This is a genomic window from Rhabdobacter roseus, from assembly GCF_014202275.1.
Classification (GTDB): domain Bacteria; phylum Bacteroidota; class Bacteroidia; order Cytophagales; family Spirosomataceae; genus Rhabdobacter; species Rhabdobacter roseus.
This window is the reverse complement of sequence record NZ_JACHGF010000003.1, coordinates 346,028-402,959: the sequence shown is the minus strand read 5'-3', so window position 1 is coordinate 402,959 and position 56,932 is coordinate 346,028. Positions and strand designations below refer to the sequence as shown.

The window sequence follows — 56,932 nt, the reverse complement described above, 5'->3', positions numbered from 1 at the left end:
TAGCTTCAAAGAGCTGAACCTGATCGTAAAAGGAGACGTAGACGGCTCGGTAGAAGCTTTGTCGGATTCGCTCCTGCAACTATCTACGGGTGAGATTCAGGTGAATATCATTCACAAAGCGGTAGGGCAAATATCAGAGTCAGACGTCAACCTGGCCATTGCTTCCGACGCCATCATTGTAGGGTTCCAGGTACGTCCGTCGCCCAATGCCAAACGGATGGCTGAGCAGGATCAGATTGAGATCCGGCATTACTCGGTCATCTATCGGGCCATTGAGGAAATCAAAGACGCCATGACGGGTATGCTGGCACCGACGGTGGAGGAATTCGTTACGGGTAATATTGAGATCCGTGAAGTGTTCAAGATCAGCCGCATAGGTACCATTGCGGGCTGTTACGTAACGGATGGTTTTGTGAAGCGTAACAACAAAATACGGATTATCCGCGACGGTATCGTGATTCACATGGGTGAGATAGACTCGCTGAAGCGTTTCAAAGATGATGTGAATGAAGTGAGGTCAGGCTACGAATGCGGTCTGAACATCAAAAACTTCAACGAGATCGAAGTAGGCGATATCATTGAAAGCTACGAGTTGCGCGAAGTGAAGCGTACCCTATAAGCTAAGCAACGTGCTGTTGCGTATTTGGCGGGCTCCCTGAATAAGGGAACCCGCTTTTTTTGAATAGATGCTACGAAAGGTAGGGCTTTTTCGGTCGGTGGTAGGCAAGCGTAGGGGGGCTACTTCCTCTTCGTAAAAGTACTTTGGGAAGAGAATCCGGCTTGGAGGCTGGGAGAGCATGGTCAAGGAATGATTCTTTTAGAATCGCTCTTCAAGAATTTAACAAACGGAGCAAATACCATGAACACGGAAGAAAAAGATAAAGAGAACACGGAAGAAACGATGGCGCAGTACGTAGAGGAGGATAACACCCCAAAAACGGCCACCTACGCACCCGATGAGCAACGGCCGGACCATACGGTAGAAGGTACCCAGCCGGGCGATCAGGCGCTCGAAAAAGGGCAACCTCATAAAGGATACAGTACGGATCCCGCCCAAGGTAAATGGGATGCGTCGCTCCCCTTGGCCGACGAAGACATGGATCGCCCCGGACAAGGGGCCGCGGAGGGAGAGGATTTGAAGGAAAGCTACGAAAAAGCGGAGCAGACGAAGCAAGCCCAAAGCGGGAGGGAATAGGAGCAACGTATAGCCGTAACACACATAGAAAACTTCAAACACGATGAAAAAGGAAAGAATAAACGACGAAGAAAATCAGCAGCTGGAACAGGACGAAATAGTGCAAACGCACTCTAACCTGGGGCTTATGGACATCAAGCCCGGCGAAAGTACCTTTCCAACGGGTACTAAAAACCACTCTGACATGTACGACCACGCGCTGGGTGAACCCTTGGATGACGAAGAAGATGAAGAGTCCATGGACGAGCTGTTGGACGACTTGGATGAGGACGACGATTTGGAGGGGGACACTCTCGACGAAGAAAGCTACGACGATCAGCCTGAACGATTGTAAGGTACTTTAAGGTACTAGATATAGAAAGTAAAAAGACCGCCTGATGGCGGTCTTTTTTTATGTTTGGAGCAAGCACCGCGCAGGTGAATAATTATTGATCATATAAGTAAAAATTATTTACTTATATGATAGAAATATTATAATTATATTTTATATTTGTGATAAGGATATGAGGCCAAGAGCGGGCAGGGATGAGCCTCTCAGCGGTGGCCCTACTTTACCAAAATACAAATTCCAACCAGCAGAAAAGATGAAAGCAGACGAATCAACGAATCAAAACGAAGAGGCTTCCCTTCGTCCCTACCAGTTGGTGAAAGTGGACGAAGAAACGGGAGAGAACGCGGTGATGAACAAGTACCTGTACTTTGAGGGCAGACCCCGTGAGTATCGTTTTAACGGACAGAGTGGACAGTTTAATTTGTACGGAGATCGTATCCTGACGGATGAAAAGGGGCGTACGCTGATGGCTTTTTCGTTTCAGCCCATTGCTTACCGCATTTTTGAAGACACGCTTTTTGGGCGGACTGTCCGTGAACTTTGGGCGGAGATCTTTTTCATTGATAACGAGAATTGTGTGTCGTCCATCATGTTCAATAACACCTCCGTAAGCGAGCTGTACCGCATGATGGAGCCAATCCTCTACGAGCGGCAGACGCTCTGTGATGTGCTGGTGACGGTGCGCCCCGAGAAGGTTTTCAGTAAGTCGGACCCTACGCGTTCTTGGTTCATAGCCCGTTTTTCTTACGAAACGGCCCTCGTAGAGAAGGTACGTGAAATGCGCGAATTTACCCGTGACTGTCGCATATACCGGAGCGAAACGTTGACCAGCAGCGCTCAGCATAAGCTGATTTCCCGCTCCTATTACAACGCCATCGAATCCCTGGAAGACTACTCACTAGGTACTTCTAACTCCGCCAAGGCGGCTTAAAAGATAAGGCTATGATCGCTTTAAGAGGAACAAATGTAGTTTACCTGGTGCATCCTGATACCGTGGAACTGGTAGAAGTAGAGGCACAGCAAACGCGTCTGGTAACATCTTACCAGACGATCATCGTAGACACGGACGAGAATTTGGATGCCCTTTCGCTGCTCTGTGGAGCGGAGGATTTGCAGGAAGTACTGCGTGAGCCAGCACTGCCCGCTTACCCCAGGCTACACGACCTTCCCTTTTGATGACTTAGAGGGAAAAGCGAGAAGGGCCGGATTCGCGGTGGATCACTTCCCGCAGAATCATAATTTGTTGTTTGAGAAGTTGAATGGTGTCCTCGCGATCGCCGAGCTGTTTTTCCAGCATGTGGGCGCGCTCCCGCAACACGAGGGCTTCGGTCGATGGACCGGACTGCTCGGAGGTAGTGATGGACACCTTACTTCCATCGGGGTTCTGGCTAACGATATGCGTTTGGGTCGTTTTAAAAGGTTCGCCTTTTCCGCGCAGGAGCCAGTCTCCGTTAAGATCTTCGAAACGGGTAAGGATACTGACCAGGGTTTCGTAGCTGGGCTTGGTTTTACGACGAAGAATCGTGTACAGCTTGGCGGGCTTGTCAAACCCAAGTTCTTTGCTGAGCGCATAGGCGGTAAGTCCCTTTTGCTGCATGATGTGCTCCAGACATTCGTGAATGTCGTTGACTTTTGGTGTGGGGGTAGGGGTAGTTTGGTGCATGATGGAAGTGAGTTGGTTATTTTTTTCAAAAGTAGGAAAACGTTGTTTATTAACACAAGCTTATTGCTAAAAATAATTTAACTATGAACGATCTAAATTATAAAACAAATATTGAACAAGGTGAAATATGTAAGCCTTTGAAGTGGCGACCGGAAGATTTGTTGCTACACTGGCTGCAACCTATGTCCTGGGAAGATATGCTGGCTGATACCGATGAGCGGGCCCTGGAAGCGTACCGGGCCATCGAGCTCAGCCTACGGCTACGGGATGCTTTTGAAGCCCCTAAGCTGCGCGAGGTACTTCACAAGCTAGGCCCGGAGACCACGCAGAAGCTATTGGCGTACGCCTGGTTACGCTACGAGCATAAGTGGGGATATCGCCCCTCCTCAGCCTGGGTACTTCGTCAGCAAACTCAAAACCTACTTGACAACTACCCCTGCGAAAGTATCAAGGACATTATTTACGCCCTCAAGCGAGCTGATGGATATACTACCAGTCCGCAACAGCTTATGACGGCGTATTTAGAATGGAAAAGTATTAAATTAGAGGAATGGCACCGGAGCTTTTCGTATACCCCCGATTCGTTGCCCGCGTGGATGGCCGAGCATTGCCCCCCTCACTGGCGGGTGAATGAAAACCCAAACCAAGGAAAAAAGTATGAAAACAACGATGGTCAGGCCGCCTGAAGAAAAAACAAAAAATACCAAAGACAAAAAAGAAGCCTCTTGGCATAAATGGAGTAGACAAGCTATTGCTTACGTAAGCCCTGATGTATGGGGGACAGACTGGTCGGAGCGCTACTATGCGGACCGCACAATCGAGGACTTGCGCCGTTTGCCGCCCCGGGTACTTCTGGACACGCCAACGCTGGACTACCTGGTGCGTGATCCGGCCCGTTTATCGCACAATGCGCTGCTCATCTTGAATGATTCCGATACCGAATGCCTGGTGAGTCCCGCATCCTGGTGGGAGTGGGCCGAAAAAGTCAGAATGGGCCAGTACGCACTGCAAGGTGACTTTGGTACTTTTCTCACTAAGCTGACCAAGTACTTCGAGCTGGTGGGAAGCCCCATTACGCCCCAAACCATGAATGAGTTTACCCAGCTACAGGCAGTTAATCAAACCATTGCCGTTCCCCTTCACGGAAACGGAAAGATGACTCAACACCAGCTCAACGGCGAAAACACCTACGATCTGTGGTTAGCCGCCCACGCGCTGGCGCTGAATGTACCTTTGCTCACGCCGGATCTTCGGTTTGGGGCTTTCAAAAAGGCAGGGCTTAAAACCCTTTGGTAGTTATAACTCAGCGGATACCGGTAGCCAGCCCAAAGTACCATCCTGGGTACGTACCAATTCGTAAGAGTCGTGGTAGCCAAGTACCTCTACGGTTTCGCTGGTAGCCACCAAGCGCAGCTCGCCGGTACTTCCTGGTTCCGGTATTAATGCCTGAGTCGCGTTTAATTTTCGTTTCGTTACCTGCCGGGCAATCGGCTGAAAAGCAGGATTGGCCAGGTACCCTAAAGTACCGTCGGGCAGCTGAATCCGGTACCCCTTGGCTACTTGCCCTATGACCCGGGCTACGGCGTACTTTTCCAGCGGGCGGATCTCGCCCTTGCGGCTGGTGAAATGATAGAGTACATCCTTCCGGTTTAGGCGGATCGTGTCCCCCAGCCACTGAGTACCGGAAGGTAGCTGGGGTAGTTTTTCCTCCCGGTTATTAATGTACACGAGCGGGTCAGTAGCACCCGACCAACCCGCGTAAATACCAAAATGAAGATGAGGGGCTGTGGTAATGGCATTGCCCGTATTGCCTACGGTGCCTAGCGTGTCTCCCGTCTTCACGCGTTGGCCTACCGACACCAGCTGCGAATCCAGGTGGGCATAGTACAGAGAAATATTAAGACCCGACGGGGATAAAGAAATGACGTTACCACCGAGCCGATTAGTGCCTACGTTGGTAATGAATCCGTTAGCGGCGGCTACCACCGGGGTACCTCTACTGGCACGAATATCTACACCCTCGTGTCGTCTGCCTCCGCCATCCCGGGCGGCACCCCAAAAGCTGATGATGTCGCCCGCACTGCGGCCCGCCACGGGGAATTCCAGTAGGGGAGTAGTGGTGAGCTGAATTGTTACCACAGCCTGGTTAAAAAGTGCCGTTTGGAGCCTTAGTAGTAACTTTTCTTCTTTCTCACCTCCGTACGTAATACTCGTTTCGCCCTTAGCCAGGTAGCTTACCCGCTCGGTTTTACCCAGGGCATTCACTCTAAATAAATCCGCAAATACTTGCAGCGACGTGTCGGTACTTTCCGGATCTGCCGATACGGATAGCCGCCGACCCGCCGGAAGTGTAAAGACATACGACTGCGCCATGACGGAATCCCCAAAGTAGCTGCGTTCCCGAAACGGAATTGGGATGGTGAGTGAATCAGCCAGTACCCGCTCTCCTGCGCGGAGCCAGGCCTGGCCGGCAGGCGTCTTATCCAGTTTGGCGCGACGCAGATCACGTTCGTAGATTTCACGAGGTGTGGTAGGAAACCACTGCGTAACGGGAGGAATATTACACCCGTGCAAAGCCAGGGCTACGGTCACTACCAGCCATAGAGATACTTTTTTTTTCATTTTCTACTTCATCCAATCGTTTTCAAGTAGGCTGGAACAATACCATGCCAATCCGTACCAAGGTTGGCTAAACACCAAATCCGGCGTTATGAAAGGGTAGTCTGGAAGTAAGCAAGGCCTTCTTACGCTCACGCGTCGCTCACCTCCGGAATGCTCCAGCTCCCTTGCTTATTCGCCCAAGTTAGGCGGCCCGACGACGGCCTGCGTTCTGCTCGTGAAGAGCCAGGCCCGCCCGGACTGCCGCTTCAAAATCCGCCCGTTTCATGTGGCTACGGCGCATCAGCGCCAAGCAGTCGGGTGTAATGTACCCCCAGCGAGCCACTTCACTTTTAATATAAAGCCCCAGGGCTTGCGCTCCTTTCATAGCTATTTCAGGTAGGTCAGTTTGCGAAAGTAGTAAGGGATAAAATTATAATATTTATTTATTATAATCGCTCTTTTTGTAATAAATATTAAACATAAAAGTAGTATATTTGATTCAAGAAGTAAACAACTATTATATATTCCTATGAGCACAAATATCGTTCGGCAGGCCAAAGCAGGCATACCCGCGGAGGTAGAGCTGGAGCGGGCACTAAGGCCCCTCTCGTTTGATGATTTTACGGGCCAGGAAAAGGTAATTGAGAACATGAAGGTATTTGTAAGGGCAGCACGGCAACGGGCCGAGCCGCTGGACCACGTGCTACTCTACGGCCCGCCGGGCCTGGGTAAGACCACCCTTTCCAACATTCTGGCCAACGAAATGGGCGCGGGCCTCAAGACCACCACCGGCCCCGTACTGGACAAACCCAGCGAGCTGGCAGGTATCCTCACCAACCTTCAGGCGGGAGATGTTTTATTCATTGACGAAATTCACCGGCTCAATCCGGTCGTGGAGGAGTACCTGTATTCGGCCATGGAAGATTACAAAATAGATATTCTACTGGACAGCGGCCCTAACGCCCGGACGGTACAGATAGGCCTGAGCCCGTTTACCCTTATTGGGGCCACTACACGCGCGGGACTACTCACCTCGCCCCTCCGGGCTCGGTTTGGGATCAATGCCCGTTTGGAGCATTACTCGCCCGAGCTGCTGACCAAAATCATTTGCCGGTCAGCCGGTTTGCTGGGTAGTCCCATTGAGTCCGAGGGAGCGGTAGAGCTGGCCGGGCGCAGCCGGGGTACCCCTCGCATTGCCAACAATCTCCTGCGTCGTACCCGTGACTTTGCGCAGGTACTTGGCGACGGTACCATCACCGCTGACATCGTACGGCGTACCCTGCGGGCGTTGGAAGTAGACGAAGGCGGGCTCGACGACATGGATAACCGCATCTTGCTGGCTATTATCGAGAAGTTCAAAGGTGGCCCCGTGGGGCTAAGTACCATTGCGACGGCCATTGGCGACGAAGCCGAAACCATTGAGGAGGTTTATGAGCCTTATTTGATTCAGGAAGGATTTCTCAAGCGTACGCCCCGGGGACGCGAAGCAACCCAAAAAGCCTATGAGCATTTAGGCCTTTCATTGCCTCACCAACAACAGATGGGTCAGGCCGCCTAGAGAAGGATAAGAGAAAACCTTTCTTCTTGGAAAAGTCTAGTTTTCGCCGGGTAAATTCTTTGCCTTCAGAATGAAGCAGGAAGGCTATAATTTTATTCTATATTTATATTATAATTGTGGTGCATAATCGAATGATTTATAGTATATTTATGTTATAATTTCATAGCACCGAAAGCGTAAATAAAGCGATGGAAAAAGTACACGATACAACGAAGCAAGAGGAGCAGGAGCTCTGGCGAAAATCCATTCCCGCTCAGGTATTTCTCAATCACTTTTTTGGCATTCACAGGCATATCGCCCACCAACAGGCTCAGCATTCGATAGCGGATCTAGGCACTTTCAAGTCTTTTGCTCCGGAGTTGTCCCAAGAGCAAAAGGAACAGGCCAAAAAGATGTTGATTCAATGCTGGAACACGGAATACGCTCTTCGTACTACGGCGGCCAATGGCGATGAGTCGTACCTCAAGAATGCCCTGCACTGGACATTCCCGCAGGCTTACTACTGCTTGCTTTTTGGAGCCAAGGCTTTTTTAGCCGCCCAGGGAGCTACGGTAATGAGTGAGAATGCCGTGCGGCTCCGGCTGGCGCGTCTTGTTACGAGCGGTTGGTACCCACTACCGGTTAGTTTTGCGGCCTTTGGCAGCCCGGGTCATTATAGTTACCGGGCATTACCGGAAGGATACCGAACGCCTAATCTGGAGCTTGTTGACAGCCCTAAAGAATCACAAGCCCAGGTAGGGCAGTTTTTGCGGACTACTCGTACGCTTCAGGTTCGGGCTTTAAGGCGGCGCCTCCAGGATAACCCGGCTACGGCTCAGATCAATAAACAAACGGGACAGCCGCTGGCTAAGTTTAGCCGAAAGCACTGGGACGTTGTGGCGCGTGCTTTGGGAGCTACTACCTTTTTCGACTTGTTCTCCCGGCTGAAGATTTCAGCCAATCACCGGGAAATCGGGCGCTTCGTAGAAGCGGAGATTGATGTAAGGTTGTTTCACCGGTCTTTGCTGGAGACGGTGGTATACCTGAATACCATTCATGAAGCTTACGTAGCCAAAGCATTGGGGAAAAACGCCTATCAGTTTTTCCTGGACCAGCTGCCGGGGTACCTGCGCAAGGGCTTTGTGCAGAAGCGTTTTGAGGAAGAGATTAGGCCCTTGCTGACCGAAGTAAGGTCTATCGATTCTTCCCTGCAATGGGCAAGCTAGTATACGAAAGAGCTAGATGGAGCGTTTAGAAAATCCCTTGTTGTATAATTAAATTAAGAATTCACATACTTAAGAACGATTGAAAATTGAAGAAAATGGAAGAAAAAAAAGTGTTTTTCCGTAGCCAGGGTGGAGGACAATATTTTAAGCGAGAGGGAAACTCCGTAAAAATTATTTGTCTTTATGAATTTAATCCATCCATTGAGCGGACAAAATTCAACGTGGCGTTAATAGATGCACTGCATTGCGAGCCTTGCGATGCCCATGACTTTGCTAAGGCCGAGCAAGAAGTAGCACGCCTGCTGGATTTGCCCGTAGAGCCGTGGCCTCAGCGCGCCTAGCATACACAGGTACCTTCCTCCTTATAAATAGATACGGCCCGGTTATTCCGGGCTTTTTTTATGGTAGTACTTTTCTTTGAAAGCGAGCTTCTGCTGCTGATACTCCGGGTGGGCCCTGGCTTGATCCCAGTACTTTTTGAATACCTGGGCCGCGCGGGCTTTCTCATTGGTGGTGGCATCCTCGGCCTGAGGAAGGATGGCGTTTGCCTTGTTTTTACTTCCGGCTGAGTAAGGGTAAGGCTGGTCTTTGGTAGCGCCCAGGGTACCTTTAGCGTACTTGCGCCCTTGCGGATGATTGGCATAGCGACGGGCACGTGTGAAGCCCATCTGTAGGTACTTGCGGGCCATGTCAGCTCCCACAAAGTCATGGTGAAGGAGGTACTTTTCAAACAATTCATAAATGGTCTCCGCCGAATGACGAGCCTCTGCTTCGGTACGAAAACGCCAGTGAGGCAGCAACTCAGATTTATAAGGTTCTACTAAAAGTACTCCTTGTTCACCTACGCCAATCCGATAAAGATGCGGATGCTTTCTGAAGTCAGTATGTTCAAAATCAATTGTATAGTCAAAAGAGTTAGGCATACTTTTAATAATCTGCTAATTATTGGCTTGTTGACTGTTGTTATAATAATTATGCCAGCCATCTATGGAGTTATAATGTAGAAAACTTTGCCCCGTATTTGGTGAAAACTCTGCCTCATTTACTTAGGTACTTTTACCCACAAGAAGCAGAACAGCGGGAAGCGTAATAGCAAAATTTTGTATTATAATTATACTTTTATTTTAATTCTGAAAAAAGCTGGATTTTACATCAATCTGGTACAATTCTTTGGAAAGAGGCCTACACACCCTAGAAGCTTACATACTCCATGTAGCTATCTTACTCAACGCAACTTTTTTACAACAAGGCACAATGGACAAAACAAACCTAAAGGAGTTTGTTCGAAGTACAGCCGTACTTTGGAACGAACATAAGAAGCGAGAGGCCTTGTACATTGAGGCAATGAAGAAGGATGGTCTTGGCACGCTAAGACGAGTTTGCAATCAGGGCCATTTTAGCGCCTTGCTGTTTCAAAAAGAGATTCAGTGGATATACGATTATTTCAAGTGTAACTTAACCGACTGCGACCTGCGCGACGGCTTTGGTCTTCTGAACGAGAACAAAGGCATGCTGGGGCAGGTAGAAGATAAAACTGTAGTAGCTAATGTCTTGAAAGATACGGAGTTTGCAACCTTACGTAAGTACCAGAAAATGTTGAAAACCGTGGATGCAGACAGCGAAGCGGCCCGTATCTTGCGGGAGCACATGGAACGAATCGTAGACCTCTACGAAAGACTTACCAAAGAGACTACCACACCCTTGCTTCCGACTTGGTCACAGCCCGTACAAAAAGTAGCGTACTAGTGCGTACATCCCTTTACCTTCATACATAATCCATACTAATCTACGTATCGGAGAAGCTGACTGATCTTTTGATAAGCTGCTTCTCCGATTTTTTATGCCCTGTTGGTATTTGCTGCTAGCTGGCTTGTTCAAGGGGTAGTTTGAAGCTGCTTAAAAGTGCTTTGACACGCTGCTCGGTGGGACTGAGGGGCGAATCTTCCTGGGTGGATCTGGATACGAAATGAGCTAGTTTATCTTGCTCGAAAGCGTGCACCACCGCCGGATGCACGTAGTACTTTCGGCAAACGGCGCGGGTATTTCCCAAATGTAGGGCCACCGCGTCCAGGCAAGCGTTTATCTTCCGGTTAAACTCACGTTGGGTTTGGCAAACCGCTTGGGTACTTAGGTACTCAAAAGCCGTGACCGTCCCCATCCAGGTTCGGAAATCCTTGGCCGAAAAATTTCCTCCGGTATGCGTCTGGATGTATTCATTGACGTGCCGGGCACTGATAGTGCATCGTTTTCCGTCGTCGTTGAGGTACTGAAAGAGTCGGCGGCCGGGCATGTCTTTGTACGCTTTGACCAGCCGCGCCAGCGTACGGTCGCGCAGGGTTATATCGTGTTTGATCCCTTTTTTGCCCACAAAAAGAAAACGAAGCTTATTACCTTGAACGTCGGCCTGGCGCGCATCGAGGGTTGTGATGCCCGAGGAGCCGTGCTTTACCTTGTAGCGCAAATTGCCCACCCGAATACAGGTTTTTTCCATGAGCTTTACGACCAGCGCCACGGCCTTAGAGAGTGTGGGGTGGCGTTGGCGCAGGTCCTTCTCAACCTGGGCTCTAAGCTGCGGCAAAGCGTTGGCAAACGATAGCAAACGGTAGTACTTGGTATGGTTACGGATCTGATTCCAGTGGGCGTGGTAACGGTACTGTTTCCGATCGGCCTCGTCTAAGCCGGTAGCTTGCAAGTGGCTAAGAGGGTCTTGGCTTATCCATACCTCGCGCCAGGCGGGGGGCAGAGCCAATGCCTTGATACGCTTCAGCGTTTCGGGATCGGTGCAACGCTGGCCTTTTTCATCCAGGTAGTAAAAACCCTTTCCGGCTTTACGTCGCCGTAGGCCGGGAGCGTTCCCGCTTCGCAGGTAGTTGAGTCCGGCAGCCGCGGCCGTCAGTACAGGATTGCTGGATAACTTTTTAATTCCTTTCACAGGCAAAGCCCGAAAATCAGGGGTGGTACCCGTAGGAGGGACTATAGACATAGCAATGGTGGCTAAAAGTGAGGTAATAGTAGCCAACAACAAGCTGTAAAAGCCGTGCCCACCTCGATATAGAGCCTCAAAGGATCGGCCCTGCGGAGCCTACTACCACCCCCTGAGGAATTTTACGCACACACTTCCCTAACTGACCTGCCTAGGTACCTTTGTTTCCTGCTAGAAGCGTATAAAAATCAGAAGGTAGCAAAAACCGTTTCGGCCACCTGGCGGGGAGACATGTCGTGGGTTTCGTTTGGGGCAAGGTAGTAGTTGTAAGGTACCTTCAGAAGCTTGAGCTTCGCCACCAGGTACTCGCCGTGCTTGTCGGAAAAAAGCTCGTCTCTATTTCCAAAAAGCAGGAAGGTACGCGGTGACCGAAAATTGGCGAGGTACAGAGGACTTGCTTTGATAAACTTATCCGTTTGCTGTTCGTACGTAGCTCCTACCAGGGTTTGTACGTTTCGCCAGAGGCTGTTGTCCATCAGCCGTTGCATGGATAGCTCCGTGGGAGCGGAGATACCTATCACCGTGCCGATGTTCCGGCCCTCGTCAATGCCGTATGCGTAGGTAAGGGCCAGGTGTCCACCCGCACTTACTCCGGCGATGCGGTAGTTTTTTGTGCGGATCTGGTACTTGTCCGCATGAGCGTTCAGGTACTCCACGCTAGCCTGGATGTCGGACAGCTGGGCAGACAACAGGCTCACCGAATCAGCCACCAGCCGGTAGTTTACGTTAACGATGGTTAGGTTCTTTCGGGCTTTTTTTAGTTGATCTACCGTAGGCGACAGAAAGAATTTATCCCCGGTGGTCCAGCCGCCGCCGTGCAAAAGAATGACTACTTCGGATGGATTCCCGGTGGCAGAAGTAGGGTAGTAAATATCCAGCTTCATGACGGAATCTTTGGTAAAGGCAATATCCTTAACTTCCGTGTAGCCCACGATGGAGTCATGGAGGTAGCTCCGTTGCGGACTGATGGAATCCATGAACTTACAACTCGTGCTAGCGGTAGCTAGCAGGATAAAAGCGAATAATCGGGTGAAATCACGTAGCAGTACAGCTTTGCGGCTCATGTAAGTCGGGCTTTTGTTTCTACTATTTTACTAACCATGTACGGATGGTACTCCCTATATGGATGTACGCATCCGAAAAAAAACGTGCGTTGTGATTGGATAGTATAGCGTCAAAATATTCTTCTGACTCCTTTCACTGGCCACAAAGCTAGCCAGAACCCCTAAATATAGGATGCGTAAGCCCCCGGCATTTCTTAAACGGTACAGGTGCGGGTTATAACTTGAGGGTACTTTATTCTTTAAGTCACTCAACGTGAGCTTATATCTTAATAAAAATACGCTTTTTGTACATCCGGTACAAGATATACCATTGAACGAACAACACGACGCCTCCGCTGATCAACGTTTTATAACCCTCTCCTACTAACGTATCATAAGTAGGGCTAATGTGGGTACGGAACGACTCGTCGATAAATCCAACGACCGTATGGGCCAATACGTAAGCCGCAATGGAGTTGGTACCTATCACTAGTAACGGGAAAAACCATTTTTGGTTTTGGCGTAGGTCTACCAGGTAATAAAAAGCGGCCAGAAATAAAAAGCTCATTCCGCCGCTAAATAGCGTCCATCCAGGCGTCCATATCCTCTTAACAATGGGAGCGAGGCCAATCCAGCTAAGTACCAGCGCTACGGCCACCAGGGCGGCACCCACTCCCAAAAAACGGCGAAGCACGAAGCCCGACGAGGTAGAGTTCCGCAGCCACTGCCCCGCCAAAAGGCCCAGGATCATGGTACCTAGCGTAGGAATGAAGCTAAGCGTAACGTACCCGCCCCGGTTGTGCAGAAAGGGGCTTTCGCGCGGGAAGAGGTTGAGAAACCAACGGTCAAAGGCCCAGGCGGGGTTGGTATTTTTGTTCCAATGGGCCGCGAAGCCCTGGAGGTGATGCGGCCAGTCGGCGGCTACGCCCGCCTGTTCCCAGTCGAAGCCGGGACCCGGCAGGGGGTATAGCGCAAACAGCAGCCAGTAGCCCACCAGCAAAACCGCCAGCGAAATCCACTGCGTACGCTCGGAGCGCATGCCCAGCGCAAATACGAAAGGGTACCCTAAGCCAATTTGGGTCAGGGTATCCTCAAAGGTAAAGTTGGTTAGCGGGCGGTACATGGATCGTAGAAATATCCCCAGCAGAATCAGGATCAGCGACCGCCGGATGGTATGGTACCACAAGGTACCTTGGCTGTCGCCCTTGTCCAGGCGGCTGGCCAGGGAGTAGGGGAGGGCCACGCCTACCAAGAAGGTGAAAGAAGGTTGGATCAGGTCGTGCAGGGAGCAGCCGATCCAGGGTACGTGACTTTGGTGATGGTGCAGAAACTCCCAGAAAGCATTGCCAGGATGAGCCTGAGCTACGTGGCCAAACTCGAGTACTTCGGCCATCATCAGAAACATAACAAACCCTCGGTAGGCATCAATGGAGCCGATGCGCTGGGAAGGAAGCGAAGTATTTTTCAAGGGGGTAGAAGGGAAGCTAAGTGGGAGATAAGTTGCCAGAGAGTATACGCCCAAACAAGTAAAAGCGACTAGGGTAGGTAAGCAAAAAGCCTCCTCTGATCACAACAAAGGAGGCTTTTTACCAATGACTAATCGTTAGGTACCTATTTACACGTTCATTTTCTTGAGCTCATTCACCGCGTGGTCTGCCGCACGGGCCGTCATAGCCATGTACGTGAGCGAAGGATTAACGCAGGAAGCGGACGTCATGAAGGAACCGTCCGTTACGTACACGTTTTCGGCCCCCCACACCTGGTTATGCTTGTTCAAGACCGAGTTTTGCGCACTGGTACCCATGCGGGCCGTACCCATTTCGTGAATACCGATGCCGGGGTTTTTAGACTCGTCGTTGTACGGATTGACATTCTTAAAACCGGCGGCCTCCAGCATTTCGGCAGCATCGTTCATCATGTCAATCCGCATTTTCTTTTCGTTGTCGCCGTAGGCGGCATCAAATACCACCAGCGGCAGACCCCAGCGATCCGTTTTGTCCGGGCTGAGCGTCATGCGATTTTTTTCGTCAGGGATCATCTCCCCAAAGCCGCCCAGGCTCATGCGCCAGCCGCCGGGCTTGGAGATTTCCTCCTTAAAGGCCGCCCCAAAGCCTTCCATTCCGTTGCCACGCCCCCAGCTGTCGCGGCTAGCGCCGCCCTGGTAGCCAAAGCCCCGGATGTAGTCGCGCTTGTCGTTGCCCCAGTTGCGGTAGCGAGGTACGTAAATACCGTTGGCGCGGCGGCCAAAGTAGTACTTGTCTTCAAAGCCGTCATAGGCACCCGAAGCGCCTACCGCCAGGTGGTGGTCCATGATGTTCCGTCCCAGCTGGTCGCTTTCGTTGCCCATGCCGTTGGGAAAACGCTTCGACTTAGAGTTCATCAGAATGGACGTAGAGGCAATGGCCGAAGCATTCAAGAAAATAATCTTGGCAAAGAACTCGCGCGTTTCGAGGGTATTTTGGTCTACTACCCGCACGCCCGTGGCTTTATTGGCGGTGTCGTCAAAGATGACCTCCGAAACGATGGAGTCGGTCAGGAGCGTCAGGTTACCCGTTTTTTGCGCGGCGGGTAGGGTAGCAGCCTGGGTGCTGAAGTACCCGCCGTAGGGGCAGCCTCTCATACACATGTTGCGAAACTGACAGGCGGCTCTTCCCAGCTCCGTATGGATGGCCTGGGGCTGGGTAAGGTGCGCAGCCCGCCCCATGATCAGGTGCCGTCCGGCAAATTTCTTTTCAATTTCTCCCTTGGCATGTTTTTCCAGGCAGTTCATCTGCATGGGAGGCAGAAATTGGCCGTCTGGCAGTACGTCGAGGCCGTCTCGGGTACCACTAACCCCCACAAATTTCTCTACGTAGTCGTACCAGGGTGCAATGTCCTTGTAACGGATCGGCCAGTCGGTAGCGATGCCGTCCTTGGCGTTGGCCTCAAAATCGGCTTCGTTGAGCCGGTAGCTCTGGCGGCCCCACATTAGCGAGCGCCCCCCTACGTGGTAGCCCCGAATCCAGTCGAAGCCTCGTATTTCCTCGTAGGGATTTTCCTTATCATTCTCAAACATGTGGCGGTGCTCCTCGTTGGCGGTGTAGCCCGTCCGAACGTTCGCCCAGTATTCTTCGCGGGCCATGGTACTTACGCGTCCCCGGTGTTCAAACTCCCAGGGGGCCGTCATGGCCGTTTTGTAGTCGGTTACGTGCTTAATATCGCGGCCCCGCTCCAGCATAAGTACCTTCAGGCCTTTTTCGGTAAGCTCCTTGGCCGCCCAGCCGCCGCTAATTCCGGATCCTACCACAATGGCGTCGTACGTAGCCTGCTTTTTCGCTTTTATATTTAAATTCATCGGTGATTTTTTGTTTACAGTGAATAGAGTCCGGGTTTTTTAAAGCCTGCTAATTACATAGCCCAGGCTTTTTGCCCTGGTTTGAGGTCTATGCAGCCATCGTAGCGGGTAGGTACGGGTACGTACTCCAGGGCTTGGGTAGCTCCCACCTCCGACGTAAAGTACCCCAGCAGGGTGAGCTCTTTCATGAGGCGGAAGAAAGGTACCCCCGGCTCCTCAAACGTCTGCCCCGCTTCCTGGGCTTTTTTCCGGTCTTCCCCGATTTTCGCCAGTTCATCCTTCGAGGCTTTTTCCAGATCACTCAGGATCTTGGTTTGTTCCTCGGGCGTAGCTTTCATGAATTTTTTGTCGTCAAGCGCACTCAAACCATCTTTAAAACTTTTCTGATCCTTGGTATAATAGCAGTCCGTCAGCATCTTTTCGATAAATTCCCCCACTTTGGCTTCCTTGGCACCCGGGGTATCGGTTTTGGGAATAATGATTTCGGCTACTTCCGAAACCAGCGTTTGCTGATCGGTCGAAAGGGCAAATTTGGCCGCTTTCGAGGTTTCATCGGCAGTCTTGCAGCCATCCAGCAGCACAATCATGGTAGGGGCGGAGAGCGTTCCTCCCATCAGCAGCGCTACGCGGGCAAGAGCATCACGTCTTTTCATCTATAAATTGATTAAATGGTTAACAATGCAGAGTGTAAAAATACATTTGATTAGTGCAAAACGTAAATTATTGGCATTTTTTTTTGAAAATCGGATGTACTACTTGCGTAGAGTATGCCCGCCAGGGGTACTTATTAGGACGGAATAGCGGGAATGCAGGCGCTACTGGGGAAGCGTGAATCAAATCGCGACAACCGCTGTTTCAAAAACGTAAATACTAACCTGAATTATTTTATGGATACCCCATCAAATCAACCCGTCATTACCATTGATATTGTATCGGACGTGGTGTGCCCCTGGTGTTACGTCGGAAAGAAGCGCCTGGAAGCCGCTCTAGCTACCCTGCAAGCCGATGATTCGACCGTACGCATCAACTGGCACCCCTACCAGCTCGACCCGACGATCCCCGAAGCGGGCTACGACCGCCAGACCTACTTCCTGAATAAATTTGGAAGCGAAGAGCGCATCCAGCAGATGTTCGATCACCTGACCGGCGTGGGGGAGGAAGTAGGCATTGATTTCCGGCTCAACGCCATTCCCAAAGCCATCAATACGTTTCCCCTGCACAAGCTGCTCCAGGTAGCGGGGCGGGAGGGCTTTCAGCCCGAAGCCGAAGAAAAGCTCTTTGCCGCCTACTTCACCCAGGCTCTGGACCTGACTCAGGTACCTGTATTGGCCGAGCTATTTGCTCCCTACGGCTGGTCCGAAGAAAAAATCAAGGACATACTGGCCGATGACGCCCTGGCTTACGAAGTACGGCAGGAAATCACGCACTTCCAAAGCAAGGGCATCAGCGGGGTACCTTTCTTTATCATCAACAACAAGTACGGACTCTCGGGAGCGCAGCCGTCTGAAGTATTCGTGGAGGCACTCACCACCGTCCGCGAAGAAATGCTAACCGCCCTGGCGGGGGCTAGTTGCGGGCCCGAAGGTTGTTGACCAAGCGTTGCGTAGCCGCACGGGTAGTAGGGGCCTGACGCCAGGCCTCTGCGTTTTGGGGCGGGGTACTTTCCCAAGTACCTTCCGCCCGAGGGAATGCGGGGTACTTTTGGCAGGTAAATTTGAAAAACTTTTGGTAGGGGATCAAAATTTTAGGCTAAATTGCCAGGCATAAAATCAATTTTCCGGGCTACGCAGGTACTTTTAAGTACCCGTAGTAGTTGTAAATCTACTTAGCAAAGTACCTATGGTCAAAATAATCATCATTGATGATGAAAAGAACATTCGGGATGCCCTCCGTGACATCCTGGAATACGAGGGTTATGAAGTAGATGAAGCCAAAGACGGCGATGAGGGGCTCGATAAAATCAAAAAAAATGAGTACAGCGTAGCACTCTGTGACATCAGTATGCCCAAGATGAGCGGCCTCGAGCTGCTACTGAAGGTGGGTGATGCCGAGCGAAGTACCCAGTTTATCATGATTTCGGCCTACGGCAACGTCGAGAATGCCGTAGAAGCGACCAAACGGGGTGCCTTTGATTTTATTACCAAGCCGCCGGACCTCAACCGGCTGCTGGTGAGCGTTCGGAATGCCATCGAAAAATACAAGTTGGTGGCCGAAACCCACGAACTCAAGAAGCGCATCTATAAAATCAACGAAATCGTGGGGGACTCCGACGCCATCCGGCGGGTGAAGGAATCCATCGAGCGCGTGGCACCTACCGAAGCCCGGGTACTCGTAACGGGCCCCAATGGCTCGGGGAAGGAGCTGGTAGCGAAGCAAATACACGAAAAAAGCCCGCGGGCGCATATGCCGCTCATTGAGGTGAACTGCGCCGCCATCCCGAGCGAGCTCATCGAGAGCGAGCTCTTTGGCCACGAGAAGGGCTCCTTCACGTCGGCCATCAAACAGCGGATCGGGAAGTTCGAGCAGGCCAACGGAGGTACCATCTTCCTGGATGAAATCGGGGACATGAGCCTTTCGGCGCAAGCCAAGGTACTTCGGGCTTTGCAGGAAAACAAGATTACGCGCGTGGGTGGCGAGAAGGAAATCAAGGTAAACGTGCGGGTGATTGCCGCCACCAACAAAGACCTGCGCAAGGAGATTCAGGACGGCAACTTCCGGGAAGATTTATTTCACCGGCTTAGCGTCATACTGATTCACGTACCGCCCCTGGCCGAGCGCGCCAAGGACATCCCCATGCTGGCCGAAAAATTCCTGTACGACATTGCCGAAGAATACGGCAGCAGCTCCAAGCGGATCCTGCCGGAGGCGATGGAGTACTTGCAAACGCTCCGCTGGACGGGCAACGTACGCGAGCTGCGGAACGTCATCGAGCGGCTGGTGATTCTGTGCGGGGACACTATCACGCTGGCCGACGTGAAACTTTACGCGACTATAGGTACCTAGCCGCCACCAACAAGGGTACTTGGCAGGGAAGGCGGGAGCTGGGTACTTTGGAACTTACAGCGCCATCAGGTTACAGCCGCGGACGTCGGAGTTGTCGAACCGCCCCAGTACGTAAAACGTCTCGGGTTCGGGACCGAAGCGGCCCAGGTCCTGGGTTTCGATAAAACTACACGAATCCAGGTTGGCCAGGTCCACGACGTTGATGCCACCCGTTTGAAAGTACCCTCCCCAGGGCGCTACCGAAAAAGGATCGTTGGTGTCGCGCAGCAGGATGCGCATGGTACTTCCGGGCCGAAAAACACCCTCGCCAGCCGAGTACCCCTGAGAGAGCAGCTCGGTCATGCCGTATTCCGAATGGATCGAAGGTACCCCCAGCCGCGCCCGCAGGATCGCGTGTACTTCTTCGCGCAGCAACTCCTGCCGGCGTCCTTTCATTCCCCCCGTCTCCATCACGATGAGCCGGGGGAGGTCGGTCAGAAAAGAAAAATCGGGGCCGCGCTCCGCCCAGTCGAGCAGCGCAAACGTAACGCCCAGTACCAGCACCGGATGGCCGTCGGCTCGCCGGGCCAGTACTTCCAGCTGCCGGGTTAGCGCCCGGCTGTCGTGCAGGTAAAATCCGGAGTAGGGCGAGTGGGTTTTGTCAATAAAATGACGCACCATATACACTAGCGACGAGTTGTTTCGTTCAAGGTAAGAAGGTAGTAGTGCTAGCAAATGCATACCATCCAAGGCACCGTACTGCTCTTCGAATATACGTTCGGAGATGGACTGATAGAGGAGAGGATCGTAGAGCGTATGGCGACTAGTGGTGTAGCCGGTGGTACCGCTACTTTCAAAAACGACCGCTGATGCGGGCGGCTGGCCGGTTCTGATAATGTGATGTTTGAAGAATTGAATGGGAAAGAAGGGAACTTCCGCCAGCCGCCGCAAGCGGTCGGGCTGAACCCGAAGGTGAGCCAGGTACCTTTGATAAATGGGATTGTAGTGGGCCTGGTACCTGAATACGCGCATGGCTACCTCCTCGAAGTTAGAGGTCGTCACGTGCTCAATGTCGTGCCGGAGTGCCTGGCGCAGGGAAGGATCGGGGAATTTCAAGCCGGGTAGTTTCGTAAAAAACAAACCATTTTATGAGCGGTCCGTTTTATATTTGTTCGTGCAAATATAAAGTAAACCCAGATTTGATGCATCAGACTTCATCCCTACTCTTTACAAAACGTTCTACTGTTCTATTTCATTGAAGAAGCCTACGACTATGCGTCCTATCATCTACCTGTTTGTCTGTTGTAGCCTGCTCCTGGTGAGCTGTGTGGATGTACCTAATTTCGACGACACGCCCCGCATTGCCTTTAATAATATTGATAAGTTTGAGGTTTTCGATTCCTTTAGCCAAACCAACTCGGATTCGGTCGTAATTACGATTGACTTTGAGGATGGCGATGGCGACCTGGGGTTATCACCGGCGGAGCGAAGCGATACCAACCTGATCAATGCCATCTACCGCGACTGGGGCAACTACGAGTACACCACCCTGCGCCTGGTCAATGGCCGCTTTGAGGAGCTGCCCTCTTCTGTCTCGGGTAAGCTGTTTTTTCCGGTGTTGAAGCGGGACGGTAAGGCGGGGCCTATCAAGGGCAAGCTTGATTTTTCGGTGATTTATTTTCAGGATCGCTTCACCAGGCCTGCTACCGTTAAGTACCGGGTACGCATTCGGGACCGAGCCCTGCGGGTAAGCAACGTCATCGAAACGGATACCATTACCGTTTCATTGGCTCAGTAGCTTCGTCGGGGGTACTTATTTTGGAGGCGCTGGGGTACTTTGCATGATAATCCGGAAAGTAGTACCCTTGCCGGGCTCCGAACTTTTCACAAATAGCTTGCCGGCGTGGTAGTTTTCGATAATCCGCTTGGCCAGCGTTAGTCCCAGTCCCCAGCCCCTTTTTTTAGTACTGAAGCCCGGATTAAATACTTTCTGCAAGTTGGCCTTGCTGATGCCCTTGCCCGTATCGCTGATGTCAATCACAATTTCCCCCTGCTGCTTGGGTACCAGCGATATTCGGATTTCACCGACACCGGCCATGGCATCAACGGCATTTTTGCACACGTTTTCGATCACCCACTCAAACAGATTGCGGTTCAGCAGTACTTTATGCCCTTCGGGAAGCTGGTTGTCAATGAAGAAATGTACCTTGGTGGATACCCGTTTCCGGAGGTACGTTATAAATTCAGTAATGATGGCCGCCACGTCCTCGTCTTTCAGCGTGGGTACGGAGCCAATGTTCGAGAAGCGGGTCGTAATCATTTCGAGCCGTTGTACATCCTTCTCGAGTTCGTCGGCAATGGAGGGATCAAAGTCGGGATCGGCCCGGAAGTACTCAATCCAGGCCATCAGCGACGACAGCGGCGTCCCCAGCTGGTGAGCGGTTTCTTTGGCCAAGCCCACCCACACCCGGTTTTGTTCGGCCCGGCGGGCGGCGCTAAACGAAAGATAAGCCAGGAAGCCAATGATAAAAATACCCGAGAGCTGGATGTAAGGGTAGTAGCGGAGCTGGGTAAGGAGAAAAGAATTGCTGTAATAAATGTAGCCCACCCGTCCCTCGCCCATTTCGACCGGGATGGGTTCGTGCTCCTTTTTCATTTGGCTCAGCTGCTCGTTCAGGATGCGCTCCTTGGTTTCGGGACTGGCGTTTTCGGGAAAAGAAATATTGATCTTGTCGGCAGGCATGTTGTTGTCATCCACGTAGATAGCCGGTATCTCGTAAAAAGAGTTGGCCTCCCGGATGATCTGCATGATGCCCGTCAGGTCTTCGTTAAAATCGCTCGTAAGTGCGTAGCGCAGGCCTTCGGCGTAGAGTTTCATTTGCCGAATCTCGCGCTCTTCCAGTTTAGAGACCAGGTCGTTAGTATAAAACAACGACCCAATGCTTATTAAAAAGAGGTTGAAGCCAATGATGAATTTGTACAGGTTTTTTTGCCCGTACGTATCCAGAACCGAGCGCCGCAGGCGCAGGCTGTTGAGTAGTACCTCGGGGCGCAGCGTAAAGCGGGGCTTCTTTTCTCGGGGCACCGTACTCATAAGCTCGGAATGTACATAGTGAAGGTAGGAAAGTACAAAGTTAGTATTTAACGAAAAATAGTAAAAAAACGTTATGCTACCAGGGATGAATCATAGCGAGCAAGCTCAGCAAAAAAACTGACCTGCGTCATAAACTGCCTTGGGCAGAAAGGAGAACTTAGCAGAAATAATAGCGAAGTAATTTATACTATTTCTAAATAAACGCTTCGCTTCCAGGGGATGTTTCATAATGTGGTGATTGTACCCTAATTTTGTCATTAGAATCTAGTATAAAGTGATGCAAAACCAGTTTAAAGCCGTAAGCCTATCCTACAAAATTGCTCCCCTGTCGGTAAGGGAGCAAATTGCACTTAATGAAGAAGGAGCGAAAGCGCTTATGCTGCGTATCAGGGAGTTCTTCGAAGTGTCGGATCTGCTGGTGGTGTCGACCTGCAACCGCACTGAACTATACTATACCGCTTCGGAGGACCTTTCGCCAGAGCTCATCAAGCTACTTCTCATTCAGAAAGGCATTACGGATACCGAGCCCTACCTGCCTTACTTTGAGCAGTATGTACAGGGCGACGAAGCCATCCGCCACCTATTCGAGGTAGCCACCGGGCTCCACTCGCAGGTAGTAGGTGATATGCAAATCCCGAACCAAATCAAGCACGCCTACCAGTGGTCGGCAGACCTCAACATGGCCGGTCCGTTTTTGCACCGGTTGATGCACACCATCTTTTTTGCCAACAAGCGCGTAGCCCAGGAAACGTCTTTCCGCGACGGGGCGGCTTCGGTCTCTTACGCCGCCGTGGAGTTGGTAGAAGCCCTGACGGTAAACCCTAAGGTACTTGTGTTGGGCCTGGGCGAAATAGGCATGGATGTGTGTAAAAACCTGGCGGATCGGGACGGAGCGGATATTACGCTCGTAAACCGTACCCGCTCCAAGGCCGACGAACTAGCCACTACTTACGGTTTTAAAGTAGCTGATCTGGAAGACATCGACCTGGAAATCATGCGGGCCGACGTTATTATTTCCTCGATCACGCGCGATGAGCCCTTCTTTACCAAAGAAAAAATGGTTCAGCTGGGCGGCCTTACCTTCAAGTACCTCATCGACCTCTCGGTGCCGCGCAGCGTGGCTCCGGACGTGGAAGAAGTACCCGGCGTGGTACTTTACAACATCGATACCATCCGTAGCAAAGCCGACGAAGCCTTGACCAAAAGGATTTCGGCCATACCTTACGTAAAATCAATCATTGAAGAAGCTGTACTGGATTTTAACGATTGGTCGAAAGAAATGGTGGTGTCGCCCACCATCCAGAAGCTAAAAGGCGCACTCGAGCAGATTCGTCAGGAAGAAATGGCGCGCTACATGAAGAACATGACCGAAGAAGAAGCCGCCAAGATAGACCGGATTACGTCGAGCATGATGCAGAAAATCATCAAGCTGCCGGTACTACAGCTCAAGGCTGCCTGCAAGCGCGGTGAAGCCGAAACCCTGATCGACGTCCTGAACGACCTCTTTAACCTGGAGAACCAACCCCAGCCGAGCTCAGCGCGCTAAAGGTACTTTGCATTCCGTCCTAAGGAATTTTTCGTAAATCCTCCTATATCCCAAATCCTGCCAGCACTGGCAGGATTTTTGGTTTCCGGGCAGGTACTTAGAAACAGGTACCTAAACGCAGGTACCTTCACCAAACCTAGCGGCCCAGCCCAAGCTCCTGGTAGGAAATAAGGATGATGGCCACCACGGCCAGCAACAGGCCTAGTCGGTTGAGTAGATGGAGCTTTTCGCGAAATAGCACCCAGGCCGTAAACGACGAGACCAGCATGGTAAGAATGTTATAAATGGGAAAAACAAAGGCCGCGCTATTGCTAAAAGTACCCAGGGCTTTGAGCAGAAAATAAAGTGAAAGAAAGTTAGGAACGCCCAGGATCAGCCCTCCTACCACGCTGCGAGCCAGGAGTTTTTCGCCCCGGAAAGCAATACGAAAAGCCAGCAGCAAAGTACCTATTCCGGCGGCCCCCAGGCAAGCCACGATCATGAAGAGCGTCATCTGATCCGGCCGGTAGTAGGTCATGCTCAGGTAGTTAATGAGCGTATTGTTGGTGCCGGTACCCAAAAAGGTAAAAAAAGGCAGGAGCCACACCCAGGAAGTGTTGGCCAGATTACCCCCTGAGGTACTTTCCGGGGTAGTTTTAGGAGCTTTTTGGATGGCACCCAGGGCCAGGGCTACCAGCGCCACTAGCAAGCCGAGGTAGTTCCAGCCTGTAAAGAGCTTGTTGGTATTTTGAAAGACAAAGAGGCCAAACAAAACGGGTATGACCAACGACATATTGCCCGCCAGCGACGTAGCCGTAACGCTCACTTTCTGGGTAGTGTGGCCAATCAGCACAAAAACCAGGATGAACATGGCCCCGAGTGCCACCGTAAGCAGTGTGGCGCTAGAGCCGGGTTGAATTTCTTTGAACTGCCCCAGATCCGGGCTCAGCAGCAGACCAGTACCTACGCAAGCGTAGTAGTTAAACACAATGGCGTGGAAAGAATGGACCTGAAAGCGTGGGTACGCCCGCATGATGAGGTAGAGCGCAACCGTAAACAAAACCGCGAGAAGGAAGTAGAGCATCGACGTACTGTAGACTGTCCAGCGTGAAAATAAAAACTGGACGAAAGGTACGCAGGTTCGGGCATAGAAGCTATGGAAAGTACCCAATTGGTGGCTAGTTGGATATTCCCATAGCTTGTTTGGTACCGATCGCTAGTGTACAACGGCGGGTGCTTCCACTTTTTCTTCCGGAACTGGCTCCTTGGGTATCCGGGGCGGTTTGGCCTTGATAATGAGCCGGAGCGATTGGTCGTAGGTCATGTAGTTCCACACCCAGTTGATAAAAATAAGCAGGCGGTTCTTGACCCCGACGATCGAAATCAGGTGGACAAACATCCAGGTGAGCCAGGCCAGGAAGCCCTGAAACTTCAGGAAGGGTAGGTCTACTACGGCCCGGTTCCGACCCACCGTAGCCATGGAACCCAGGTCTTTGTACGTAAAAGGTTCGGGTTTCTTGCCGTCCAGTACGCGCTTGATGTTCTTGCTCAATAGCTTCGCTTGCTGCATAGCGGGCTGTGCCAGCTGCGGGTGACCGTTGGGGTACTTTTCTTCTACCATCATGGCTACGTCGCCCAGGGCAAAGATGGTGTCATAGCCTTCCACGCGGTTGTAGCGGTCTACTTTAATCCGCCCTCCTCGTCCAAGTACCTCCGGATTGATACCTTCCAGCGGGCTTGCCTTTACCCCGGCGGCCCACACCAGGTTGTGCGTCCGTATTTTTAGTCCCTGCTTGGTTTTGATGCAGGTACCGTCAAACTCGGTTACGACCTGGCCCGTCATTACTTTTACACCCAGGTCTTCCAGGTACCTGCGCGACTTCTCCGAAGATTCGTCAGACATGGCGGCCAGGAGTTGATCCATCCCTTCGAGCAGATACACCTGCATGTTCTCAAAATTGAGCTCCGGATAGTCTTTGGGCAGAATGAATTTTTTCATCTCGGCCAAAGTACCTGCCAGCTCCACGCCCGTAGGGCCACCTCCCACAACGACGACGTTGAGTAGGGCGGTACGTTCTTCATCGGAATTAATAGTCAGGGCATCTTCGAAATTTTGCAGAATCCGATTTCTTAGTGCTAGAGCTTCCGAGACCGATTTCATGGGCAGGGCTCGCGCCTCGATCTCCTTCATCCCGAAGTAGTTGGTATCGGCTCCGGTCGCAATGGCCAGGTAGTCGTAGTGGATTTCGCCCAGGTCCGTGACCACTACCTGGCGGCTGGGGATTACCCTCTTCACGTCCGTTACGCGGATGTGTACGTTTTTCCTCGACTGAAAAGCCTTCCGCAGCGGAAACGAAATAGAGCTGGGCTCCAGGCCCGCCATAGCTACTTGATAGAAGAGCGGCTGGAACTGGTGGTAGTTATCCTTATTGAGCAAAACGATCTGTAAATCATCACGTTTGGCCAACTGGCGGGCTAAAGTCAGACCAGCAAAACCGGCTCCGACGATGACGAGTCTTTTGTGTGGAGAATCTGGTATGTTAGGAGTCATGGCTGCTAGGAAAAATAAGTGATTTATAACTAAAGTAAGTTAAAAGCTTTGTGCCAATGGCCAGTAGAATAAGGGTAATGACGACCAAGGTACTTATACAACAATTTTCAGATACAAGGTAGTTCTCGTTTCTTAAAGCCCAGAAAAACTTGTAATTTAATCGTTCAATGCTATATTTGTGTTAATTGAGTGGTTCGCTAAAGGAAAAGTACCTCCGTGACTAAAGCCTTTTTAACACATATAAGCTCTTTTGGGATTGTCCTGATCCTGCTGGTTTTTACCTCTTCTTTATTTCCCCGTCTTTCTAAAAATAGAACTTTTCCCACAAAAACTTGTGAAATAAGCCAAGCTGGTATACGTTCCAAGCAAGTAAAAGCGTATTCGGTATTTGTTAAAAAAGTGCATAAAATAGTGCCAGGCAGTAAGCTATCGGCGGCTCCATCCGCTCCGAAGGAATTTGAGGCCGACGACGATTACAGCGACTACGGCTACGAAGACAGCTACGAGTACTTTATTGCCGCGCTACCCGCTGTCTGGCGCCCGAGGTCTTTACACAAAGACCGATACAATCTCGTCTTTAGGCGCTATTCTACCCATTTAACCAGCCTCTCTCCCCCGCCCCAGTTTGTTTAGTCCCAAGCGGGATACAAGCCTTTTTTTGCCCTTGCTGCCGTAGGTAGGTCCCGCCTGGATAGGTCCGGCCTGGAAGGTCCGGCCTGGGCGTAATCGCTCTATCCATTGGGCCGTCTGTGGGCGCAGGAACCGACCACCGGCAGTGATTACTAACTCATTTTGAATCAAGAGACTAAACAATATAAGTAAATCGCTTATGAAAGGGATTGCTGGATTGAAGCTATTCGTAGCTAGCCTGCTGGTGGTGGGATGCACCGCTAGCAGCAAAGAAAAGGAAACAGAAACGGAAGCCGTAAAGCGCGTACCTGTGGTGCGGTTGACCAACCAAAAGACAGACTTGCGGCGCGAGTACGTGGGCGATATTAACGCCATCCGAAACGTAGAAATTTATGCCCGGCTGAAAGGGTACCTGGAAGAAGTGTACGTCGACGAGGGAAAGCCGGTGCGCAAAGGGCAGGTACTTTTCCGGATCAACGACGAAGAGTACGCCGCCGAACTGGCCAAAGCGAAGGCTAACCTGCAAAGTGCCATTGCCGAAGCCAAAGCCGCCGAGCTGGAAGTGAACCGGGTCAAGGTACTTGTGGAGAAAAAGGTGATTTCTAACACCGAACTGGAAGTAGCTAAGGCGCGGCTGCTGGCCCAGAATGCACGCATCGAGGAGGCCCGCTCGGCACAAGACAACGCCTCGCTTCGCCTGTCGCACACCCGGATCAGGGCCCCCTTCGACGGAATCGTGAACCGGATTCCGTACAAAGCCGGTAGCCTCATCGACGAAGGTACTTTGCTGACGTCGGTGTCGGATACCAAGTCGGTGTACGTGTACTTTGAAGTATCGGAAAAAGAGTACCTGGAATTTGTGAAGTCTAAAGAGGGCGGCCAGCAAAACCGGGCGGTACATCTCAAACTGGCCGATGGGACCGATTTTCGCTATGCGGGAAAAATTGAAACGATGGAGGGCGAGTTTGACGAAAGTACGGGCTCCATTGCCTTTCGGGCCAGTTTTCCCAATCCCGATAAGCTCTTGAAGCACGGCTCTTCCGGCATGGTGCGGCTTACCAATACGCTCGATAACGCGCTGCTGGTACCTCAGAAAGCTACCTTTGAGATCCAGGACAAAAGTTACGTATACGTAGTCGATGGCAAAAACCAGATCCGGACGCGGAGCTTTGTGCCGAAGTCCCGCTTTGCCAACTACTACGTGGTGGAGTCGGGCCTCAAGCCCGGTGAAACGATCGTGTACGAAGGCATTCAGACCCTACGCGACGGGGCCACGATTAGTCCCCAACCGATCTCGATGGATAGCCTCAAAGTACCTCAGGAAGAGGTGCGGCTGACGGCCAAGTGACGCAGCGGGGCGCTCGGCAGGTACCTGCGTGGGCCGCTACTGCTTCCGAATTGATAGTTTGGTTTTTCACCTCATCGAGCTTTCCATGTTTCATTTATTCATACGGCGACCCGTGCTGTCGCTGGTTATTTCCTTGTTTATTACTTTACTGGGGTTGCTGGCGTTGTTGGGGCTCCCCATCACGCAGTTTCCTGACATCGTTCCGCCCTCGGTGGTGGTTACGGCCAAGTATACCGGAGCCAACGCCGAAGTATGCGCCAAAGCGGTGGCCACGCCTCTGGAGCGGGCCATCAACGGGGTACCCGGCATGACGTACATGTCGTCGGTATCCAGCAACAACGGAACTACCCTCATTCAGATTTTTTTCAACGTCGGTACCGACCCCGACCTGGCGGCTGTCAACGTGCAAAACCGCGTCCAGACGGTCATTGATGAGCTCCCCGAGGAAGTCATCAAGGCCGGGGTTACGACGGAGAAAGAAGTAAACAGTATGCTCATGTACCTGGACATCATGAGCACCGATGAGGAAGTAGGGGAGAAGTTTGTATACAATTTTGCGGATATCAACGTCCTGGCCGAGCTCAAGCGCATCGACGGCGTGGGCTTTGCCGAAATCATGGGCAACCGCGACTACTCCATGCGCGTGTGGCTGAAGCCCGACCGCATGGCCAGCTACAAAGTAGCCGCCGAGGAGGTCGTGGAGGCCATTCGGGCGCAAAATGTCGAGGCCGCGCCGGGGAAGTCGGGTGTGAGCTCCGGCAAATCCTCGCCCGAGCTCCAGTATGTGCTGCGCTACACTGGAAAGCTGTTTGAGCCGAAGCAGTACGAAGAAATCGTGATCCGGGCCAACGCCGACGGCTCCATGCTCAAGCTCAAAGACGTGGCTGAGATCGAGTTTGGTTCGCTGGATTACAGCATGGCCTCCAAGTCGGACGGGCGGCCCTCGGCCTCGATCATGCTGAAGCAACGCCCCGGTTCCAACGCCCGGGAGGTGATCGAGAACGTTAAAAAACGCGTGGCGGAGCTGAAGGAAACCTCTTTTCCGCCCGGCATGACCTACACGGTTTCGTACGACGTATCCCGCTTTCTCGACGCCTCGATCCACGAGGTAGTTCGTACGCTCATTGAGGCGTTCATCCTGGTGTTCATCATCGTGTTCCTGTTTTTGCAGGATTTTCGCTCTACGCTCATTCCGGCGCTGGCCGTGCCCGTGGCGCTCATAGGTACCTTTGCCTTCATGCAGGTACTTGGGTTTTCAATCAACTTGCTCACGCTGTTTGCGCTGGTACTGGCCATCGGGATCGTGGTGGACAACGCCATCGTGGTGGTAGAAGCCGTACACGCCAAAATGGCCGAACGGCACCTCTCAGCCCGTGAAGCGACCTTTGCCGCCATGGACGAAATCAGCGGGGCGGTGGTAGCCATTACGCTGGTGATGTCGGCGGTATTTATTCCGGTAGCCTTCATGTCGGGGCCCGTCGGGATTTTCTACCGCCAATTTTCGCTGACACTCGCTATCTCGATCATCATTTCGGGGATCAATGCCCTCACGCTTACGCCCGCTTTGTGCGCCATTTTGCTAAAAAATACCCACGTCGAAACGAAAAAAAATACGCCGGTGCAGCGGTTTTTCAACGGCTTTAACCGCGGATACGAGGCCCTGGCTGGTAAGTACCGTACTTTGATCGGGGCCATAGCGGGGCGCCGGGTCATTACCGTAGGTCTACTGGTGGCGTTTTGTGTAGGTACCTGGGGGCTTAGCGCCATCTTGCCTTCGGGCTTCATTCCTACCGAAGATCAGGGGGTACTTTACGTGAACGTAACCACGCCCGTGGGCGCTACCGTGGAGCGCACGGAGGTTGTTTTGGATAAAATACAGCAGGCTACCAAGGAAATCGAGGCGGTAGAGTCGGTAACTACCCTGGCCGGATACAGCCTCATGACCGAAGCCGCCGGGGCTTCCTACGGGATGGGTATGATCAACCTCAAGCCCTGGGATGAACGCACCGTTTCGGTGCAGGACATCATCGCGCTCATGGAAGAACGCACCAAGGACATCACCGACGCCGACATTCAGTATTTCCCGCCCCCGACGGTACCTGGCTTCGGAAATTCCAGCGGTTTTGAGCTCCGCCTGCTGGACAAAACCGGGCGGGGCGATTTGCAGGAAACGGCTCGTGTTACCAACGAGTTTGTGGAAGCCCTGCGCACTACCCCCGAGATCGGGAGCGCCTTTACGAGCTTCGACGCCAGCTTCCCGCAGTACCTCATTCACGTTGATACCGACATGGCCGCCAAAAAGGGCGTGACCGTCGACAACGCCATGAGTACCTTACAAACACTCATCGGTAGTTTTTATGCTTCCAATTTTATTCGGTTTGGGCAAATGTATAAAGTGATGGTGCAGGCCGCACCCCATTACCGCGCCAGCCCCGAGGACATTGCGCAGCTGTACGTTAAAAACGACCGGGGCGAAATGGTACCCTTCTCGACCTTCATCCGGCTGGAGCGGGTCTACGGGCCGGAGCAGCTCACGCGTTACAACATGTTCACGTCGGCCATGATCAACGGCGACGCCGCGCCCGGCTTCAGCAGTGGCGACGCCATCAAGGCCGTAGAGCGCGTAGCCCAGGAAAAACTACCCAAAGGGTACAGCTTCGACTGGTCCGGCATGACGCGCGAGGAAATCCTGTCGGGCAACCAGGCCATCTACATCTTCCTGATCTGTCTGGTATTTGTGTACCTGCTGCTGGCGGCGCAGTACGAGAGTTTTCTGCTGCCGCTGCCGGTGCTGTTGTCGCTCCCGACGGGTATTTTCGGGGCTTTTCTGGCACTCAAGCTGCTGGGGTTGGAGAATAACATCTACGCGCAGGTATCGCTGGTGATGCTGATCGGGCTACTGGGAAAAAACGCCATCCTGATCGTGGAGTTTGCCATCTTGCGGCAAAAAGAGGGGCGTACGGTACTTCAGGCGGCTATTGACGGCGCTGGGGAGCGGTTGCGTCCCATCCTCATGACCTCCTTTGCCTTCATTGCGGGGCTCATCCCGCTTTGTGTCGCCAGCGGGGCCGGAGCTCTTGGCAACCGCTCCATCGGTACGGCGGCGGCGGGTGGTATGCTCATCGGGACTATTTTCGGGGTGATCCTGATTCCGGGGCTGTATGTACTTTTTGCTGGTTTAATTGAGAAAGGTACTTCTCAGAGTTCGCCTGAGCTTCGGGAAGAAACCCCCACTACTGTTGAAAGCTATTGAATCCCCTCACGTATGCGAATCACTTATTTTAAATCCATCTTTCTGGGGCTTGGGGTACTTTTAACCCTCAACGGCTGCAAGCTCCTCAAGCCCGTTGAACCTCCCACGGCCGTGCAGGCCCCACCCAGCTACCTGGCTTCCCGTGACTCGGCGAGTATCGGTACCATCCGCTGGCGGGAATTTTTCGCCGATCCTTTTCTGATTAGCCTCGTGGATACAGCTCTTCAAAACAACCTGGATCTACGGATTGCCCTGCAGCGGATCGAAGCGGCCCGGACGGACGTATGGTTGCGGCGGGCTGCCATGCTACCTGTAGTAGGGGCCGAAGTATCCGGCGGCGTACGCCGCTACGGCGACTACACCATGGACGGTGTCGGGAATTATGACACTAACTTCTCTGACCGCATCGACGAAAACCGCCGTATCCCCAACCCCGTGCCCGACTACTTCGTAGGCCTGCGCAGTGCCTGGGAGGTAGATCTATGGGGCAAGCTCCGAAACCAGCGCGAGGCGGCCTACGCGCGTTTTCTGGCGACCGAAAAAGGACGGCAGCTGGTACTTACGCAACTCATTGCGGAGGTAGCTACCCGGTACTACGAGCTGCTGGCGCTGGATAACGAGCTGGACATTCTGCGAAAAAACGGTCAGCTGCAGCAATCGGCCGTCGAGACCATCGTCATCCAGAAGCAGGGAGGGCGCGCCAATGAGCTGGCTGTACGGCAGTTTCGGGCGCAGCTGCTCAATACCCAGGGGCTGGAAGTACAGAAAAACCAGGAAATTATCGAGATCGAAAACCAGCTGAACCTACTACTGGGACGGTTTCCGCAGTCCATCCGGCGGGGTGAGCCCATTCGGCAGCAGGTACTTCCCGCTGATGTGAAGGCCGGAATTCCTTCGGCCTCGCTGCGCCGCCGCCCGGATGTGCAGCAGGCGGAGCTGGAGCTGCTGGCTACACGCTCCGATCTGCAAGCCGCGCGGGTGGCGTTTCTGCCCTCGCTGACCATCACGGCGCATTCGGGTTTCAACGCTTTCAAGAGTGCTTTGCTGTTTTCGCCGGGATCGGCGGCCTACGGCTTGCTGGCGGGGCTGTCGGCACCGCTCATCAACCGCCGTGCGCTCAAGGCAAGCCAGCGCCGGGCCGAGACCACCAGCCTGGAAGCGCTTTATAACTATAATAAAACCCTGCTGACGGGTTACCAGGAAGTAGTGACCAACCTCCGTAAGCTGGAAAACCTGGAACAGATTGAAGCCTTCAAGGAGCAGGAGGTAGAGGAGCTACGGCAGGCCGTAGCGGTATCCAACGACCTGTTTTTGGCGGGCTACGCTACCTACCTGGAGATCATTACTGCTCAAAAGACGGTGCTGGAAGCCGAGCTGGAGCTGACCCGCATTCAAAAAGAACAATTCGTGACGCTGATTACGCTCTACCGCTCTCTGGGCGGAGGCTGGGAGTAAGGTACCCTGAGCCCGCGACAAAGCTCCCTTGGGTAGTTTCGTTGCGGGCTCAAAGTACCTTTTGGGTACTTTCAGGATACCATTTCTTTGCTGCTTTCCACAATGCGCTCGTAGTAGCGCTCGTAGGCGGGCAGGATTTTGGTAATGTCAAACTCCTGCGCGCGCGCCAGGGCGTTGGCTTTGAAAGTAGGTAGATTTTCGTCCTGCAAAATATAGATGGCCTTGCTCACCATGTCGTCTACATCGCCTACGTCGCTCATGAAGCCCGTCACGCCCTGGATGTTCAGTTCGGGAAGTCCGCCGGCATTGGTAGTAATGAGGGGTACTTCGCAGGCCAGCGCCTCGAGCGCCGCCAGGCCAAAGCTCTCATTTTCGGACGGCATCATGAACAGATCAGCTACCGAAAGTACCTCTTCGATGGCGTCTAGTTTGCCCAGGAAACGGACATCCTGCGCCATGTCCAGTTTACGGCAAATCCGCTCAATGTGTACCCGCTCGGGGCCGTCGCCTACTAGCAGCAGCTTGCTGGGGATCTGCTGACGCAGCTGATGAAACACCATGACGACGTCGTCGATGCGCTTTACCTTCCGGAAGTTGGAGGTATGCACAATCAACTTTTCGTTGTTGGGGCAAATGGCCAGTTTAAAATGATCTTTCTTTTGTTTCTTAAACCGCTCCAGGTCGATGAAGTTGGGGATCACCTCAATGTCTTTGGTAACCTTAAAATGGCGGTACGTATCCTCTTTCAGAAAGTCCGACACGGCCGTGATGCCATCCGACTGGTTGATGCTAAACGTCACGACGGGCTCGTAGGAAGAATCTTTGCCCACCAGGGTAATGTCGGTACCGTGCAGGGTCGTGATGACGGGAATGTGGATACCCTGGGCGGCCAGAATCTGCTTGGCCAGGTAGGCCGACGAAGCGTGCGGGATGGCGTAATGTACGTGCAGCAGATCGAGCTTGGCTGATTGGACTACGTGCACCATTTCGCTCGAAAGCGCCGACTCGTACGGAGGGTGCTGAAACAGCGGATAGGCCGGGATATTTACTTCGTGGTAGTAGACGTTCTCATTAAAAAAATCGAGGCGTTGGGGTTGGGAATACGTAATGAAGTGTACCTGATGGCCTACTTTGGCGAGGCCTTTGCCCAGTTCGGTGGCTACTACGCCACTCCCCCCGAATGTCGGGTAGCATACAATGCCGATTCTCATAATGTTATGTCGATAAGTACCTTCCAAATCCAAAAATCTCCGGAAGTGGCGAACTAGTTTGATTGGTTTTGGATTAGTAACACAAAAAGGTCTCGGTTTTATTCCAAACTACCGATAAAGATTTTGTTAGGAGGGACAGAATGCCTAAACTTGCCTTCTAAACGTAGCTTAGTTCGGAAAAGAAGTTCACATCTCCTCATGAGCGTATCCGCCCGCCGAAGATTAACTTCTCGCGATTATTTCCTGGGCTTTTTTCGGCTCATCCGGGTACGTAATCTGTTTATTCTCGTTCTTACCCAGTACCTTACGCGTATTTTTCTCATTGGCCCGCGCGAAGACTGGCCGGCCATCATCCGTGATCCGGCCTTGGCCTTGCTGGCGCTCTCCACGGCCCTGATTGCCGCCGCGGGCTACATCATCAATGATTATTTTGACGTCAAAATAGACATCGTAAACAAGCCCGAGCGGGTGGTGGTAGGCAGGTACCTGAAGCGCCGCGTGGCCATGGGAGCGCACCAGGTACTGAATGTACTGGGGGTGCTGATTGGGCTCCTGGTGAGCCGCTGGGTATTTCTGGTCAATGTACTGTCGGTCACGATGCTCTGGTTTTACTCGGCCCAGTTCAAACGTTTACCGCTGATCGGCAACCTGGTGGTATCGCTGCTGACGGGCCTGTCGCTGGTGGTACTTACGGTCCATTACCCGGCCAACCGCCACCTGGTCCTGATCTACGCCACTTTCTCCTTTTTTATATCCCTGATCCGGGAAGTCATCAAAGACATGGAGGATGTGCGGGGCGACGAAGCCCACGGCTGCCGTACACTGCCCATCGTGTGGGGGCTCCGGCGTACCAAGCTTTTTTTGTACAGCCTCATCGCCGTCTTCATTCCCAGCCTGTTCCTGATGGCCTACTCGCTGCAGAACCCTCTGCTGGGCTGGCTGTTTTTTGCCCTGCTGGTACCCATCGGCTGGATGGTCTACCGCCTGGTCAAGGCTGATACGCGTCGTGACTTTGCGCAGCTCAGTAGCTGGTGCAAGCTGATCATGCTCCTGGGGCTAACTACTATGCTCTGGGCTTAGCTGGCTTAGTGAAAGCCTACGTTTACTAAGTCAGCTTTCCTGCTAAGGTACTTGTTTGCTATCTTCCCCTTCCAATCATTTAACTTACCCCAAGAACTATGAAAAAAATAGCTACCTTATTTACTGCCCTGTTTTTTGCCGCTTCTTTTCAGAGCAAAGCCCAAAGTTGCATGGGTGTGCCGATGAAAGAAGGATCGGGCTACGAGATGATTTCCTACGACGGAAAAGGGAAAGCGAGCGGTACCATCACGTACAAGATCACGAAGGTATCCTCGGAAGGAGGCCTGACGCTCGTGGAAATGAACATGCAGTCGATGGATAAGAAAGGGAAAGAACAGATGACCAATACCTACAAATTGCGCTGTGATGGTAACCAGATGATGCTGGACGCCAGCTCGATGCTGGGCGAGGAACAACAAAAGATGTTTCAGAATTTTGAAATGAAAATGACTTCCAACGACATCGTGTATCCAGGTAAGCTCACGGCGGGCCAAACCCTGAAAGATGCCTCCATGCACGGTGAGGGGAGTTCCGGGCCGTTGGCGATGACGTTTGACATGGATATCAAGAACCGCAAGGTGGAAGCACAGGAAAAAGTGACCGTACCGGCAGGTACCTTCGACGCCCATAAAATAACCTCTGACATGACCGTAAAAAGTAAAATGGGCATTGGCATGACGCTCGACTTCCAATCGGTATCGTACCGGGCACCGGGGGTACTTTGGGACGTAAAAACCGAAAGCTACCGAAAAGGGAAACTGGTGGGCTACACCGAGCTCAGCAAGATTTTCTAGGCAGGTACCTTGCTCGCAGAAAAACAAAAAAGCCGCTCCGAAACTTCAGAGCGGCTTTTTGAATTCCTAAACCTTTTACATAAGCTTTTTAATGTTAGTATATCTTCTCAGGCTCCGTGTAGCCTGGCTTGTTCTGGAACCAATCTACGTATTGGGTGCCGTTGCTGCCGGCCCACTTGCCGAAGTTGCTGTAAGCGTCCATGATGGACTCCTTCTCGGCGGGGTACTTAAACTGCACCGGGATTTCAATTACCCAGGGTAGGTTGTTGGCCGTTTTGTAGTAGCGTCCGGAGCCAGGCTTGGAAGTATCGTTCAGGGTACCTAGCAGTGCTTTGTCGGCCTTGTCGGTAGGAGCGAAGTTGGGAAGGTGTACTTCGACTTCACGTTTTCCGTTGGTGAAAATAAAGGGGTTGATTTTGGATTGGGCTACTTTGCTTTGGTCCAGCGGAGACGTAAAGTTGATCACGATTTCGTTGGTCGTAGAAGTACCCGCGCCGTTGGCTTTGATGGTGTTGAACATTGAGCCACCTACCCGTTTGATCAAAGGCTCCGGTGTGTCGTAGGCAATGATTACCGCTTTGCTTTGGCCTGCTTCTGTTTTGTTGGCGTTCAGGCTGATACCCCCTTTGGTTAGGCTGCTACCGGTCACCTTGGCAATTTCGGCACTCGTTACGTCGTCCAGCTGGAACCCGAAACCGTTGTCGTAGGAAGCTCCGATGGCCTTCACGATGTAGGTATTCTTAATGTCTACTACTTTGTTGCTGGCGTTAAGTACTTTCGTGATCCGGAAGTATACGATCAGGTCATTGAAGTCATAGTCACCACGGGCAGGCCACAAATCTTCGAAGCCGTAGGTAGCCCAGGTGCTAGCCGTAGGGTAATAAGAGTTAAAAGCGCGGGTCGGGTCGGTGGGGTAGTCATCCTGGTCGTCGGGTACGCCGTCTTTATCGGTGTCCTTGGTAGTAGGCTGGCCTACTCCCTGTGGGTTACAGGCCGACGTAGGGATGTAGTTGTTACAGTTAAAGAAGGCGTTCCATTCGGGCTTGCTGTTGGTGTAGTTGGCGGCACACACGTTCAGGTTGCCGCTGAAAGGCGTGCCTGAGTTGATGTAGTTGAAAGTACCTGTTACCACTACCGTCGACTTGCTGGCACCGGTACCTTCGATGGTACCATCGATCCCGATGTTCTTGGTGTTGAGCTGCGCACCGTTCACGTTCGTGAGTTTTACCCCACTGTTTATTTTGGTTTCGCCACCTACCCCTACGTAAGCGTTGTTGGTGAAGGGGCCGCCGTTGTTGACGATGAAGTTCTGGTTGATCACCAACTTACAGTTATTCACATTCGTAGAGTTGCTGTTGGCCTGGTAGGTACCTTTCACCAGAATGTAGTTGTTGTTGACCATGTTGCGGCCGTTGTTCATGTTATTACCAACCGCTATTTCGCCGTTGTTGGTGAACGTAAAGCTGCCGTTGCTGTTGATGTCCAGGTCGTTATTGACCGTCATTTTGCCGTTGTTTTCGAAATTACAGGCAAAGGCTACGCCGCTGGTGAAACTCAGGTTGGTGGAGTAGTTGTAAATCCGGGCTCCGGAGGCGTTCATGTTCAGGCTGGAGATGCTCACGTTAGAACCTTCCAGGAAGTACACTTCGCAGCTGTTGTTATTGAGGTTAATCCCCAGGTTAGTGGCCGAGCCGCACACCCGAAGTACCCCGCCGTTCATGTTGATGTTACCGCTGTAAGTACCTTTAAGGCCAATCACCTCGCCGGGGTTGATGTTGAGGCTACCGCTGTAGTTTTCATACACTTTAGTAAGGCCCGTGTTGCAATCAAGGCCGGAGTTGGCTTGCTCCCGCAGGGAAACCACCGGGGTAGTTTTCTTAAAATCGGCCGAAACGTAGGCGGAGGTTGCTATTTTTTTTACCTCAGAAGCACCGTACGAATTTATTTTTTCTACGTAGATTTCCGTCAAAGGTGCCGGAACCCGGAACTCAAGCTTGAGGTTTTGGCTGGCATCGGTAAAGCCGGACATAATGAGGTTACCAACGGTAGGAAAGTCGTCGTAGATGTTGATACGAAACTTTTCGCTGGCAAAAGCCGGGTTGCTTACCTTCACATTCAACTGAATGTCGGTCGTAGACTTGAAGTTGAAGCTATCGTCTACTTTCAGATTTTCAATGGAGGTAGGATCGGTCTCGGGGGTAACATTATTGGGCAAACATCCGGCCATCGACGCCAAGAGGCCAACTACCAGAAGAGATTTAGTAAAGCGAATCATGTTGTTGTAAAAGTTTACTATTGGGTGAGGTATTGTTTTTAGCTAGGTTAGGATCGTTTGCGCCGGACGTCCCTTTGATCTACGTTACAAATGTATCCCCTAGTTATTCAGGCCGTGATAAAATTTCGGTAAACGGCGAGTTTGCTCCGGAAAAAGGAAAGAAAGACTCGTTTTTTGGAATTGGTTACTTACTGAAGTTGCCACCATCGGGTACAGCAGGAAAGAGGGCGGTCAAAGGCGGTACTGTTGGGCTTTACGAGACAAAAAACGTAGTTTTACGGCCCGTAACGACCTTTTCTCTGCTTTATGAAACGAATTGCCATTTTTGCGTCCGGTTCCGGTTCCAACGCCGAAAAGATAGCCCAGTACTTTGCCCCAAAGCCCGGCGTTGAGGTGTCGCTCATCCTGACCAATAACCCACAAGCGGGCGTGATTCAGCGAGCCCGTAGCCTGCACATACCCGTGGTCGTTTTCGACCGTAAGGCCTTCTACGATACCGATCGCATTGTGCAACTACTTCAAAATCAAAAAATTGATCTACTAGTGCTGGCGGGCTTCATGATGCTCGTTCCCGAAGCGCTGGTAGCGGCTTTCCCCAATCGCATGCTTAATATTCATCCGGCCCTGCTGCCCCAGTACGGCGGAAAAGGCATGTACGGCCACTATGTACACGAAGCCGTGGTGGCAGCCGGCGAGCGGCAGTCGGGCATTACGATTCACTTTGTCAACGAGCGCTACGACGAAGGGCAGGTCGTTTTTCAAAGTACCTGTCCGGTAGAGCCTGGCGATACACCCGCGGACGTAGCTCGTAAAGTACAGGTACTTGAGCACGAGCACTACCCCCGGGTGGTAGAAGAAGTACTGGCGGATCTCTACTAGGTACCTAGGCAAGAAATAAAGCGCCCCGCGTGCGGCTTTTAGGCCATTCTTCCTTTTTAAGCACCATTCCTCCCAGCTTCGTGAAACTCATCCAACTATTTTTCGTTATATTCGTGAATGTGTAATGGCTACTTGTCGTGTGACTATTAATCGCGTAATTGTTTGACCTCATGAAAATCCTATTTAACGTTTTTCTTATATTTTTGCTTCTAACGGCTTTTGTACCCCCTTTTCGCCGGTTTTTATTCCACTTGCTGGTGGGGCGTCAGCTGGTTAAGGAGCAGAAAAAATACAACCGCGCCCAGCAGAAACCCTCGGGACGCAATGGCATCCACGTGGATCACGTACCCCCGCAGGCCAACGAAACCCGCTTCAAAGGTGGGGAGTACGTGGACTACGAAGAAGTGAAAGACTAGCCCAAGCCTGCCTTTGGCTAAGTAAGGATGAAAACAGTAAGGATTATTAAACGTTTAGGATTAATTTTGCTATTAATGTAAAATTTCCTTCGTGTTTACTAGCCACACTGTCTATTATTTTCATGAAATCCTTACAGTTTACCCTCCTTATAGCGGTAGCAATCGCTTTTCTTTATTACCTGAATCGTTACGCGCCGCGGCCTTCTCCCGGTTTTGAGGCCTTTACAGGCCTGATTGTGTACTTGGTCGCCATCCTGCTGCTACTTTGGCTGCTGGGAATTACCTATAATTCCGTTTGGACTTCTGCTACCTATAAAAAGTACCCCTTGTTTCGGCTGGGGCTCTGGCTGTTTGTGCTGGGGTACTTCTACGCCTGGTCCATCGGACGGGCTATTTATCCCATCTATACCTTCACTAAAGGCAGTGGCCTGAGCCGGGTTTATACCAACGACAATCAGCTGGGCCATCGTACCAAACCCAATTCGGCCGGTGAAAGCTACGTACGTGGGGAGTCTTATCCCGTAGTTCACGACGAGCAGGGGTGCCGCATTCCGGCGGGGTATCAGCACAACTACCGGCGTCCGCTCGTGCTCTTTCTGGGATGCTCGTTTACGTACGGAGATTGCTGCGCCGCCGACAGCACCTTTTCTCACTTTGTGTCGCAGGGACTGGGGGGCGATTACCTCAATGCCGGTGCTAACAGCTACGGGCTGAGCCAGATGCTGGTGCGCGCGCAGGAACTTATCCCAAAATACAAGCCCAATTACGTGGTGGTGGAGCACGCCTTTTGGCTGGCTCAGCGCTCCATGCGCTACTACCAGGACTACCTGGGGGGCAAGTTTCCCATCCCCTATATAAGTACCGAAGGCCTGCGCCCGCCCGTATTTACGCCCCGGGGGCTCGATGTACCCATACGGCAGTTTGAAGACAGCCCGCAGAGCATGCTGGACTACCTCCATTTCTACGCCACGCTGGCACCCAGTTTTGTGTACCAGGATTATAACGAACTGCTAACGGGCGCGCGAGCTTTGCTGGGCCAGATACCTCCGCCGGAGCCCGACGAGGCCAAGGCCAATAACTACGTCTATGAGGAACTGTCGCGGCTGAGCCAGGCCCACGGGGCTACGATGGTTGTGTGGACCATTGGCGGAAGTACCGAGACGGTACCCCTGCCCACATCCGTACAAAAGCTGGGGATACCCGTAGTGCAATCCAATGAGGCGCTTATTAAAAAGTATGATATAAGGAGTAGTGACGAGTACTACCGACACTATGCCCACTGGCAGGTGAGCCCGCAGGGCGACTCCACCCTGGTAGACCACCACCCCAACGTGGAGGCGCACCGCATCATTGCCGACGAAATGCTGACGACCCTTCGCAGCCTGGCGCAAACTAGCCAGGATACCGCTGCACCACAAATAACCTCAGCCCAGGACTTGAAAGCGGCGAAAGCTACCCGCAAGCCTACTCTCTGAGCGGTTGGTTAGGAAGTAGGCCTAGCCTCTTCGTTGTTATAGTTTTTGATCTGCTCTAAAAGGTCCATGGCCTTCATCACCGGCGTCCATTCTTTTCCTTCAAAGATCAACCGAAACCATTTTTGATTCCGGTTTTCGTACTTGATGTGGAAAAAAAGCCAGAGAGCCAGGTACGTACATGAAACCGTAGCTAGGGCCTGGATGAAGTAAAAGGTACTATTTCCTTCCTGAAACATCCCTTTATTTAAATAAAACGTGGTCCAGACGGGTAGCTGAAGAAAAAGTAGACGCGTAACCCAAAGCGTGGATGTGGTCAGCTGGGCGATTCTTTTTTGGGTCGTCACGATCGGATCTGTGATGGTGACCCGCTGGATGAGCAGGGATTGATAAAGGTATACGCCTAGGGCTAGTTTGGTCAGTAATACCTGAATACCGGCTGAAATCAGAAAAAAGAGATTGGCTGCCGGAAATATGTTGATCAAGATGATATCTACGAAGGCCACCCACAGCACGCCCACTGCCAGGGTAAAAAGCTTCAAAGGCTTCATGGAGGCTAGCAGCGACTGAACCTTGATTTGGGTCATATCTTCGGCGTTTTTCTGATGAAGTACCAGGGCTTGTTCCAGTTTTTGGTCGTACGATTTCCAAAGGGCTAAAATTTCTTTGTCTTCCATGTTGGCTAGGTTTTTAAGGTTGAAAATTTTTGTTTCAATCGGGATTTGATGCGCCCTACTTTGGTGGCTACGTTGGTTTCGGAGAGACCCATGATCTCCGCTATTTCTTTGTGGCTCTTTTCTTCGAGATAGAGTAACATCAGCGCTTTGTCCAGCTCTTTTAGCTCGGAAATAAATTGCTGTAAAAGACCTAGGTGTTCTTCTACTTCGTCGGGGGTACTTGCTTCCTGAACGTGCAATAGCTCGACCGACAGCGCATCAGAAAGGTTTCTTCGGCGGTTTTCTTTCCGATAAAAAGAAATGGCTACATTCAGCGCAATGCGATAGATCCAGGTCGAATATTTATACTGATCGGTGTAGCGATCAAAGGACTTCCACAGCTGGCCAATCATTTCCTGGACAAGGTCTTGCCGGTCTTCACGATCCGGACAATAGGAGTTCGCTATTTTATACAGCATCCGTTTGTGGGATTCCAGAACGGCGAGAAATAGATCCGATTTGTCAGCTGCATTCATGGTATTTGCTCTTCCAGATAGTCATCAAAAGGTACTTTTATTTCGTAATTATTCGCGCGGAGGACGAATAAATCACAGCGTAGAAAATAAAAATAGTAAAGCCGCCACTTTGTGCTACCAACAAGCAACTTTACTCCCACCAGGCAGGCTGCCAACGGGCAGAAGGTAGTTCCGTGAAGAATTTCTTACAGGTACCTGCTCACGGAGCTCCTCAAAGTACCCGGTGAGCAAGCGTATAGACCCCACAGTAGGGTTGGGTTTGGTAGAAAATTGGCCAACTATTTCCTCGGCGGCGGTGTAAAGTACCCTGGAACGCTTTTAAAATAGCATATCACCTTAAAAGCAATTCTGTCCAACTTAATATGAAAGAAAAATTGGCTACGCCGGTACGCTGGCTCTTGCTTGTCGTGGGCATTCCGGTGGGTTTATACCTCGGAAAATCCTTTCTGATTCCCCTGGCCATCGGGATGATCCTGGCCATGATGCTGAACCCCGTGCTGGACTGGCTACTCCGGAAAAAAGTAGGAGAGGGCTGGGCCATCACGGCCTGTACGCTGCTGGTTGTTCTATTTTTTGTTTTTCTGGGCGGTCTACTGGCTTTTCAGGTGGGAGCGGTAGCCGAAGATTGGCCCCAAATGCAGCAAAAGGCTAACGAGATGCTGGATCAGCTTCAGGGGTACATTCAAGAGCAGTTTGGGCTTTCGCCCCAAAAACAAATCGAAGAAGCCAAGAAACTACTCACTACGATGGGCAGCGGAGGCGGTGCGATATTGGGGGCGCTGGTGTCGGGCGTGACGGGGTTTCTGCTCATGATTGTGTACGTGGTGCTACTGCTTTCGCAACGGGAGCGCATCAAAGGGGCCATTCTGAAGGCGGTACCCAAAGCGGAGCAACCGCGGGCTCATAAAGCCCTGAAAGAAATCCGGGAGACGGCCGGAGGGTACCTGTGGGGAATCCTGAAAGTGATTTCGATTCTGGCGGCCATGTATGCCGTAGGCTTTCTGATCGGTGGCGTAAAATACGCCGTCCTGATTGCCCTCATCACGGCCCTGTTTGCCATTATTCCGTACCTGGGCAACATCATTGGGGGTAGTTTGGCGTGCCTGCTGGCGCTGGTATCGGGTGATAGCTCGAGCGTGCTGGTAGTACTGGGCGTGATGACCGTGGCGCAGGTGGTGGAGAGCTACTTTCTGGAGCCGTTGATTGTAGGCAGACAAGTAGGTCTGAACCCCTTTATCACCATTGCCTGCGTGGTGGGCTTCAGCGCTTTGTGGGGTCCGGTTGGGGCTATCATTGCCATTCCGCTTACGAGTATTCTACAGATTTCGTTCAAGTACCTTCCGGGTACGGAGCCGCTGGCGTACCTGATGGGTAAAGAAGAAGAATAGCCCGCAGCAAGGTACTTGGCCACGGGCCGGAAGCTACAAAAAGAGTTTTTGATAAAAGGCCAGTCCTTCGCTGGCGAGTTCGTCGGCGCTGTTGGCCAGCGGCCGCCAGATGCAGGCCGCGCGGGCCAGCTCTTTGGATGGCTGCCCAAAGGTTTCGATGACGATTGCGCCTTCGTACCCAATCTCATGCAGGGCTTCTTGGATACCCGTCCATTCCAGGTGGCCCGTGCCGGGCGTACCCCGATCGCTCTCGTTGCCTTGTACGTGGCAAAGGAGGTCTTTGCCAATTTGGCGGATAGCGGCCGGTATGTCTTTTTCTTCGATGTTGGCATGAAACGTGTCCAGCACGATTTTCAGGTTAGGGCTCGCCACTTCGCCCACGATCGAAAGTGCCTGATCTACGGTATTGATCATGTCGGTTTCAAAACGATTCAACGGCTCCAGACCCACCACCACGCCCAGGTCGACGGCCATTTTCCCAATTTCCTGCAGGATTTCTACGCACCAGGCGCGCTCTTGTTTTTTCTGCTCGTCCGAAACCAGACGGGTTTTTCCCACGGCGGAGTACACCGGCCCGCCAAAAATGGGACTACCTACGTCGGCCGCAATCCGGATGCAATCCATGATGTATTCTTTGCCTAGCTGACGGTAGAAAGGCTCCACGCTGGAAATGTCGCGCTCGGTACCAAAAGCTCCGCTGATGGTTATTTTTAAGTCCAGGTCGCGGGCTACGGTTTTTACCACTTCCCAGTCAATGATACGGGTGTCTTCTACGGCTATTTCCAGGATGTCGTAGCCCATATTTTTGACTTTGGTAAGCAAGTCAATCTGTTGGGTAGAAAAAGGAGAAGCCCAAATAAAGGTACTGGCGCCGAAAAGCATAGGAAAGTACGGGGGATAATGGATGGAGTAAGTAGTACCCATAGCCACGAGTATACACGATAGCTACGGGTACCTGAGATCCGGTTTTATGGCTAGCACTTACTCGTCAAAAGTAGGTACGTTGATACGCTGGCCGCCGTTCATGGCCGACTCGTGGGCACAGATGCCCGCGCAGGTGTAGTTGGCGGCCAGCGCCGCGTCTACGGCCGAGTCCCGGCCTTCGAGAATGGCAGCCACAAACTCTTGCACCAGGTGGGGGTGTGAGCCGCCGTGCCCGGCCCCCTGCAAAAAGGATACGTGGTTGGGATCGTCGATTTTTTCGCGCTTGGTAAAGTGCTTGATGGGTTCGATCAGCCGCTCGTCGGTATCGGGCACGTCAATGCGCTCGGCGTCTTCTCCGCCCGTAAAAAGCACGTGGCTTTCATCCTGAAGCTGCTCCCACTCAAAGGATAACTTGGTGCCGTACACGTCGTAGCTCTCGCGGTACTGACGCACCACATCAAACAGCGAGCGCGTAGCCTCCGCAACAACGTCCGAGTTTTTGAGGGTGAAGGTGGCGGTTTCGACGGCAAACGGTGACCCATAGCGGCTGGCGAGGTCGTCAGACAGCCGACCCGAGCCGTGGCATACTACCGTTTCGGCCTTGGTGTTGTTGATGCGCAGGAGGGGCGAAATGGCGTGCGTGCCGTTGAGCATGGGCGGGTACCCTTTCCAGTATTCGTCCCAGCCTTCCATGCTCATATCCTGGATGTGCGAGCCCCGTACAAACTGAATGCGGCCTAATTGGCCGGTTTCGGCCAGCGCTAGGCCGTACAGAAACTCTCGGGTGTAAAGCGCCGTCTCCATCATCATGTATACCTTGCCTGAGCGGCGCTTGGCTTCTACGATGGCGGTGCAGTCTTCTACAGTCATGGCCATCGGAATGGTGCAAGCCGTGTGCTTATTGGCGTTCAGCGAGGCCAGGGTCATTCGGGCGTGCTCCGGCACGGGCGTCACGATATGGATGGCGTCTACGTCGTCGCGCTGGGGTACGTCTTCAAAATGTTCAAAAACCAGGTTGGGGTCGAGGTTAAATTTGGCCGTCAGTTCGTCACGGGTTTTTTGGCTGCGGGTACAGATACCCACCGCCTTAATGTTGGGGTGACTCTGGTAAATGGGGATAAATTCTTTTCCAAAGCCCATGCCTACAATAACGACGGTAATTTGTTGCTGACTCATAAATGTAATGGGTTGTTTTTAAAGGTATTGAATAAATAAAATAAAGCTTCCGGGCGTAAAAGGTACTTGTCTACCGTTTGGCAGCCCATTTTACGGCATTGCGCAAAATAACTCGGTAAGGCTCGATGGTATGCGAGGCCGCATCGTGGCCCAGAGCGAAGCCGACAATCCGGCCCTTGGGGTACTTTACCACAAACAAACTCGGGAATACTTTGTCCGAATCGGCGGCTTTCGCCGTAGCCAGTACCTCAATGGGGGTACCGGCGGCATCGGGCAGGTAGTAGTACAGCTCATCATCGAGGTTAAAAGTAGCAGGTACCCCTTTGGTGATGGGGTGCTTAGTGTTCGTGATGGTTACGTCGAAGGGGCCGTACTTGTTGTGCCCCTTCGAGCCACCGCCGACGAGCTTCTGGTTGTACTCTGGCCAGTCGGCCCAGTTGTACCACAGGGCCGGGTGCGCCAGCACCAGGCCTTTGCCGGCGTCCACAAAAGCAAAGATGGCTTTACGCGTGGCCTCGTCTTTAATGGGTTGGTTGTTAGACAGGTATAGTACATCAATACCAGGTAGTTTGGCAAGAATCGTGCTGGGGTCATCGGTGTATTCTACCGTTGCGAGGCCGTCTTTCTGAAGCGTCTGGACGTCCTCCTGCTTGTACCAGCGGTCAAAGTCGTGGGAAGAGCCACCCCCTACCAAAAGTACCCGAATGGGTTTTTTCTGGCTGGAAGCCAGGGAGCCGCTTTTCGCGCCAGCCAGGCTCGTTAGTATCAGGAAAGAAAAAGCCAGACAGATGTTCAAAAGAGGATATTTCATGGAAAAACAACAGGATTTAGGATTGATTGGATGAATAAATAAAAATGGGTTTTTATTTCGTAACCCGCAGGATGCCATTCATGCCGCGCCAGTGGCCGGGGAAGGTACATACGTAGGGGTAGTCGCCCGGGGCCGAGGGAGCCGTGAATTCCAGGGTGATGGTCTCCCCTGTATTGACCAGCCGACTGGCATGAAGTACCTCCGGAATCTGGGGCACGTACTGCTTCTCCGCCGCCTTGGGGTCGGTCAGCATCTCGTCGGCGGCTTTACCTACCTTTTGTAAAGTACCTGGTTTGATGATGAGCAGGTTGTGCTGCATTCCGTCGGGGTTTTCCAGGTTAATCACCATTTTTTGTCCGGCCTTGGCGGTAAGTACCTTTTTGTCGTACTGGAGCATGTCGGGCACTACTTTTAGGTCAATCACCAGGGCGTTGGAAGCAGCCTTGCCGGTAGCCGCGCGGGCCGGTACTTCGGGCGGCGTTGCTACCATAGTTGTGGTTCGGTTCAGCTCGAGGACGGCATTCTGAAAATTACCCACAAACCCGAATCGTCCGGCGTAGGTACCTAGTTTATCGTCGCCTTCCACGTCCTCGCCCGTGCGGAGGGTATTGGCCAGCGGAGCCATGAACAGCCCGTGGGCTTTTCCCTGCGCGGCGCGTTTGCCGTCTATTTCGAGGATCATGGTCCCATCTCGGGATAAGTGGGCTACCAGGTCAAATTTGTCGGGGAGTGGCTGGCTGGTTGCCGCCTGGCTCACCATGCCGTGCTGTTTTACCGTCATGACCACTTTCCCGTCCTGGATGTAGAGCGCGTAGCCGCCCTCCTGGCCACCCTGCCCAGCCATAAATCCTTGCAGCGCGCGGTCGGCGGCTTTGGTGATCGTGGCCCGAAGGGTTATTTCCTTGCCGGTCACATCCGGGGGGAATAGCATCGCGTTGCGGCGGCCCAGGGGATATACTTCTTTCTGTAGGGCGCTCAAAATCTGCTCGTTGAATTCCGACTTGCGGTCGTATTTCGTAGCCGCCGCCAAAAAGCCGCGCTCGTGGGTAATCGCGGCCGCTAAAAGTGCTTTGGACAGCCACTTGTCGTTGGCATTTTGTTCTTCCAGTGAAGCCAGAAAAACGGCTTCCCCCATTTTTTCGGACGGGGGTAGTTCCACGAGCGCTACCATAGCCGCCAGGCGGGTATTGAGGTTAGGGTCCTGCATTAATTTTTTGATCGAATCAAAGCTCTGCTCATTTTTGGGAAGTACCTGAGCGGCGGCTTTTCTGACGCCCGCGGCCGGGTGGGAGAGGGCCTGAGAAGCTACCGCCAGCGCTTCGGGCTGGGAGCCATCTAGCAGCCCCAGGCCGTGCAGGGTCCAGAGCGCGTGCACCGCCGGACTGTTCAGCCCGATTTCATCCACCTGTTGGTTGTTCACAATACGGTACAGCTCAGGAGCTACCGAACGATTTTTTGCTTCTACCAAAAGCCGCTGGGCCGTCATGCGCCAAAACATGTTGTCGTTTTTCAGGGCGGCTACCAAGCCGGGCAAATCGTCTTTGGAGAGCTTAAGGGCGGGCTTCTTGGCGGCATTTTTATAAACAACCCGGTACACCCGGCCGTGGCCGATGTCGCGCAGGGGGCTGCTGAAGGCGTTGCCCTGGCCGTGCGGCTGCTCGATGAAGGGCAGGATAAATTCCGCGGGCGACTGGGCCGGTACGAAAACATTGTGCTGGATGATGAAATTGTACCAATCGGCAATCCAGACGGCCCCGTCGGGCCCCACCTGGGCCTGCACCGGGCCAAACCATTCGTCGGAGCTGGCCAGCAAATTCCAGCCGTCTTTTTCCTTAAAACCGGCCCCGTCGGGCTCAATGATGGCGTTATGTACCAAGCGCATGGTGGGCTCGTTGATAAACGCAATGCGGTTCCAGTATTCTTTGGGGAAATCGCGGGCGGTGTAAAAGTGGTGCCCGGCGGCGGCGGTAAAGCCGCCCACTACATCTACCTGGCGCAGGTTGGGCGTGAGGGCGTGGGCGTCGTAGTGGCCGTCGATTTTCTGGATTGACTGTACGGAGGGGTCGGTGCCGGGGATGGTTCGTTGCAGGTACCTGGCGGGCATGGAATAGTACGCGCTGTGGGTGTTGTTGGCCGTCGAAAGAAACACGTTGTTGTCTTCCGAAAAGCCCAGGCCCCAGGTATTGTTGCTGCTGTTGCCCAGGTAGTTGAAGTCGGTGCCGTCGGGCTTGAAGTGGTACACTCCCTGCGGAAACCGGTAGTTCTTGCCCTCGATGGTACCATTAAAGCCGGAGTACCCATTCACGCCCCAGATTTTGTTGTCGAAGCCGTATACCAGGTTGGAGGGACCGGCGTGGGTATCGTTTTTACCCCAGCCGGTCATGAGTACCTGCCGAACGTCGGCCACATCGTCGCCGTTGGTATCTTTCATAAACACAAAGTCGGGGGCCATCGAGACGATGATCCCGCCGTTGGCAAAGACCAGACTGGTCGGTATGTTAAGGCTATCGGCAAAGACCGTGAATTTGTCGGCCCGGCCGTCGCCGTCGGTATCTTCGCAGATTTTGATGCGATCGTTGGAGGCTCCGTCGGTTTCTTTGAAGGTATTGGGGTAATCTACGGACTCGACCACCCACAAGCGGCCCCGCTCGTCCCAGGCCATGGCAATGGGGTTGGTGATGTCCGGCTCGGCGGCGAATAATTGTAGGTCAAAGTCGGCCAGCACCTGCGTGAGCTTGTTGGACTCGGCGGGAGCAAGAGCTTCCTGCATTTTAGAAACCACGTGCCGTTTGGTGTACTGAGCCATGGTGTCGACCTTGTAAATGCTGACGTCGGGAATTTGCAGCGCCGCGATGTGCTCCTGTACCTGCGGGCCGAGGGCCCAAAGTACCCCGTTCCGGACCAGGTCCAGAAAGCCACCGTTGGTCCAGGTTTGGTCCTCGTGGCCGTAGGCGGTATAAAACACGCGGCCTTTGCCCTGGGTCCGCACCCAGGTGTAGGGCTCGCGCACATTGCCTTCCACACGCTCGCCCAATATGATGTTGTCGGGGTTGAGGTTTTTATGTACGTAGGTTTCATCCCAGGTTTCAAAAGGGGCAATGCCTTTCATTACCGGATGATCAGCCACCCGGATGGTATTCTTGAAACGGCCCGTTTTGTGGGAGGCAAATTGCCCGCCGATGGTTTTGAGGTACCATTCCGAATTCAGGAAGCAACCCGCCGCCGAGTGCAGCGGAATGAGCCCCTTCCCGTCTTGTTCCACAAAATCCTTGAGGGCACGCTCTTGCTCGGGCGTAATCACTTCGTGGTTGGCATAAATAATTAATCCGTCGTACTTGCCCAGGTTTTGGGGGTTCAGGTCGTTCGGGTCGGTGGTGTAGGTGAGGTTCACGCCGCTCTGGAAAAGCTTAATGGCCAGCCAGGGCGCGTACTTGCCCGAGTCGTGGTGCTTGCTGTTGTGCCCCAGGAAAAGTACCTCGGCCCGGCGGCCCTCCGCTCGCGTAGGGCTGAATGATTTACCGGATGAATTCATTTTGTTCGGCGCACAGCCCAGGACCAGGCAGCCCGTAAGCAAGGCAAAAAGGTACTTCTTCATTCGTTGCTTCATAGAGATCAAAAGGCAGGGTATAGGTTGAATGTTAGCTACTTGCTTGACGAAAAGAATCGAGCTTTTAGGGGCTACTTGCTTTCGCCAAGAAATAGAAGCTACCTCTAAAAGGGAACGGAGCGTTAAGATTACTTACCGGGCTGCACAAAGTATTTGAACCCTTGGAGTAGCCACGCGCCGAAACGGAGGTTTCTGGTGCGCTGGCTCCGGAAGCCTGGCAAGTACCTTGGGTACTTCTTCCTGGCGACCGAGCGCGGTACCAACAGGTACTTTCAGCCACGCGGTAAACTACTATTTTGGAACCCTGGGCCGAATCCATACTTGTCAAGTCAATCATTTGCCTTATTTTGCGTTTTTAAATCAACATAGCATTCAAAAGCAATTCTCGGAATGAAGAAATTTTTTCTGGCGGTACTGTCGGTTAGTTGGGCTCTGACCCTCGCCGCTCAGCCGGACCGGTGGCAGCAGCGGGCCAAGTACGAAATGAACATCGACTTCGATGTCACGACCCATCGGTACACGGGTACCCAAAAGCTGGTTTATACCAACAACTCCCCCGATACCCTCACCAAGGTTTTCTACCATTTGTACCTGAATGCCTTTCAGCCCGGCAGCCAGATGGACGTACGCTCGCGGACCATCAAAGACCCTGACGCCCGGGTAATGGACCGGATCGTGAAGCTCTCGGAAACCGAAATAGGCTACCAGCGCGTAAAAAGCCTGAAGATGGACGGCCGCGATGTGCGCTACGAAGTACAGGGTACCATCCTGGAAGTGACGCTACCTACGCCCATCCTGCCCAAAACGCAGCATACGTTTGACATGGAGTTTGAGGCGCAGGTACCCCTGCAGATCCGCCGCACGGGCCGCCACAACAAGGAGGGCATTGACTACTCCATGGCCCAGTGGTACCCCAAAATGAGCGAGTACGACTACGAAGGCTGGCATGCCAATCCGTACATTGCGCGCGAGTTTTACGGTATCTGGGGCGACTTCGACGTCAAGCTCACCCTGGACGCCTCGTACGTGGTGGCAGCAACCGGGTACTTGCAAAATCCCGATCAGATCGGGCACGGCTACTCCAAGAAAGCCGTAACCCACAAGAAAGGCCAAAAACTCACCTGGCACTTCGTAGCCCCCGAGGTACATGACTTCGTGTGGGCGGCCGATCCGGACTACCAGCACGACGTGGTGAAGGTAGACGACAACCTGGATCTGCACTTTTTTTACAAAAACGACACCATCAACCATTGGAAAGAAATGGAGCCACTGGCCGTGCGTTGCTTCAAAATCATGAACGAGCGCTTTGGCAGGTACCCTTACAAGCAGTACTCCGTGATTCAGGGCGGCGATGGCGGCATGGAGTATCCCATGGCTACGCTCATTACGGGCCGGGGTACTTTGGGCGCGCTAGTGAGCGTAACGGTGCACGAGTCGATCCACAGCTGGTTTCAGATGCTGCTGGGAACCAACGAGTCGAAGTACGCCTGGATGGACGAAGGCTTCACGACCTACGCCCAAAACGAGGTGATGGCGCAGCTCTTTTCGTCGCGCCTCAACCCGCATCGCAACGCCTACGCCTCCTACCGCAGCCTGGTGGAGTCAGGCCTGGAAGAACCCCTCACCACGCACTCGGACCACTACCACACCAACCGCGCCTACAGCGTGGGCGCTTACTCCAAAGGCGGCGTTTTTCTGCACCAACTGAGCTACATCGTTGGGCAGGAAACCTTCGACCGGGGCATGAAGAGGTACTTTAATGAGTGGAAATTCAAGCATCCCAACCCCAATGATTTTAAGCGGATCATGGAGAAAGAGTCGGGCCTGGAGCTGGACTGGTACCTGGAAGATTGGGTAGGTACCACCAAGACCATCGACTACGGCATCAAGGAAGTAGCGGCCGTGGGCAACAAGACCACCGTTGTGCTGGAGCGGATCGGAAAAATGCCCATGCCGCTGGATGTCGTGGTAAGCTATAAGGACGGAACCCAGGAAAATAGGTATATTCCGCTCGAAATGATGCGGGGCGAAAAAAAGCCGGAGAAAACTTACGCCAACACGATCCTGATGACCGACTGGGCCTGGACCTACCCCGAGTACGGATTTACCATAGACCGGCCCCTGGCGGACATCCAGCGTATTGCGATCGACCCGAGCCTCCGCCTGGCAGATATGGACCTGAGCAACAACGTGTACCCATCGCTGCCCAGCGATACCCCGCGCCTACAGGGCGAAAAGAAGTAGAATAAGGTACCTTGTCGGCTTCTTAACTTAATCTCTAGAAAAATAACACGATGAAAAAGATGAATGTAGTAAGGAGTTGGGCCGTTGCTTTGCTGGCGGTAGTAGGGCTAGTGGCCTGCACGGCCGATAACCTGGTAGGTACCTGGGAAGTAACAGCCTACGAAATGAACCACCCCGGCCAGCAGGGAGTGCGGGTAGAGCATATTGGTACCATTACCTTTCACAAAGACCAGAACGGCGAGAAGGAGATCCAGTATTCGGTGCTGGAACGTACCTTCGCCGACAGTGCGTCCTTTACCTGGACCAAACAGGAGGGGTACGTCACCTTACTAGGGCCGGATTCAGAGTTTACCAAAACCTGGATCGTGGTGGAAGACAAGCGCAACAGCCAGATCTGGCGCTCTACCGATGGCTCCAATACCGTGCAGCTGTTGGAACTCAAAAAGAAGTAGGGTACTTTAAAAATAGAGCAGTAAGGCTGGATTTTTTCGGAAATCCAGCCTTTATCGTAGGTACTTGCCGGATAGGTACTTAGCCACCCGATTCTTGTGCTTGTCGCGAATCGATCAGGAGCTGTCGAACTGCCTCAAAATCAATCTTTTGGGGCGAGGAATACCGGATGCAACCCTTGCCCAGACTTGCCCCCCGCAGCGCCTCTCGGTGGGTATCCAGGACTTCTTTCTGAAGAATATACAGCGAAATGTAGTTTTTCTGGCTATTGAAGGCCACTTCGGCCAGGCCGTTGCGGAGGTAGGTCGGCATGCCGTATAGCATGGTTTCCTGGTAGCCCACGAGCGTTTCGAGGCAAAGCGCGCGCAGCCGGGCCAGCGCCTCGGCTCGCTCGGCAGGTACTTCCAGCAGGTAGGTGTCTACGTCAGGCGCTTGTGATTGCATGGCGTCGCTAGGGTTTGTAGTGTTCAATGATTTCCGCCACACGGCTGGGCTGTTGCGTGCCAATGAGCAGGGTACTTCCTTTTTTGTTTTTGATCCACACCCCTTGGTTGCCGCTAGTATTGTAGACCGTTCCGTACTTCAGCGAAAACCGGATGCCGTAGCCCACAAAGTTGTAGGTGATTATCTCCGCTGAGTCGATGTCGTTCCAGGGGATTAGCTTCTTGACAAAGGGAAAATAGCGCACGAAAATCCCCTCGGCGGTAAAATGGGTGTAGAGCCGCATGAAATAGCATAGCAGGATGACGCCCGCTACGATGAGGAAAGAAAATACCAATCCAACTGAATTCAGGGGCCGATCGCCCCATACCTGACTTGTAAAGTCCCAAAGCCAGATCCCTGCTATGCCCAGTAAGATGGCCCAGAGCCACCACTGGTGCAATCGTTGTTCTTCCCGAAATTCTTTCATAACTCCTTCGCCGTCCGGGTTTCTTATTGATTAATTCTCTTCCGAAAACGCCTTCGTGTTCTTTTTGGTTTGGTGGAGGCGGTAGTTAAAGGTCAGGTTCACTTGCCGTAGGCGCCCCTGGGAGTTGGTTTCGGTGAAAAAATTAGGTCCTTCGGTGATGGACCGGAAGCGGCGCGAATTGAATACGTCCAGTACGCTCAGCGTCAGCGTGGCGTTGTTGCGCAGTACGTCGCGGCTGGCGGCCAGGTCCAGCGTGGCGATGGCCTTGCGCTTGCCCTGGGGCGTAAGCTGGGGGGCTTCGTAGTTGCCGCGGAGCTGCACATCGGTGGTTTTCAGGAGGGTGAGGCGGGAGGTAGCGCGGGCCAGCCAGCTGTAGGTATCGCTCTGGAGCTGGGTGTCGAGGTTGCCGCCGTCGATGATGGCCCGGAAGAAGTTCAGGCTGCCGTCCATTTTCCACCAGGAGTAGAGCGAGTAAGAGCTCGTGAATTCTGCCCCAAAAGAATTTTCCGTGGCCAGGTTTTGGGGGAGGGTGGTGGCGAAGCCCTGCTCATCGACCTGCCGTATCCGCAGGATTTTCCCCGTGGTGTGCCGGTAGTAAATCGACGAGCTCAGCGAACCTTTATCGACGTACTTGATGTGCCCGATCTCGAAGGCGTCCGTAAACTCGGGGTTCAGGTCGGGATTGCCGCTGAAGAAGTTCCGGTTGTCGCTGAAGGTCATGAAGGGGCTCAGGTCGTTGTACTGGGGCCTACGTACCCGGCGGCTGTAGCTGAGCTGCATGGCGTTTTGCTGGGGTAGGTCGTAGGTGATGTGGGCACTCGGAAACAGGTTGACGTAGTTGCGGGGATTCACCTCGTTGGTTTGCCGCAGGGTGGTGGTTACGTCGGTGAGCTCGGTACGTAGGCCCAACTGGTAGGATATTTTGCCCGTTTTGTTGCCCACAATGCCGTACAGCGCGTGAATGTTTTCGTTGTAAATGAAGTAGTTGGTCAGGCCGGGGAGGGGACGCCAGCCGCCCGCTTCGGTTTGCTCAACCACGGTAAAGTCATTGACCATGTTGCGGAAACTGCTGCGCAGGCCGGCCTCAAACTTACCTTCCTTGCCGAAGGGCTGAATGTAGTCGAGCTGGAACAGCAGCTGCCTTTCGGTTTCGTCGTTCAGCGAGCGCTGCAGCAGGTTAGGTACCTCCGAGGGCTTGCCGTCGGGCCGCAGGGTTTGCTGGGCAAAGTACTGGTCCGACTTCTCCCAGTTGTCGAGGTACCTTACGTCCGCCGTGAGCTCGTGGCCTTTGCGTTTAAAGGATTTTTTGTACGAAAGTACGTACTCCGAGTTGGGTTCGGTTTCGGTTTCGTCCTGGGTGCGGTTCGTGATGCTCTGGAGGTTGTTGAGGCTGGATACGTAGTCGAGGTACCTGAAGGATGAAAACCGCTTTCCTTTGCTAATCCGCCAGGTGTAGGCGCCCGTGAGCACGCTCGTGGGGGAGAAAAAATAATCCAACCCGGCGCGGGCGCTGTTGTTCATGCCCTTGAGGTTGTGCGTCGAGTTTTGCTGGGTAAGGAAGGTACTGTCGTTGCGGTAGAGCTCCTGGTAGAGCGCGTTGCGGCCGGGTGTATTCCGGACGGTGGCCGTATAGTTTACGAAGAAGTTGAGGTTCTTGCGGCGGTAGTTTACGTTGGCCGCCGCGCCCAGGTTTTTGGGGTACCCTCCAATTAAATCAAAGGAGCCGTTGAAGCCTTCTTTGCGCTCTTTTTTTAGTACAATATTAATAATGCCCCCCATGCCTTCGGCTTCGTAGCGCGCCGAGGGGTTGGTGATGATCTCCACCCGCTCAATCATACTGGCCTGCAGCTGTTGTAGCCCCGCGCCACCCTTGAGGCTCACCAGGCCCGACGGCCGCCCGTCGATCAGGATGCGCACGCTGTTGCTGCCCCGTAGGCTCAGGTTTCCTTCCACGTCTACGGCTACCGAAGGTACGTTGTTCAGGATGTCGATGGCGGTCCCTCCGGCGTTGGCCAGGTCTTTACCTACGTTGAATATTTTTTTGTCGAGCGAGAGCTCCATCGAACTTTTTTCAGCCTGCACCACCACCTCGTCCAGCGTGCGCGAGGAAGTGATAAGCTTCAAAGTACCCAGGTGGAGGGGAGCCGTAGCGGCCGCCAGCCGAACGTCCGACACGTACAGCGGCAGGTACCCGATGAACTCCGCCAGTACGTAGTAGGTGCCCGGCGCGGTTTCGATCATGAAAGTACCCGTTTCGTCGGTCAGGGAGCCGGTCACGAAGGTACTGTCGGCCTGGCGAAAGAGCCGCACGCTGGCGTAGGCCAGTGACTCATTATTTTGGGTATCAAGCAGTTTTCCCGTCAGCTGATGCCTTCCGCCACTCTGGGCGTAGAGGGAGGTACCTGTGCCCAGCAACAAAATGCAACATAGCCCCATAAACGAAGCAAAGGATGGCAATGAACGGTACATGGAAGGCGTAAAGGTGTTGGCAGGTAAGCTCATGTAAGGGGTTAGATCAATTCAATTAGTAACTCTATACAAACCTGCTAAGGTACCTTTTATACTCAAACCAACGGGAATACGCGCTCTATTTTTCTGAACAAATGCTAAAAAAAAGCTCCTGCCTCTCCGGGGCGCTGAGCCGTGAGGAGAAGCAGGAGCCAAAGTACCCCGCGTGCGGCAGGTACTTGGTTACGGGTGCGAAATCCGGTAGATCACCCCGTTGGTATCGTCTGATACCAGCAGCGAGCCGTCGGCATGTACCGCCACGCCCACCAGCCGGGCAAAGTGCGCACGGTTGTTATTGACCAGAAAGCCCGTCAGGAAGTCTTCGAAGCGGGTAGGTTGGCCGTTTTCAAAGTGGACCCGCACTACCTTGTAGCCCACGGGCGTGCTGCGGTTCCAGGAGCCGCGCATGGCCACAAAGGCATCGTTCTGGTAGTCGGACGGAAAGCGCGTACCCTGATAAAATACCATTTGCATGGGGGCGGCGTGGGCCTGGTAGCCCAGCGACGGCAGGGTAGTTTTCTGGAGGTACTGCTGGTAGGTCGTGTCTCCCGGGGGTCGGTTGCTGGGGTTGTAACGGCCGTCGTCGTAGATGTAGGGCCAGCCATAGTCGGCGTTCTGCAGGATTTTGTTCAGCTCCTCCTTCTGCTCGTTGTCACCCAGCCAGTCTATGCCGTGGTCCATGCCCCAAAACTCGTTGGTCTGCGGATGCCAGCCAAAGCCGACGGTATTACGCAGCCCCTTGGCAAAAACACGCCGGTTGGAGCCGTCTGGATTGGCTTGCAGCATGGTGGCGTGCTCGGGGTTGGGTTCGGGGCAGGAGTTGCAGGTACTGCCAATAGACAGG

Annotated in this window: 52 protein-coding genes (2 of these 52 cut by a window edge); 27 read left to right on the top strand and 25 right to left on the bottom strand. The window is 52.9% G+C overall.

Translation table 11 applies throughout. From position 1 onward, the window contains the following. The 5 genes from infB to HNQ92_RS11520 form a co-directional block, all read left to right on the top strand. Positions 1-619, top strand: the 3' end of a protein-coding gene (gene infB / locus HNQ92_RS11540) for a translation initiation factor IF-2 (protein WP_184174173.1). It extends 2,531 nt beyond the left edge of the window; the window shows 619 of its 3,150 coding nt (coding positions 2,532-3,150); its start codon lies off the left edge, out of view; its stop codon occupies positions 617-619. 240 nt (positions 620-859) lie between these two features. After that, positions 860-1,195 (top strand): hypothetical protein, encoded by a 336-nt coding sequence (locus HNQ92_RS11535; protein ID WP_184174172.1) that lies wholly within the window; start codon positions 860-862, stop codon positions 1,193-1,195. A 43-nt stretch (positions 1,196-1,238) separates the two neighbouring features. Then, on the top strand, positions 1,239-1,529 hold the full coding sequence (locus HNQ92_RS11530) for a hypothetical protein (RefSeq protein ID WP_184174171.1): 291 nt from the start codon (positions 1,239-1,241) through the stop codon (positions 1,527-1,529). A gap of 250 nt (positions 1,530-1,779) precedes the next feature. Next, positions 1,780-2,457 (top strand): hypothetical protein, encoded by a 678-nt coding sequence (locus HNQ92_RS11525; protein WP_184174170.1) that lies wholly within the window; start codon positions 1,780-1,782, stop codon positions 2,455-2,457. An 11-nt stretch (positions 2,458-2,468) separates the two neighbouring features. After that, entirely contained in the window at positions 2,469-2,702 is a 234-nt protein-coding gene (locus HNQ92_RS11520; protein WP_184174169.1) for a hypothetical protein, read from the top strand. A 4-nt stretch (positions 2,703-2,706) separates the two neighbouring features. Here HNQ92_RS11520 and HNQ92_RS11515 read toward each other — a convergent pair whose 3' ends face one another. Next, complete coding sequence (locus HNQ92_RS11515) at positions 2,707-3,189, bottom strand: helix-turn-helix transcriptional regulator (RefSeq protein WP_184174168.1); 483 nt, start codon at positions 3,187-3,189, stop codon at positions 2,707-2,709. Between the two features lie 182 nt (positions 3,190-3,371). Between HNQ92_RS11515 and HNQ92_RS11510 the strand changes: the two genes are divergently transcribed. Continuing rightward, complete coding sequence (locus tag HNQ92_RS11510) at positions 3,372-3,875, top strand: hypothetical protein (protein ID WP_184174167.1); 504 nt, start codon at positions 3,372-3,374, stop codon at positions 3,873-3,875. Beyond that, the gene (locus tag HNQ92_RS11505) at positions 3,847-4,485 is read left to right on the top strand and encodes a type II toxin-antitoxin system VapC family toxin (RefSeq protein WP_184174166.1); all 639 of its coding nucleotides are present in this window, start codon (positions 3,847-3,849) and stop codon (positions 4,483-4,485) included. Before HNQ92_RS11510 ends, HNQ92_RS11505 begins: the two co-directional genes overlap by 29 nt. Here the strand turns inward: HNQ92_RS11505 and HNQ92_RS11500 are convergent, their stop codons facing one another. Together HNQ92_RS11500 and HNQ92_RS11495 are read right to left on the bottom strand one after the other, a co-directional pair. Further along, positions 4,486-5,811, bottom strand: coding sequence for a M23 family metallopeptidase (locus HNQ92_RS11500; RefSeq protein WP_184174165.1), 1,326 nt, complete (start codon positions 5,809-5,811; stop codon positions 4,486-4,488). It lies immediately after the preceding gene. 181 nt (positions 5,812-5,992) lie between these two features. Then, a complete protein-coding gene (locus HNQ92_RS11495) occupies positions 5,993-6,175 on the bottom strand; it encodes a hypothetical protein (RefSeq protein WP_184174164.1) in 183 nt (60 codons plus the stop codon). 144 nt (positions 6,176-6,319) lie between these two features. On the opposite strand from HNQ92_RS11495, the gene ruvB reads away from it, so the two are divergent. The 3 genes from ruvB to HNQ92_RS11480 all read left to right on the top strand — a co-directional run bounded on the left by ruvB (position 6,320) and on the right by HNQ92_RS11480 (position 8,894). Beyond that, the gene (gene ruvB, locus HNQ92_RS11490) at positions 6,320-7,348 is read left to right on the top strand and encodes a Holliday junction branch migration DNA helicase RuvB (protein ID WP_184174163.1); all 1,029 of its coding nucleotides are present in this window, start codon (positions 6,320-6,322) and stop codon (positions 7,346-7,348) included. Between the two features lie 188 nt (positions 7,349-7,536). Then, positions 7,537-8,553, top strand: coding sequence for a hypothetical protein (locus HNQ92_RS11485; RefSeq protein WP_184174162.1), 1,017 nt, complete (start codon positions 7,537-7,539; stop codon positions 8,551-8,553). A gap of 86 nt (positions 8,554-8,639) precedes the next feature. Then, the gene (locus HNQ92_RS11480) at positions 8,640-8,894 is read left to right on the top strand and encodes a hypothetical protein (RefSeq protein WP_184174161.1); all 255 of its coding nucleotides are present in this window, start codon (positions 8,640-8,642) and stop codon (positions 8,892-8,894) included. 42 nt (positions 8,895-8,936) lie between these two features. Here HNQ92_RS11480 and HNQ92_RS11475 read toward each other — a convergent pair whose 3' ends face one another. Then, positions 8,937-9,476 (bottom strand): DUF4385 domain-containing protein, encoded by a 540-nt coding sequence (locus HNQ92_RS11475; protein ID WP_184174160.1) that lies wholly within the window; start codon positions 9,474-9,476, stop codon positions 8,937-8,939. A gap of 331 nt (positions 9,477-9,807) precedes the next feature. On the opposite strand from HNQ92_RS11475, the gene HNQ92_RS11470 reads away from it, so the two are divergent. Then, positions 9,808-10,299, top strand: a complete 492-nt coding sequence (locus tag HNQ92_RS11470) for a hypothetical protein (protein WP_184174159.1) — start codon at positions 9,808-9,810, stop codon at positions 10,297-10,299. A gap of 115 nt (positions 10,300-10,414) precedes the next feature. Here HNQ92_RS11470 and HNQ92_RS11465 read toward each other — a convergent pair whose 3' ends face one another. The 5 genes from HNQ92_RS11465 to HNQ92_RS11445 all read right to left on the bottom strand — a co-directional run bounded on the left by HNQ92_RS11465 (position 10,415) and on the right by HNQ92_RS11445 (position 16,566). Continuing rightward, a complete protein-coding gene (locus tag HNQ92_RS11465) occupies positions 10,415-11,536 on the bottom strand; it encodes a DNA topoisomerase IB (RefSeq protein WP_184174158.1) in 1,122 nt (373 codons plus the stop codon). A gap of 188 nt (positions 11,537-11,724) precedes the next feature. After that, positions 11,725-12,600 (bottom strand): alpha/beta hydrolase, encoded by an 876-nt coding sequence (locus tag HNQ92_RS11460; RefSeq protein ID WP_184174157.1) that lies wholly within the window; start codon positions 12,598-12,600, stop codon positions 11,725-11,727. 259 nt (positions 12,601-12,859) lie between these two features. Next, positions 12,860-14,047: an acyltransferase family protein gene (locus HNQ92_RS11455; RefSeq protein ID WP_281380734.1), complete on the bottom strand. Its 1,188-nt coding sequence runs from the start codon at positions 14,045-14,047 to the stop codon at positions 12,860-12,862. A 147-nt stretch (positions 14,048-14,194) separates the two neighbouring features. Continuing rightward, entirely contained in the window at positions 14,195-15,913 is a 1,719-nt protein-coding gene (locus HNQ92_RS11450; RefSeq protein ID WP_184174155.1) for a GMC family oxidoreductase, read from the bottom strand. Between the two features lie 53 nt (positions 15,914-15,966). Further along, on the bottom strand, positions 15,967-16,566 hold the full coding sequence (locus HNQ92_RS11445; protein WP_184174154.1) for a gluconate 2-dehydrogenase subunit 3 family protein: 600 nt from the start codon (positions 16,564-16,566) through the stop codon (positions 15,967-15,969). Between the two features lie 234 nt (positions 16,567-16,800). Between HNQ92_RS11445 and HNQ92_RS11440 the strand changes: the two genes are divergently transcribed. Beyond that, complete coding sequence (locus HNQ92_RS11440) at positions 16,801-17,505, top strand: DsbA family oxidoreductase (protein ID WP_184174153.1); 705 nt, start codon at positions 16,801-16,803, stop codon at positions 17,503-17,505. A gap of 247 nt (positions 17,506-17,752) precedes the next feature. Continuing rightward, entirely contained in the window at positions 17,753-18,916 is a 1,164-nt protein-coding gene (locus tag HNQ92_RS11435) for a sigma-54-dependent transcriptional regulator (protein WP_184174152.1), read from the top strand. 54 nt (positions 18,917-18,970) lie between these two features. Here the strand turns inward: HNQ92_RS11435 and HNQ92_RS11430 are convergent, their stop codons facing one another. Beyond that, the gene (locus HNQ92_RS11430; RefSeq protein WP_425504283.1) at positions 18,971-20,011 is read right to left on the bottom strand and encodes an acyl transferase; all 1,041 of its coding nucleotides are present in this window, start codon (positions 20,009-20,011) and stop codon (positions 18,971-18,973) included. A gap of 157 nt (positions 20,012-20,168) precedes the next feature. On the opposite strand from HNQ92_RS11430, the gene HNQ92_RS11425 reads away from it, so the two are divergent. Further along, positions 20,169-20,693, top strand: coding sequence for a hypothetical protein (locus HNQ92_RS11425; protein ID WP_184174151.1), 525 nt, complete (start codon positions 20,169-20,171; stop codon positions 20,691-20,693). A 15-nt stretch (positions 20,694-20,708) separates the two neighbouring features. On the opposite strand, the gene HNQ92_RS11420 is transcribed toward HNQ92_RS11425, so the two are convergent. Continuing rightward, the gene (locus tag HNQ92_RS11420) at positions 20,709-21,989 is read right to left on the bottom strand and encodes a sensor histidine kinase (RefSeq protein ID WP_184174150.1); all 1,281 of its coding nucleotides are present in this window, start codon (positions 21,987-21,989) and stop codon (positions 20,709-20,711) included. Between the two features lie 277 nt (positions 21,990-22,266). On the opposite strand from HNQ92_RS11420, the gene hemA reads away from it, so the two are divergent. Next, positions 22,267-23,535: a glutamyl-tRNA reductase gene (hemA, locus tag HNQ92_RS11415; protein ID WP_184174149.1), complete on the top strand. Its 1,269-nt coding sequence runs from the start codon at positions 22,267-22,269 to the stop codon at positions 23,533-23,535. A 136-nt stretch (positions 23,536-23,671) separates the two neighbouring features. On the opposite strand, the gene HNQ92_RS11410 is transcribed toward hemA, so the two are convergent. After that, on the bottom strand, positions 23,672-24,598 hold the full coding sequence (locus HNQ92_RS11410; RefSeq protein ID WP_184174148.1) for a hypothetical protein: 927 nt from the start codon (positions 24,596-24,598) through the stop codon (positions 23,672-23,674). A 132-nt stretch (positions 24,599-24,730) separates the two neighbouring features. Further along, positions 24,731-26,065: an NAD(P)/FAD-dependent oxidoreductase gene (locus HNQ92_RS11405; RefSeq protein WP_184174147.1), complete on the bottom strand. Its 1,335-nt coding sequence runs from the start codon at positions 26,063-26,065 to the stop codon at positions 24,731-24,733. A gap of 399 nt (positions 26,066-26,464) precedes the next feature. Here HNQ92_RS11405 and HNQ92_RS11400 point away from each other — a divergent pair, with 399 nt between their 5' ends. The 4 genes from HNQ92_RS11400 to HNQ92_RS11385 all read left to right on the top strand — a co-directional run bounded on the left by HNQ92_RS11400 (position 26,465) and on the right by HNQ92_RS11385 (position 32,751). Further along, on the top strand, positions 26,465-26,698 hold the full coding sequence (locus HNQ92_RS11400) for a hypothetical protein (RefSeq protein WP_184174146.1): 234 nt from the start codon (positions 26,465-26,467) through the stop codon (positions 26,696-26,698). A 196-nt stretch (positions 26,699-26,894) separates the two neighbouring features. Continuing rightward, positions 26,895-28,043 carry an efflux RND transporter periplasmic adaptor subunit gene (locus HNQ92_RS11395; protein ID WP_184174145.1) on the top strand — a complete coding sequence of 383 codons (1,149 nt, stop codon included), beginning with the start codon at positions 26,895-26,897 and terminating at the stop codon, positions 28,041-28,043. Between the two features lie 85 nt (positions 28,044-28,128). Then, the gene (locus tag HNQ92_RS11390; protein ID WP_184174144.1) at positions 28,129-31,296 is read left to right on the top strand and encodes an efflux RND transporter permease subunit; all 3,168 of its coding nucleotides are present in this window, start codon (positions 28,129-28,131) and stop codon (positions 31,294-31,296) included. Between the two features lie 12 nt (positions 31,297-31,308). Then, on the top strand, positions 31,309-32,751 hold the full coding sequence (locus HNQ92_RS11385) for an efflux transporter outer membrane subunit (protein ID WP_184174143.1): 1,443 nt from the start codon (positions 31,309-31,311) through the stop codon (positions 32,749-32,751). Between the two features lie 71 nt (positions 32,752-32,822). Here HNQ92_RS11385 and bshA read toward each other — a convergent pair whose 3' ends face one another. Further along, positions 32,823-33,962, bottom strand: coding sequence for an N-acetyl-alpha-D-glucosaminyl L-malate synthase BshA (gene bshA / locus HNQ92_RS11380; RefSeq protein WP_184174142.1), 1,140 nt, complete (start codon positions 33,960-33,962; stop codon positions 32,823-32,825). A 198-nt stretch (positions 33,963-34,160) separates the two neighbouring features. Here bshA and HNQ92_RS11375 point away from each other — a divergent pair, with 198 nt between their 5' ends. Together HNQ92_RS11375 and HNQ92_RS11370 are read left to right on the top strand one after the other, a co-directional pair. Continuing rightward, positions 34,161-35,042 (top strand): geranylgeranylglycerol-phosphate geranylgeranyltransferase, encoded by an 882-nt coding sequence (locus HNQ92_RS11375; RefSeq protein WP_184174141.1) that lies wholly within the window; start codon positions 34,161-34,163, stop codon positions 35,040-35,042. A gap of 98 nt (positions 35,043-35,140) precedes the next feature. After that, on the top strand, positions 35,141-35,836 hold the full coding sequence (locus HNQ92_RS11370) for a TapB family protein (protein ID WP_184174140.1): 696 nt from the start codon (positions 35,141-35,143) through the stop codon (positions 35,834-35,836). Positions 35,837-35,930: 94 nt separating this feature from the next. Here the strand turns inward: HNQ92_RS11370 and HNQ92_RS11365 are convergent, their stop codons facing one another. After that, positions 35,931-38,111 carry an LruC domain-containing protein gene (locus tag HNQ92_RS11365; protein ID WP_184174139.1) on the bottom strand — a complete coding sequence of 727 codons (2,181 nt, stop codon included), beginning with the start codon at positions 38,109-38,111 and terminating at the stop codon, positions 35,931-35,933. 306 nt (positions 38,112-38,417) lie between these two features. On the opposite strand from HNQ92_RS11365, the gene purN reads away from it, so the two are divergent. From purN to HNQ92_RS11350, 3 genes are all read left to right on the top strand, one after another. Then, entirely contained in the window at positions 38,418-38,990 is a 573-nt protein-coding gene (gene purN / locus HNQ92_RS11360; protein WP_184174138.1) for a phosphoribosylglycinamide formyltransferase, read from the top strand. Between the two features lie 170 nt (positions 38,991-39,160). Next, positions 39,161-39,406, top strand: a complete 246-nt coding sequence (locus HNQ92_RS11355; RefSeq protein WP_184174137.1) for a DUF4834 domain-containing protein — start codon at positions 39,161-39,163, stop codon at positions 39,404-39,406. A 122-nt stretch (positions 39,407-39,528) separates the two neighbouring features. Next, entirely contained in the window at positions 39,529-40,881 is a 1,353-nt protein-coding gene (locus HNQ92_RS11350) for an SGNH/GDSL hydrolase family protein (protein ID WP_184174136.1), read from the top strand. 8 nt (positions 40,882-40,889) lie between these two features. On the opposite strand, the gene HNQ92_RS11345 is transcribed toward HNQ92_RS11350, so the two are convergent. Further along, positions 40,890-41,555, bottom strand: coding sequence for a hypothetical protein (locus HNQ92_RS11345; protein WP_184174135.1), 666 nt, complete (start codon positions 41,553-41,555; stop codon positions 40,890-40,892). Positions 41,556-41,560: 5 nt separating this feature from the next. Beyond that, positions 41,561-42,070, bottom strand: coding sequence for an RNA polymerase sigma factor (locus HNQ92_RS11340; protein WP_184174134.1), 510 nt, complete (start codon positions 42,068-42,070; stop codon positions 41,561-41,563). Between the two features lie 362 nt (positions 42,071-42,432). On the opposite strand from HNQ92_RS11340, the gene HNQ92_RS11335 reads away from it, so the two are divergent. Next, entirely contained in the window at positions 42,433-43,458 is a 1,026-nt protein-coding gene (locus HNQ92_RS11335) for an AI-2E family transporter (RefSeq protein WP_184174133.1), read from the top strand. Between the two features lie 33 nt (positions 43,459-43,491). On the opposite strand, the gene HNQ92_RS11330 is transcribed toward HNQ92_RS11335, so the two are convergent. The 4 genes from HNQ92_RS11330 to HNQ92_RS11315 form a co-directional block, all read right to left on the bottom strand. Then, positions 43,492-44,340, bottom strand: a complete 849-nt coding sequence (locus HNQ92_RS11330) for a sugar phosphate isomerase/epimerase family protein (RefSeq protein WP_184174132.1) — start codon at positions 44,338-44,340, stop codon at positions 43,492-43,494. Positions 44,341-44,439: 99 nt separating this feature from the next. Continuing rightward, positions 44,440-45,558, bottom strand: a complete 1,119-nt coding sequence (locus tag HNQ92_RS11325) for a Gfo/Idh/MocA family protein (RefSeq protein ID WP_184174131.1) — start codon at positions 45,556-45,558, stop codon at positions 44,440-44,442. A gap of 70 nt (positions 45,559-45,628) precedes the next feature. Then, positions 45,629-46,369 carry a ThuA domain-containing protein gene (locus HNQ92_RS11320; RefSeq protein ID WP_184174130.1) on the bottom strand — a complete coding sequence of 247 codons (741 nt, stop codon included), beginning with the start codon at positions 46,367-46,369 and terminating at the stop codon, positions 45,629-45,631. Between the two features lie 52 nt (positions 46,370-46,421). Then, on the bottom strand, positions 46,422-49,964 hold the full coding sequence (locus tag HNQ92_RS11315; RefSeq protein WP_184174129.1) for a PVC-type heme-binding CxxCH protein: 3,543 nt from the start codon (positions 49,962-49,964) through the stop codon (positions 46,422-46,424). 402 nt (positions 49,965-50,366) lie between these two features. Between HNQ92_RS11315 and HNQ92_RS11310 the strand changes: the two genes are divergently transcribed. Both HNQ92_RS11310 and HNQ92_RS11305 read left to right on the top strand, forming a co-directional pair. Continuing rightward, positions 50,367-52,220 carry a M1 family metallopeptidase gene (locus tag HNQ92_RS11310; RefSeq protein ID WP_184174128.1) on the top strand — a complete coding sequence of 618 codons (1,854 nt, stop codon included), beginning with the start codon at positions 50,367-50,369 and terminating at the stop codon, positions 52,218-52,220. 50 nt (positions 52,221-52,270) lie between these two features. Then, complete coding sequence (locus HNQ92_RS11305; RefSeq protein ID WP_184174127.1) at positions 52,271-52,672, top strand: hypothetical protein; 402 nt, start codon at positions 52,271-52,273, stop codon at positions 52,670-52,672. A gap of 79 nt (positions 52,673-52,751) precedes the next feature. Here the strand turns inward: HNQ92_RS11305 and HNQ92_RS11300 are convergent, their stop codons facing one another. From HNQ92_RS11300 to HNQ92_RS11285, 4 genes are all read right to left on the bottom strand, one after another. Continuing rightward, entirely contained in the window at positions 52,752-53,114 is a 363-nt protein-coding gene (locus tag HNQ92_RS11300) for a DUF1801 domain-containing protein (RefSeq protein WP_184174126.1), read from the bottom strand. Between the two features lie 7 nt (positions 53,115-53,121). Continuing rightward, complete coding sequence (locus tag HNQ92_RS11295) at positions 53,122-53,580, bottom strand: hypothetical protein (protein WP_184174125.1); 459 nt, start codon at positions 53,578-53,580, stop codon at positions 53,122-53,124. 30 nt (positions 53,581-53,610) lie between these two features. Then, the gene (locus HNQ92_RS11290; RefSeq protein WP_425504288.1) at positions 53,611-56,049 is read right to left on the bottom strand and encodes a TonB-dependent receptor domain-containing protein; all 2,439 of its coding nucleotides are present in this window, start codon (positions 56,047-56,049) and stop codon (positions 53,611-53,613) included. Between the two features lie 222 nt (positions 56,050-56,271). Next, positions 56,272-56,932, bottom strand: the 3' portion of a protein-coding gene (locus tag HNQ92_RS11285; protein WP_184174124.1) for a PQQ-dependent sugar dehydrogenase. The gene runs 554 nt beyond the window's last position; only the last 661 of its 1,215 coding nucleotides appear in the window; its start codon lies off the right edge, out of view — the gene reads right to left on this strand; the stop codon is at positions 56,272-56,274.

Excerpts from the sequence above, each read along its gene's own strand:
- HNQ92_RS11535 (WP_184174172.1), top strand. The coding sequence starts at position 860 with ATGAACACGGAAGAAAAAGATAAAGAGAACACGGAAGAAACGATGGCG.
- HNQ92_RS11530 (WP_184174171.1), top strand. The coding sequence starts at position 1,239 with ATGAAAAAGGAAAGAATAAACGACGAAGAAAATCAGCAGCTGGAACAG.
- HNQ92_RS11525 (WP_184174170.1), top strand. The coding sequence starts at position 1,780 with ATGAAAGCAGACGAATCAACGAATCAAAACGAAGAGGCTTCCCTTCGT.
- HNQ92_RS11520 (WP_184174169.1), top strand. The coding sequence starts at position 2,469 with ATGATCGCTTTAAGAGGAACAAATGTAGTTTACCTGGTGCATCCTGAT.
- HNQ92_RS11515 (WP_184174168.1), bottom strand. The coding sequence starts at position 3,189 with ATGCACCAAACTACCCCTACCCCCACACCAAAAGTCAACGACATTCAC.
- HNQ92_RS11510 (WP_184174167.1), top strand. The coding sequence starts at position 3,372 with ATGTCCTGGGAAGATATGCTGGCTGATACCGATGAGCGGGCCCTGGAA.
- HNQ92_RS11505 (WP_184174166.1), top strand. The coding sequence starts at position 3,847 with ATGAAAACAACGATGGTCAGGCCGCCTGAAGAAAAAACAAAAAATACC.
- HNQ92_RS11500 (WP_184174165.1), bottom strand. The coding sequence starts at position 5,811 with ATGAAAAAAAAAGTATCTCTATGGCTGGTAGTGACCGTAGCCCTGGCT.
- HNQ92_RS11495 (WP_184174164.1), bottom strand. The coding sequence starts at position 6,175 with ATGAAAGGAGCGCAAGCCCTGGGGCTTTATATTAAAAGTGAAGTGGCT.
- ruvB (WP_184174163.1), top strand. The coding sequence starts at position 6,320 with ATGAGCACAAATATCGTTCGGCAGGCCAAAGCAGGCATACCCGCGGAG.
- HNQ92_RS11485 (WP_184174162.1), top strand. The coding sequence starts at position 7,537 with ATGGAAAAAGTACACGATACAACGAAGCAAGAGGAGCAGGAGCTCTGG.
- HNQ92_RS11475 (WP_184174160.1), bottom strand. The coding sequence starts at position 9,476 with ATGCCTAACTCTTTTGACTATACAATTGATTTTGAACATACTGACTTC.
- HNQ92_RS11470 (WP_184174159.1), top strand. The coding sequence starts at position 9,808 with ATGGACAAAACAAACCTAAAGGAGTTTGTTCGAAGTACAGCCGTACTT.
- HNQ92_RS11465 (WP_184174158.1), bottom strand. The coding sequence starts at position 11,536 with ATGTCTATAGTCCCTCCTACGGGTACCACCCCTGATTTTCGGGCTTTG.
- HNQ92_RS11460 (WP_184174157.1), bottom strand. The coding sequence starts at position 12,600 with ATGAGCCGCAAAGCTGTACTGCTACGTGATTTCACCCGATTATTCGCT.
- HNQ92_RS11450 (WP_184174155.1), bottom strand. The coding sequence starts at position 15,913 with ATGAATTTAAATATAAAAGCGAAAAAGCAGGCTACGTACGACGCCATT.
- HNQ92_RS11445 (WP_184174154.1), bottom strand. The coding sequence starts at position 16,566 with ATGAAAAGACGTGATGCTCTTGCCCGCGTAGCGCTGCTGATGGGAGGA.
- HNQ92_RS11440 (WP_184174153.1), top strand. The coding sequence starts at position 16,801 with ATGGATACCCCATCAAATCAACCCGTCATTACCATTGATATTGTATCG.
- HNQ92_RS11435 (WP_184174152.1), top strand. The coding sequence starts at position 17,753 with ATGGTCAAAATAATCATCATTGATGATGAAAAGAACATTCGGGATGCC.
- HNQ92_RS11425 (WP_184174151.1), top strand. The coding sequence starts at position 20,169 with ATGCGTCCTATCATCTACCTGTTTGTCTGTTGTAGCCTGCTCCTGGTG.
- HNQ92_RS11420 (WP_184174150.1), bottom strand. The coding sequence starts at position 21,989 with ATGAGTACGGTGCCCCGAGAAAAGAAGCCCCGCTTTACGCTGCGCCCC.
- hemA (WP_184174149.1), top strand. The coding sequence starts at position 22,267 with ATGCAAAACCAGTTTAAAGCCGTAAGCCTATCCTACAAAATTGCTCCC.
- HNQ92_RS11410 (WP_184174148.1), bottom strand. The coding sequence starts at position 24,598 with ATGCTCTACTTCCTTCTCGCGGTTTTGTTTACGGTTGCGCTCTACCTC.
- HNQ92_RS11405 (WP_184174147.1), bottom strand. The coding sequence starts at position 26,065 with ATGACTCCTAACATACCAGATTCTCCACACAAAAGACTCGTCATCGTC.
- HNQ92_RS11395 (WP_184174145.1), top strand. The coding sequence starts at position 26,895 with ATGAAAGGGATTGCTGGATTGAAGCTATTCGTAGCTAGCCTGCTGGTG.
- HNQ92_RS11390 (WP_184174144.1), top strand. The coding sequence starts at position 28,129 with ATGTTTCATTTATTCATACGGCGACCCGTGCTGTCGCTGGTTATTTCC.
- HNQ92_RS11385 (WP_184174143.1), top strand. The coding sequence starts at position 31,309 with ATGCGAATCACTTATTTTAAATCCATCTTTCTGGGGCTTGGGGTACTT.
- bshA (WP_184174142.1), bottom strand. The coding sequence starts at position 33,962 with ATGAGAATCGGCATTGTATGCTACCCGACATTCGGGGGGAGTGGCGTA.
- HNQ92_RS11375 (WP_184174141.1), top strand. The coding sequence starts at position 34,161 with ATGAGCGTATCCGCCCGCCGAAGATTAACTTCTCGCGATTATTTCCTG.
- HNQ92_RS11370 (WP_184174140.1), top strand. The coding sequence starts at position 35,141 with ATGAAAAAAATAGCTACCTTATTTACTGCCCTGTTTTTTGCCGCTTCT.
- HNQ92_RS11365 (WP_184174139.1), bottom strand. The coding sequence starts at position 38,111 with ATGATTCGCTTTACTAAATCTCTTCTGGTAGTTGGCCTCTTGGCGTCG.
- purN (WP_184174138.1), top strand. The coding sequence starts at position 38,418 with ATGAAACGAATTGCCATTTTTGCGTCCGGTTCCGGTTCCAACGCCGAA.
- HNQ92_RS11355 (WP_184174137.1), top strand. The coding sequence starts at position 39,161 with ATGAAAATCCTATTTAACGTTTTTCTTATATTTTTGCTTCTAACGGCT.
- HNQ92_RS11350 (WP_184174136.1), top strand. The coding sequence starts at position 39,529 with ATGAAATCCTTACAGTTTACCCTCCTTATAGCGGTAGCAATCGCTTTT.
- HNQ92_RS11345 (WP_184174135.1), bottom strand. The coding sequence starts at position 41,555 with ATGGAAGACAAAGAAATTTTAGCCCTTTGGAAATCGTACGACCAAAAA.
- HNQ92_RS11340 (WP_184174134.1), bottom strand. The coding sequence starts at position 42,070 with ATGAATGCAGCTGACAAATCGGATCTATTTCTCGCCGTTCTGGAATCC.
- HNQ92_RS11335 (WP_184174133.1), top strand. The coding sequence starts at position 42,433 with ATGAAAGAAAAATTGGCTACGCCGGTACGCTGGCTCTTGCTTGTCGTG.
- HNQ92_RS11330 (WP_184174132.1), bottom strand. The coding sequence starts at position 44,340 with ATGCTTTTCGGCGCCAGTACCTTTATTTGGGCTTCTCCTTTTTCTACC.
- HNQ92_RS11325 (WP_184174131.1), bottom strand. The coding sequence starts at position 45,558 with ATGAGTCAGCAACAAATTACCGTCGTTATTGTAGGCATGGGCTTTGGA.
- HNQ92_RS11320 (WP_184174130.1), bottom strand. The coding sequence starts at position 46,369 with ATGAAATATCCTCTTTTGAACATCTGTCTGGCTTTTTCTTTCCTGATA.
- HNQ92_RS11315 (WP_184174129.1), bottom strand. The coding sequence starts at position 49,964 with ATGAAGAAGTACCTTTTTGCCTTGCTTACGGGCTGCCTGGTCCTGGGC.
- HNQ92_RS11310 (WP_184174128.1), top strand. The coding sequence starts at position 50,367 with ATGAAGAAATTTTTTCTGGCGGTACTGTCGGTTAGTTGGGCTCTGACC.
- HNQ92_RS11305 (WP_184174127.1), top strand. The coding sequence starts at position 52,271 with ATGAAAAAGATGAATGTAGTAAGGAGTTGGGCCGTTGCTTTGCTGGCG.
- HNQ92_RS11300 (WP_184174126.1), bottom strand. The coding sequence starts at position 53,114 with ATGCAATCACAAGCGCCTGACGTAGACACCTACCTGCTGGAAGTACCT.
- HNQ92_RS11295 (WP_184174125.1), bottom strand. The coding sequence starts at position 53,580 with ATGAAAGAATTTCGGGAAGAACAACGATTGCACCAGTGGTGGCTCTGG.
- HNQ92_RS11290 (WP_425504288.1), bottom strand. The coding sequence starts at position 56,049 with ATGTACCGTTCATTGCCATCCTTTGCTTCGTTTATGGGGCTATGTTGC.